This window comes from Pelagibius sp. (genome assembly GCF_965227505.1).
Taxonomy (GTDB): Bacteria; Pseudomonadota; Alphaproteobacteria; order Kiloniellales; family Kiloniellaceae; genus Pelagibius.
The window spans coordinates 3,992,817-4,048,087 of the sequence record NZ_OZ245757.1 but is presented as its reverse complement, the minus strand read 5'-3'; the positions used below and the strand labels follow the sequence as shown (position 1 = coordinate 4,048,087).

General features: G+C 67.2%; 57 protein-coding genes (2 of these 57 cut by a window edge). 21 read left to right on the top strand and 36 right to left on the bottom strand.

The genetic code is table 11. From position 1 onward, the window contains the following. Both ACO06P_RS19055 and ACO06P_RS19050 read right to left on the bottom strand, forming a co-directional pair. On the bottom strand, nt 1–1,319 hold the 5' portion of the coding sequence (locus ACO06P_RS19055) for an MBL fold metallo-hydrolase (RefSeq protein WP_420346807.1). It extends 280 nt beyond the left edge of the window; only the first 1,319 of its 1,599 coding nucleotides appear in the window; it begins with the start codon at nt 1,317–1,319; the stop codon falls past the left edge of the window. A 135-nt stretch (nt 1,320–1,454) separates the two neighbouring features. After that, nucleotides 1,455–2,639, bottom strand: coding sequence for a mandelate racemase/muconate lactonizing enzyme family protein (locus tag ACO06P_RS19050; protein ID WP_420346806.1), 1,185 nt, complete (start codon nt 2,637–2,639; stop codon nt 1,455–1,457). 197 nt (nt 2,640–2,836) lie between these two features. Here ACO06P_RS19050 and ACO06P_RS19045 point away from each other — a divergent pair, with 197 nt between their 5' ends. Continuing rightward, entirely contained in the window at nt 2,837–3,790 is a 954-nt protein-coding gene (locus ACO06P_RS19045) for an NAD(P)-dependent oxidoreductase (protein ID WP_420346805.1), read from the top strand. Nucleotides 3,791–3,822: 32 nt separating this feature from the next. Next, nucleotides 3,823–4,824 carry a Gfo/Idh/MocA family protein gene (locus ACO06P_RS19040; RefSeq protein ID WP_420346804.1) on the top strand — a complete coding sequence of 334 codons (1,002 nt, stop codon included), beginning with the start codon at nt 3,823–3,825 and terminating at the stop codon, nt 4,822–4,824. Here ACO06P_RS19040 and phnX read toward each other — a convergent pair. Continuing rightward, the gene (phnX, locus tag ACO06P_RS19035) at nt 4,821–5,633 is read right to left on the bottom strand and encodes a phosphonoacetaldehyde hydrolase (RefSeq protein ID WP_420346803.1); all 813 of its coding nucleotides are present in this window, start codon (nt 5,631–5,633) and stop codon (nt 4,821–4,823) included. The two genes, ACO06P_RS19040 and phnX, sit on opposite strands and share 4 nt — an antisense overlap. Then, nucleotides 5,630–6,784, bottom strand: coding sequence for a TIGR03364 family FAD-dependent oxidoreductase (locus ACO06P_RS19030; protein ID WP_420346802.1), 1,155 nt, complete (start codon nt 6,782–6,784; stop codon nt 5,630–5,632). The genes phnX and ACO06P_RS19030 overlap by 4 nt, the downstream gene beginning before the upstream one ends. 219 nt (nt 6,785–7,003) lie before the next feature. Here ACO06P_RS19030 and ACO06P_RS19025 point away from each other — a divergent pair, with 219 nt between their 5' ends. From ACO06P_RS19025 to ACO06P_RS18995, 7 genes are all read left to right on the top strand, one after another. After that, nucleotides 7,004–7,597 carry an HD domain-containing protein gene (locus tag ACO06P_RS19025; RefSeq protein WP_420346801.1) on the top strand — a complete coding sequence of 198 codons (594 nt, stop codon included), beginning with the start codon at nt 7,004–7,006 and terminating at the stop codon, nt 7,595–7,597. Continuing rightward, nucleotides 7,594–8,808: a glycosyltransferase gene (locus ACO06P_RS19020; RefSeq protein ID WP_420346800.1), complete on the top strand. Its 1,215-nt coding sequence runs from the start codon at nt 7,594–7,596 to the stop codon at nt 8,806–8,808. The genes ACO06P_RS19025 and ACO06P_RS19020 overlap by 4 nt, the downstream gene beginning before the upstream one ends. A 106-nt stretch (nt 8,809–8,914) precedes the next feature. Then, the gene (gene hpnC, locus ACO06P_RS19015) at nt 8,915–9,799 is read left to right on the top strand and encodes a squalene synthase HpnC (RefSeq protein ID WP_420346799.1); all 885 of its coding nucleotides are present in this window, start codon (nt 8,915–8,917) and stop codon (nt 9,797–9,799) included. After that, nucleotides 9,796–10,671: a presqualene diphosphate synthase HpnD gene (hpnD, locus tag ACO06P_RS19010; RefSeq protein WP_420346798.1), complete on the top strand. Its 876-nt coding sequence runs from the start codon at nt 9,796–9,798 to the stop codon at nt 10,669–10,671. Before hpnC ends, hpnD begins: the two co-directional genes overlap by 4 nt. Nucleotides 10,672–10,675: 4 nt before the next feature. Then, complete coding sequence (gene hpnE, locus ACO06P_RS19005; protein ID WP_420346797.1) at nt 10,676–11,989, top strand: hydroxysqualene dehydroxylase HpnE; 1,314 nt, start codon at nt 10,676–10,678, stop codon at nt 11,987–11,989. A 164-nt stretch (nt 11,990–12,153) separates the two neighbouring features. Then, nucleotides 12,154–14,139 (top strand): squalene--hopene cyclase, encoded by a 1,986-nt coding sequence (shc, locus tag ACO06P_RS19000; RefSeq protein WP_420346796.1) that lies wholly within the window; start codon nt 12,154–12,156, stop codon nt 14,137–14,139. Further along, on the top strand, nt 14,136–14,846 hold the full coding sequence (locus ACO06P_RS18995; RefSeq protein ID WP_420346795.1) for a hypothetical protein: 711 nt from the start codon (nt 14,136–14,138) through the stop codon (nt 14,844–14,846). Before shc ends, ACO06P_RS18995 begins: the two co-directional genes overlap by 4 nt. Here the strand turns inward: ACO06P_RS18995 and hpnH are convergent. Together hpnH and hpnA are read right to left on the bottom strand one after the other, a co-directional pair. Next, complete coding sequence (gene hpnH / locus ACO06P_RS18990; RefSeq protein WP_420346794.1) at nt 14,826–15,968, bottom strand: adenosyl-hopene transferase HpnH; 1,143 nt, start codon at nt 15,966–15,968, stop codon at nt 14,826–14,828. The two genes, ACO06P_RS18995 and hpnH, sit on opposite strands and share 21 nt — an antisense overlap. Nucleotides 15,969–16,217: 249 nt before the next feature. Further along, nucleotides 16,218–17,210, bottom strand: a complete 993-nt coding sequence (gene hpnA / locus ACO06P_RS18985) for a hopanoid-associated sugar epimerase (RefSeq protein WP_420346793.1) — start codon at nt 17,208–17,210, stop codon at nt 16,218–16,220. 158 nt (nt 17,211–17,368) lie between these two features. Here hpnA and ACO06P_RS18980 point away from each other — a divergent pair, with 158 nt between their 5' ends. From ACO06P_RS18980 to ACO06P_RS18965, 4 genes are all read left to right on the top strand, one after another. Beyond that, nucleotides 17,369–17,929: an ABC transporter substrate-binding protein gene (locus ACO06P_RS18980; RefSeq protein ID WP_420346792.1), complete on the top strand. Its 561-nt coding sequence runs from the start codon at nt 17,369–17,371 to the stop codon at nt 17,927–17,929. A gap of 44 nt (nt 17,930–17,973) precedes the next feature. Further along, nucleotides 17,974–18,522 (top strand): AAA family ATPase, encoded by a 549-nt coding sequence (locus tag ACO06P_RS18975; protein WP_420346791.1) that lies wholly within the window; start codon nt 17,974–17,976, stop codon nt 18,520–18,522. A gap of 40 nt (nt 18,523–18,562) precedes the next feature. Beyond that, a complete protein-coding gene (locus ACO06P_RS18970) occupies nt 18,563–19,612 on the top strand; it encodes a hypothetical protein (protein WP_420346790.1) in 1,050 nt (349 codons plus the stop codon). A 92-nt stretch (nt 19,613–19,704) separates the two neighbouring features. Further along, nucleotides 19,705–20,142 carry a tellurite resistance TerB family protein gene (locus ACO06P_RS18965; protein ID WP_420346789.1) on the top strand — a complete coding sequence of 146 codons (438 nt, stop codon included), beginning with the start codon at nt 19,705–19,707 and terminating at the stop codon, nt 20,140–20,142. Here ACO06P_RS18965 and ACO06P_RS18960 read toward each other — a convergent pair. The 6 genes from ACO06P_RS18960 to ACO06P_RS18935 form a co-directional block, all read right to left on the bottom strand. Continuing rightward, entirely contained in the window at nt 20,118–20,879 is a 762-nt protein-coding gene (locus ACO06P_RS18960) for a hypothetical protein (protein ID WP_420346788.1), read from the bottom strand. The two genes, ACO06P_RS18965 and ACO06P_RS18960, sit on opposite strands and share 25 nt — an antisense overlap. 55 nt (nt 20,880–20,934) lie before the next feature. After that, on the bottom strand, nt 20,935–22,128 hold the full coding sequence (locus ACO06P_RS18955) for an O-succinylhomoserine sulfhydrylase (protein WP_420346787.1): 1,194 nt from the start codon (nt 22,126–22,128) through the stop codon (nt 20,935–20,937). Nucleotides 22,129–22,224: 96 nt separating this feature from the next. Further along, the gene (locus ACO06P_RS18950) at nt 22,225–22,647 is read right to left on the bottom strand and encodes a rhodanese-like domain-containing protein (RefSeq protein ID WP_420346786.1); all 423 of its coding nucleotides are present in this window, start codon (nt 22,645–22,647) and stop codon (nt 22,225–22,227) included. Between the two features lie 132 nt (nt 22,648–22,779). After that, on the bottom strand, nt 22,780–24,432 hold the full coding sequence (locus tag ACO06P_RS18945; RefSeq protein WP_420346785.1) for an ABC transporter substrate-binding protein: 1,653 nt from the start codon (nt 24,430–24,432) through the stop codon (nt 22,780–22,782). A 79-nt stretch (nt 24,433–24,511) separates the two neighbouring features. Further along, complete coding sequence (locus ACO06P_RS18940; protein WP_420346784.1) at nt 24,512–27,043, bottom strand: mechanosensitive ion channel domain-containing protein; 2,532 nt, start codon at nt 27,041–27,043, stop codon at nt 24,512–24,514. Nucleotides 27,044–27,248: 205 nt separating this feature from the next. Then, a complete protein-coding gene (locus ACO06P_RS18935; RefSeq protein WP_420346783.1) occupies nt 27,249–27,977 on the bottom strand; it encodes a hypothetical protein in 729 nt (242 codons plus the stop codon). 325 nt (nt 27,978–28,302) lie between these two features. Between ACO06P_RS18935 and ACO06P_RS18930 the strand changes: the two genes are divergently transcribed. Continuing rightward, nucleotides 28,303–28,539 carry a hypothetical protein gene (locus ACO06P_RS18930; protein WP_420346782.1) on the top strand — a complete coding sequence of 79 codons (237 nt, stop codon included), beginning with the start codon at nt 28,303–28,305 and terminating at the stop codon, nt 28,537–28,539. A gap of 96 nt (nt 28,540–28,635) precedes the next feature. Further along, on the top strand, nt 28,636–29,277 hold the full coding sequence (locus ACO06P_RS18925) for a LysE family translocator (protein ID WP_420346781.1): 642 nt from the start codon (nt 28,636–28,638) through the stop codon (nt 29,275–29,277). 28 nt (nt 29,278–29,305) lie between these two features. Here the strand turns inward: ACO06P_RS18925 and ACO06P_RS18920 are convergent, their stop codons facing one another. From ACO06P_RS18920 to ACO06P_RS18900, 5 genes are all read right to left on the bottom strand, one after another. Next, nucleotides 29,306–29,707: a type II toxin-antitoxin system death-on-curing family toxin gene (locus ACO06P_RS18920; RefSeq protein ID WP_420346780.1), complete on the bottom strand. Its 402-nt coding sequence runs from the start codon at nt 29,705–29,707 to the stop codon at nt 29,306–29,308. Further along, on the bottom strand, nt 29,704–29,928 hold the full coding sequence (locus ACO06P_RS18915) for an AbrB/MazE/SpoVT family DNA-binding domain-containing protein (RefSeq protein WP_420346779.1): 225 nt from the start codon (nt 29,926–29,928) through the stop codon (nt 29,704–29,706). The genes ACO06P_RS18920 and ACO06P_RS18915 overlap by 4 nt, the downstream gene beginning before the upstream one ends. An 84-nt stretch (nt 29,929–30,012) precedes the next feature. Next, nucleotides 30,013–30,807: an ABC transporter ATP-binding protein gene (locus tag ACO06P_RS18910; RefSeq protein WP_420346778.1), complete on the bottom strand. Its 795-nt coding sequence runs from the start codon at nt 30,805–30,807 to the stop codon at nt 30,013–30,015. Further along, nucleotides 30,804–31,706: an ABC transporter permease gene (locus ACO06P_RS18905; RefSeq protein WP_420346777.1), complete on the bottom strand. Its 903-nt coding sequence runs from the start codon at nt 31,704–31,706 to the stop codon at nt 30,804–30,806. Before ACO06P_RS18905 ends, ACO06P_RS18910 begins: the two co-directional genes overlap by 4 nt. A 54-nt stretch (nt 31,707–31,760) precedes the next feature. Continuing rightward, a complete protein-coding gene (locus ACO06P_RS18900; RefSeq protein ID WP_420346776.1) occupies nt 31,761–32,720 on the bottom strand; it encodes an ABC transporter substrate-binding protein in 960 nt (319 codons plus the stop codon). A gap of 221 nt (nt 32,721–32,941) precedes the next feature. Here ACO06P_RS18900 and ACO06P_RS18895 point away from each other — a divergent pair, with 221 nt between their 5' ends. Continuing rightward, nucleotides 32,942–34,405, top strand: coding sequence for an aldo/keto reductase (locus ACO06P_RS18895; protein WP_421938144.1), 1,464 nt, complete (start codon nt 32,942–32,944; stop codon nt 34,403–34,405). Between the two features lie 49 nt (nt 34,406–34,454). Here ACO06P_RS18895 and ACO06P_RS18890 read toward each other — a convergent pair whose 3' ends face one another. From ACO06P_RS18890 to mgrA, 3 genes are all read right to left on the bottom strand, one after another. Next, on the bottom strand, nt 34,455–34,979 hold the full coding sequence (locus tag ACO06P_RS18890; RefSeq protein WP_420346773.1) for a DinB family protein: 525 nt from the start codon (nt 34,977–34,979) through the stop codon (nt 34,455–34,457). 92 nt (nt 34,980–35,071) lie between these two features. After that, nucleotides 35,072–35,617 carry a PAS domain-containing protein gene (locus ACO06P_RS18885; RefSeq protein ID WP_420346772.1) on the bottom strand — a complete coding sequence of 182 codons (546 nt, stop codon included), beginning with the start codon at nt 35,615–35,617 and terminating at the stop codon, nt 35,072–35,074. A 172-nt stretch (nt 35,618–35,789) separates the two neighbouring features. Then, nucleotides 35,790–36,833: an L-glyceraldehyde 3-phosphate reductase gene (mgrA, locus tag ACO06P_RS18880; protein ID WP_420346771.1), complete on the bottom strand. Its 1,044-nt coding sequence runs from the start codon at nt 36,831–36,833 to the stop codon at nt 35,790–35,792. Nucleotides 36,834–37,199: 366 nt separating this feature from the next. On the opposite strand from mgrA, the gene ACO06P_RS18875 reads away from it, so the two are divergent. The 3 genes from ACO06P_RS18875 to ACO06P_RS18865 are packed head-to-tail and all read left to right on the top strand — an operon-like array spanning nt 37,200 to nt 39,594. Further along, the gene (locus ACO06P_RS18875; RefSeq protein WP_420346770.1) at nt 37,200–38,096 is read left to right on the top strand and encodes a transcriptional regulator GcvA; all 897 of its coding nucleotides are present in this window, start codon (nt 37,200–37,202) and stop codon (nt 38,094–38,096) included. A gap of 44 nt (nt 38,097–38,140) precedes the next feature. Further along, on the top strand, nt 38,141–38,707 hold the full coding sequence (locus ACO06P_RS18870) for a TetR/AcrR family transcriptional regulator (RefSeq protein ID WP_420346769.1): 567 nt from the start codon (nt 38,141–38,143) through the stop codon (nt 38,705–38,707). Next, the gene (locus tag ACO06P_RS18865) at nt 38,704–39,594 is read left to right on the top strand and encodes a DMT family transporter (RefSeq protein ID WP_420346768.1); all 891 of its coding nucleotides are present in this window, start codon (nt 38,704–38,706) and stop codon (nt 39,592–39,594) included. The genes ACO06P_RS18870 and ACO06P_RS18865 overlap by 4 nt, the downstream gene beginning before the upstream one ends. Before the next feature lie 54 nt (nt 39,595–39,648). On the opposite strand, the gene ACO06P_RS18860 is transcribed toward ACO06P_RS18865, so the two are convergent. From ACO06P_RS18860 to ACO06P_RS18800, 13 genes are all read right to left on the bottom strand, one after another. Beyond that, nucleotides 39,649–40,086 (bottom strand): nuclear transport factor 2 family protein, encoded by a 438-nt coding sequence (locus ACO06P_RS18860; RefSeq protein WP_420346767.1) that lies wholly within the window; start codon nt 40,084–40,086, stop codon nt 39,649–39,651. Between the two features lie 56 nt (nt 40,087–40,142). Beyond that, nucleotides 40,143–40,865: a hypothetical protein gene (locus tag ACO06P_RS18855; protein ID WP_420346766.1), complete on the bottom strand. Its 723-nt coding sequence runs from the start codon at nt 40,863–40,865 to the stop codon at nt 40,143–40,145. Between the two features lie 83 nt (nt 40,866–40,948). Next, nucleotides 40,949–41,680: a glutathione S-transferase family protein gene (locus tag ACO06P_RS18850; RefSeq protein ID WP_420346765.1), complete on the bottom strand. Its 732-nt coding sequence runs from the start codon at nt 41,678–41,680 to the stop codon at nt 40,949–40,951. A gap of 30 nt (nt 41,681–41,710) precedes the next feature. Then, a complete protein-coding gene (locus tag ACO06P_RS18845) occupies nt 41,711–42,448 on the bottom strand; it encodes an SDR family NAD(P)-dependent oxidoreductase (RefSeq protein ID WP_420346764.1) in 738 nt (245 codons plus the stop codon). Between the two features lie 37 nt (nt 42,449–42,485). Further along, on the bottom strand, nt 42,486–42,902 hold the full coding sequence (locus ACO06P_RS18840) for a hypothetical protein (protein WP_420346763.1): 417 nt from the start codon (nt 42,900–42,902) through the stop codon (nt 42,486–42,488). Between the two features lie 33 nt (nt 42,903–42,935). Further along, nucleotides 42,936–43,490 (bottom strand): carboxymuconolactone decarboxylase family protein, encoded by a 555-nt coding sequence (locus tag ACO06P_RS18835; protein WP_420346762.1) that lies wholly within the window; start codon nt 43,488–43,490, stop codon nt 42,936–42,938. Between the two features lie 59 nt (nt 43,491–43,549). Further along, the gene (locus ACO06P_RS18830) at nt 43,550–44,131 is read right to left on the bottom strand and encodes a TetR/AcrR family transcriptional regulator (RefSeq protein WP_420346761.1); all 582 of its coding nucleotides are present in this window, start codon (nt 44,129–44,131) and stop codon (nt 43,550–43,552) included. 100 nt (nt 44,132–44,231) lie between these two features. After that, the gene (locus tag ACO06P_RS18825) at nt 44,232–45,113 is read right to left on the bottom strand and encodes an alpha/beta hydrolase (RefSeq protein WP_420346760.1); all 882 of its coding nucleotides are present in this window, start codon (nt 45,111–45,113) and stop codon (nt 44,232–44,234) included. A gap of 106 nt (nt 45,114–45,219) precedes the next feature. Further along, nucleotides 45,220–45,984: an anti-sigma factor family protein gene (locus ACO06P_RS18820; RefSeq protein WP_420346759.1), complete on the bottom strand. Its 765-nt coding sequence runs from the start codon at nt 45,982–45,984 to the stop codon at nt 45,220–45,222. A gap of 8 nt (nt 45,985–45,992) precedes the next feature. Further along, nucleotides 45,993–46,523, bottom strand: coding sequence for a sigma-70 family RNA polymerase sigma factor (locus tag ACO06P_RS18815; RefSeq protein WP_420346758.1), 531 nt, complete (start codon nt 46,521–46,523; stop codon nt 45,993–45,995). A gap of 137 nt (nt 46,524–46,660) precedes the next feature. After that, the gene (locus ACO06P_RS18810) at nt 46,661–47,449 is read right to left on the bottom strand and encodes an SDR family NAD(P)-dependent oxidoreductase (protein ID WP_420346757.1); all 789 of its coding nucleotides are present in this window, start codon (nt 47,447–47,449) and stop codon (nt 46,661–46,663) included. Between the two features lie 105 nt (nt 47,450–47,554). After that, on the bottom strand, nt 47,555–47,821 hold the full coding sequence (locus ACO06P_RS18805) for a hypothetical protein (RefSeq protein WP_420346756.1): 267 nt from the start codon (nt 47,819–47,821) through the stop codon (nt 47,555–47,557). A 167-nt stretch (nt 47,822–47,988) separates the two neighbouring features. Further along, complete coding sequence (locus tag ACO06P_RS18800; protein ID WP_421935136.1) at nt 47,989–48,981, bottom strand: haloalkane dehalogenase; 993 nt, start codon at nt 48,979–48,981, stop codon at nt 47,989–47,991. Between the two features lie 192 nt (nt 48,982–49,173). Between ACO06P_RS18800 and ACO06P_RS18795 the strand changes: the two genes are divergently transcribed. Both ACO06P_RS18795 and ACO06P_RS18790 read left to right on the top strand, forming a co-directional pair. Beyond that, nucleotides 49,174–49,749, top strand: coding sequence for a TetR/AcrR family transcriptional regulator (locus ACO06P_RS18795; RefSeq protein WP_420346754.1), 576 nt, complete (start codon nt 49,174–49,176; stop codon nt 49,747–49,749). 92 nt (nt 49,750–49,841) lie between these two features. Beyond that, on the top strand, nt 49,842–50,315 hold the full coding sequence (locus tag ACO06P_RS18790) for a DUF1203 domain-containing protein (protein ID WP_420346753.1): 474 nt from the start codon (nt 49,842–49,844) through the stop codon (nt 50,313–50,315). 24 nt (nt 50,316–50,339) lie between these two features. On the opposite strand, the gene ACO06P_RS18785 is transcribed toward ACO06P_RS18790, so the two are convergent. The 3 genes from ACO06P_RS18785 to ACO06P_RS18775 form a co-directional block, all read right to left on the bottom strand. Continuing rightward, on the bottom strand, nt 50,340–53,168 hold the full coding sequence (locus tag ACO06P_RS18785) for a DEAD/DEAH box helicase family protein (RefSeq protein WP_420346752.1): 2,829 nt from the start codon (nt 53,166–53,168) through the stop codon (nt 50,340–50,342). A 96-nt stretch (nt 53,169–53,264) separates the two neighbouring features. Continuing rightward, nucleotides 53,265–55,052 (bottom strand): acyl-CoA dehydrogenase C-terminal domain-containing protein, encoded by a 1,788-nt coding sequence (locus ACO06P_RS18780; RefSeq protein ID WP_420346751.1) that lies wholly within the window; start codon nt 55,050–55,052, stop codon nt 53,265–53,267. 218 nt (nt 55,053–55,270) lie between these two features. After that, nucleotide 55,271, bottom strand: partial view of a 3-hydroxyacyl-CoA dehydrogenase NAD-binding domain-containing protein gene (locus tag ACO06P_RS18775; protein ID WP_420346750.1) — a 1-nt sliver only. 2,330 nt of this gene lie beyond the right edge of the window; only 1 of the gene's 2,331 nt is visible here; its start codon lies beyond the right edge, outside the window — the gene reads right to left on this strand; only part of the stop codon is in view: it crosses the right edge, with 1 base visible at nt 55,271.

The window sequence follows — 55,271 nt, the reverse complement described above, 5'->3', positions numbered from 1 at the left end:
AGGGCCGTCAGGCCCTGGTCCTCCCCGTGGGTCAGAAAGACGGCGCCCTTCACCGGCAGCCGCCCCTTCAGCCAGTCCAGCAACTGGTCGCCGTCGGCATGGCCGGAATAGACCTCGATCTGGCGGATCGCGGCGCCGACACGCAGATCCTCGCCCTGGATCTTGACGGCATGCGCGCCGCCGGCCAGGAGGCTGCCGAGCGTTCCCGGCGCCTGATAGCCGACCAGCATCACCGTGGCATCACGGCGCCAGAGGTTGGCCTTCAGGTGGTGCCGGATACGACCCGCATCGCACATGCCGCTGCCGGCGATAATGATGGCGCCGCCGCTGACGCGTTCGATGGTCTTGCTTTCCTCGACGGACTCCGTGAAGCGGAAGTTGGGCCGTCTGAAGGGATCGGGAACACCGTCCGTGTCTTCCAGCCCGGCGGCGTGCTTCGCGAAAACACGGGTCGCCTTGATGGCCAGGGGCGAGTCGAGGAAGACCGGGATCTTTGGCAGCTTTCCCTGGTCGAAGAGGATCGAGAGGTCGAGCAACAGTTCCTGCGTGCGCTCGATGGCAAAGGCCGGGATCAGCAGGTTGCCACCCCGCTTTAGCGCGGCCTCGACTTCCCGCAGCAGGACCTCGCGCCGCCGCTCCGGCGCCGCATCGATCCTGCTGCGCCCGCCATAGGTGGACTCGCAACAGACGTAGTCCAGATTGTCCGGCGCCTCCGGGTCCGGGTGGAACAGCTTGTGCTCCGGGCCGATGTCGCCGGAGAACAGCAGCCGCATGACGCGCGGATTGCGCTGGCCGGTTGCGACCTCCACCTCGATGGAGGCCGCTCCCAGGATATGGCCGGCATTCCAGAATCGCGCCCGCACCCCGGCGCCGACCTCGCGCCAGGTCTCGTAGTCGACGACGGAGAAAGCCTGCAGCGCGGTGTCCACGTCGCCGCGGCCATAGATCGGCGTGACGGCCGGGCGGCCGCGCCGGGCGTTGCGGCGGTTCAGCCGCTCAACCTCCGTTGCCTGGATGTGGGCACTGTCGGGCAGCATAAAGCCGAGCAGTTCGAAGCTGCCCCTGGTGGCGAAGATCGGGCCCCTGAAGCCGTGTTTCACCAGCTTCGGCAGAAGGCCGGAGTGATCGGTATGAGCATGGGTCAGAAGAACGAAGTCGATCTTCGCGGGATCGAAGGGGAAGTCGCCGTAGTTCAGCGCCTTCAGGGTCTTGGAGCCCTGGAACATGCCGCAGTCGACCAGGAACTGACAGTCCCCGGTGCGCAGCCAGTAGCAGGACCCGGTAACCGTTCCCGCAGCACCGCAAAAGCTCAACAGCATGGTTTCGCTCCGCCCGTCCACCCGCAGCGGAGAGTCCCACAGCCGGCCCGCGCAGCCCAGCCAAATCGGCAGAGCAGAGGAGCGGTGACGCCAGGAGATTCTGTGCCGGGGTTGTCGAGGTGGACGGGCGCGGCGTCAGGCCGGCCGTTCGATCATCTCGAGATGCAGGGCATCACCGTCGTAGGGGTGGGCGCGGGCGACCGCTTCGTCCAGTTCCACGCCCAGGCCCGGCGCCTCCGGCGGCAGGACATGGCCGTTTTCCCAGCGGATCGGCTGCTTCAGTATCTCGGCGTGGAAGCCGCCCCAGGTCTGGATCGATTCGAGGATCAGGAAGTTGGGGCTGCAGGCGCTGATCTGGATGTTGGCGGCACCGACCACCGGCCCGCAGTAGAGATGCGGGGCGATCTGGGCGTAGAAGGTCTCGGCCATCCCGGCGATCTTCTTCGCTTCCAGGATGCCGCCGACCTTGCCCAGGTTCATCTGCAGGATGGCCGCCGCCTCGGCGCGCAGCAGGGCGGCGAACTCGTACTTGCTGGTGAGCCGCTCGCCGCTGGCCACGGGGATCGAGGTGCCCCGCGCCACCTGCCCCATGGCGGCGGGCATCTCCGGCGGGGTCGGCTCCTCGAACCACAGCGGATCGTAAGGCTCGATGCGCCTGGCCAGGCGGATCGCACCGGCCGGTGTCATCTGCCCGTGGGTGCCGAACAGCAGGTCGCAGGAGGAGCCCACAGCCTCGCGCAGACGCTTCATGAAAAGCGCACAGCGGTCCAGCGCCTCCAGGGAAAGCTGGCGCGGGTCGAAAGCGCTGTAGGGACCGGCCGGGTCGAACTTCACCGCCGTGAAGCCTTGGGCCACGCACTCCGCCGCGCGCTCCGCCGCCAGGTCGGGATCGCGGTAGACCTGCTCGTCCTCGCCCGGCTTGGGGTAGAGGTAGGTGTAGCTGCGCAGCGCCTCGTGCACGCGCCCGCCCAGCAGGTCGTAGACCGGACGCCCCAGTTCCTTGCCGATGATGTCCCAGCAGGCCATCTCGATCCCGCTCAGCACGGCGAGGAGGGAGGGGTCGGGACGCTGGCTGTAGCCGCGGCTGTAGACGCGCCGCCAGAGCTGCTCGATCCGGAAAGGGTCGTTGCCCATCACCATCCGCTCGCAGACATCGGCGATCAGCCCTTCGACCGCGGAGGGGTGAAAGGGCAGCGAGTAGATCTCGCCGATGCCCGTCACGCCGCTGTCGGTTTCCAGCTTTACGAAGATCCAGTAACGCCCGCCGAAGTGCGGCGGCGGCGTGCCGACCACGAAGACCTCAAAGCCGCTGACTTTCATGAAGGCACCCCCAAGGCGCAGACGACGAACCAAAGCGCCGGAGACTCGCAGCGGGCGGTCCCGGACCCGCGGCGATTACGCCTTGCAGAGACCCGCGTCAAGCCATGAAACGTCGGGGCAACGCGCAATTTGCTGGACAGCGCTGCACGGGAAGGCTCTGCTTCCAGAACCTCGCAACTCCCGAACGGACCTCTGCCATGCGGATCGCCTTCATCGGCCTCGGCAACGTGGGCTTCCCCCTGGCGCGCAACCTGCAGCGCGCCGGGCACGATCTCACCGTCTTCGACCTGGATGCGGCGCGCGCGGCGCCCCTGGTGGAGGCCGGCGCCAGGCTGGCGGAGTCCACCTCCGCCGCCGCCGCAGGCGCCGAAGTGGCGGTCACCTCGCTGCCAAACCCGGCGGCTGTCGCGGCGGTGGTGCCGGGCGACGGGGGTCTGTTGTCCGCCCTGACACCGGGCAGCCTCTGGCTGGAAATGAGCACCACCGACGCCGACGACATGCGCCGCTACGCCGAAGAAGCCGCCGGACACGGCATCGACGTTCTGGAGGCGCCCATAACCGGCGGCGCCAACCGGGCCTGGAGCGGCGAGATCTCCATCCTGGTCGGCGGCAAAGAAGCCGTCTTTGAGCGCTACCGGCCGGTGCTGGCCGCCATGGGCGGCGCGATCGAGCACATGGGCCCCATCGGCGCGGCCTCGGTGGTGAAGGTGATCACCAACATGCTGGCCTTCGTCCACCTCTGGGCCAGCGGCGAGGCCATGATGCTGGCCAAGCGGGCCGGCATCGACCTGGAGCGCGCCTTTCACGGCATCCGCATCTCCTCCGGCAACTCCTTCGCCCATGAGACCGAGGGCCAGCTTGTGCTGAACGGCTCCTACAACTGCGCCTTCACCCTGGCGCTGGCGCTGAAGGACATGGGCCTTGCCATGAAGCTGGCGCAGCAGACCGAAACGCCTTTGGCGATGGCGGAGCTGGTCAACCGGCTCTTCGAAGAGGCGCGCGAGACCTATGGCGACGAAGCCTGGTCGACCCAAGCGGTGAAACTGCTGGAAGACCGGCTGCAGGAACCGCTGCGCGCGCCGGGCTTTCCGGAGGTGCTGGCGGGCATGGGCGGCAGCGAGGGCGATGCCCGGCAACCGTCTCAGGTATAAGGACAACTGTGAATCAGGGAAGGAGCCCGGGCGTGAGCGATCTGCGCTGGGGGGTGCTGAGCACCGCAAGAATTGGAACCGAAAAAGTGATCCCGGGCATCCAGCGTTCCCGCCGCGGGCGGGTGACGGCCATCGCCTCCCGCGATCTCGGCCGGGCCGAGGCGACGGCTGCGGCGCTGAAGATCGACAAGGCCTATGGCAGCTACGAAGAGCTTCTGGCCGACCCGGACATCGATGCGGTCTACAACCCTCTGCCCAACAACCTGCACGTCGACCTCACGCTTCAGGCTGCGGCGGCGGGCAAGGCGGTGCTCTGCGAGAAGCCCATCGCCATGACCAAGGCCGATGCCGAGCGGCTGCACGCGGTGGAAGGCAAGGTCCCGGTGATGGAGGCCTTCATGGTCCGCTTCCACCCACAGTGGCTCTGGGCGCGCGACCAGGTCCGCGCCGGGCGCCTGGGGGAACTGCGCGCCATCCAGGCCTTCTTCTCCTACTTCAACCGCGATCCCGCAAACATCCGCAACGCGCCGGAAACGGGCGGCGGCGCACTGCTCGACATCGGCTGCTATCCCATGGTGGCAGGGCGCTTCTTCTTCGAGGGCGAACCCCAGCGCGTTATGGCCCTGATCGAGCGCGATCCGGACTTTCAGGTCGACCGCCTCACCTCCGCCCTGCTCGACTTCGGCGGCGGCCGCCGCGTCGACTTTACGGTCTCGACCCAGGTAGTACCTTATCAGCGCGTGCAGCTGATCGGCACCGACGGGCGCCTGGAGATCGAGATCCCCTTCAACGCCCCCCAGGGGGAGGTCACGCGCCTGTTCCTGGACGACGGCAGCGATCTGCGCGGCGGCGGGGTCCAAGTTCAGGACATGGAGGCCGTCGACCAGTACGCCGAGCAGGCCGATGCCTTCGCTGCAGCGGTTCTGGGGGAAGCGCCGCTGCCCTACGGCATCAGCGATGCGGTTCAGAACATGGCGATTCTCGACGCCCTGTTCCGCTCCGACGAAAGCGGCCAGTGGGAGAGTGTCGGCTAAATCCCGGGGCTTTCCCCGGCGGCGATCCTGGCCTCGATCCTGTCCAGCACGCCGGGCAGGTCGGCGACCGTGTCGACCACGTAGTCGGCGCCGGCAGCCTCCAGCTTCTCCACCGCACGGGCATTGAGCGCCGCGCGCTCCTCGGCGGGCGTCGCGGCCAGTTCCTGCGGCGAGAGGCCGACTTCGTTGCCGGAAAGCGACACGCCGACGGTCCAGCTGCCGGCCGCGCGGCCCTCGGCAATGCCGGGCTCGGTGTCGTCCACCTTCACGCAGGCCGAAGCCGGCCAGACCGCCAGGTCGATGAAGCACTTGTACATCATCAGCGGCGAAGGCCGGCCGGCCGGCAGATCGCCGGCGCAGACCAGGTTGTCGGGGGCATAGCCCTGCTCCGCCGCCAGGGGCAGCACCGGCGCCATGATGTCGCGGGTATACCCCGTGGTGGAGCCGATCTTCACGCCAAGCGCCCGGAGGTCCGCCACCATCGCGGCGGCACCGGGCACCAGTTCGGCGTAGTCCGACACGATCCGCGCGTTCAGGGGCACGAAGATCTCGTAGACCCGCTGCGCCGCGTCGTCGTCGAAGGGCGCGCCGCCGTGGGCCTCCTGCCAGGCCGCCGCCACCCGCGGCAGCGCGCCAAGCGCCTTGATGTGCTCCAGCTTGGGCAGCCCCATGGGCCCGCGTGCCTCGGCGATCGTCAGCTCGACGCCGAATTCGCCGAAGACCTCGACGAAGGCACCCATGGGCGCGCGCGACCCGAAGTCGATCATGGTTCCCGCCCAGTCGAAAATGACCGCCTTCACAAGGCTCATGCCGCTGTCCCCTTTTCCGAATTCGCCGAGCCCAGAAGACCGGCGATGACCTCCTCCCCCAAGGCGAAAGCCGTGGAGGCACCGGTGCCACCGGTGACGATTACAACGCGCAGGTCGTCGCACGGCGCCGCGACCAGCGCGACCCGCTCATCGCTGCTGGGATAGACGCCGGTCCAGCGCTCGCGCACCGAACACCCCTGCAGCCCGGTGGCCGCAGTGAGTTCCTCGAGGATCAAGCGGTCGACCGCTTCACTCTGAAACGGTGACGGCGGATCGTCGTAGTGATGGGAATCGCCCACCACCAGCGAACCGTCGGCGCTCTGGACGGCGATGAGATGAATACCGTGGCCGAGTTCATCGCCCTGCTCGCGCAGCAGCCGCTCTCTCAGCGGCGCCGCTTCCGGCAGGGCGGAGTAGCCTTCGTAGCGCACAAGCGACAGGTCGGACATCAGCGGTGCCGGCAGCCGGTAGCCGGCGGGCGGGTCGACGCGCAGCATGTGCAGCTTGCAGGGCTTGAGGCGGTAGCCCGCGAGGTCCTCGGCGAAAAGGCTCGTCAGATCGGCATTGGGGCAGACCACCGCGGCCTCGGCGAAAACGGGCCCGCGGTCGGTTTCCAGCCGCGGCAGGTCGACGCCGCGCACGGCCGTCGACCAGCGGAAGGCGACGCCCCAGCGCTCCTCCAGCCAGGCGGCGAGGCGCGGCAGGGCCTCGCGCGACTCGACCCTCAGTTCGTGCGGGCTGTGCAGCGCCAGGGAGAGCTGGCTGGGATCGAGCTCTGGATAGTGGCTGCGCAGCTCCTGCGCGGAAAGCAGGCGGCAGCCTTCGCCCATCTCCGTCGCCGCAAAGGCCTCCAGCACCGCCGCCGCTTCGGGCCGGCGGGCCAGCATCAGCAGCCCCCGCTGCAGCACATCGATCCCGGCCTGCGGCGCCACCTCGGCCCAGACGTCCCGCGACCGTAGCGCCCGCCGCCAGTGCGCGCCGCGCTGCTGTCCGGTGATGGTGACAAAGCCGAAGTTGCGCACGGAGGCGCCCGCCGCCCGCGCATTGCGCTCGATGACCACAACCCTGCGGCCCTGGCGTGCGGCGGCCAGCGCATGAGCCAGGCCGACGATGCCGGCGCCGACCACCGCCAAATCGAACGTTTCCGTCATGAAAGCCGGCCCGTCCCCCTCGCCTTACCCGTCGCTTTCCCCTGCATAGCGGCCCGCCGCCTACTGCCCCTCTGCATTTCGGCCCGGGCCCCTGTCGCCCTACTCACTAGGCCAAGCACAGGTCCCCATAAAGTGTTTTCTCACGACCTTGCGTCCGCGTCCGGCCCTGCGTATGCCTTGGGGTGCAAGGAGCGCAACCGCAGAGGGAAAGGAGACGGCATGAGCGTGGAACCACGCGCCTGGCAGCGCATGCTGTCAGGCCGGCGCCTGGATCTCCTGGACCCGTCACCGCTGGATATCGAGATCGAAGACATCGCCCACGGCCTCGCCCGGGTCGCCCGCTGGAACGGGCAGACGAGCGGTGCCGCGGCGTTTTCCGTCGCCCAGCACAGCCTGCTGGTCGAGCAGATCGTCGGTACCCTGAAGCCCACCGCACCCACAGCCGACCGGCTGGCGGCGCTGCTGCATGACGCGCCCGAATACGTCATCGGCGACCTCATCACACCCTTCAAGGCGGCGGTGGGGATGGACTACAAGGCCCTGGAGCGCCGTCTGATGACCGCGATCCGCTTGCGCTTCGGCCTCACCGGCCAGGAACCCGAGGCCCTAGCCAAACTGATCAAGCGCGCAGACCGCACGGCGGCCTACCTGGAAGCAACCCAACTCGCGGGCTTCTCGCTCACCGAAGGGCGCCGGCTGTTCGGGCAGCACAAGCGTTTTCAGGACGTTCATCTCGAGCCCTGGCCGGCGCAAAAGGCCAAGCGTCTGTTCCTGCGGCGCTACCAGACGCTGCACAAGGCCCTTTCGTCTTGAGTGCGGCGCTCACCGCCCTTGCCGGCCTGAACCTTGCTACCCTGGGCCTCGCGGCTCTGAGCCTTGCGATCTGGATCTATCTCTGGTTCTTCCGCGGCGGTTTCTGGCGCTGCCGGGAACGTCTGGACGGTACAGCGCCGGAACCGGAGCGCTGGCCGGCGGTGACGGCGATCATCCCGGCGCGCAACGAGGCCGCGGTCATCGCCACCGCGCTCACTTCCATTCTGGAGCAGGACTATCCGGGCGAACTCTCCGTCGTCCTGGTCGACGATCACAGCGATGACGGCACGGTCGAGGCCGCGCGCCAGGCCGCTGCCGAAAGCAGCCGGCCGGAGCGATTCAATCTGGTGCGCGCGTCAGCGCTGCCGGATGGCTGGACCGGAAAGCTCTGGGCTCTCGATCAGGGCCTGCGCCAAGCCGACCCGGACAGCCGTTACCTCTGGTTCAGCGATGCGGACATCGCCCAGCCGCCGCAGGTGCTGCGCCGGCTGGTCGCCAAAGCGGTCTCGGAAGGCCGCGATATGGTTTCCCTGATGGTCGCCCTGCGCTGCGAAGGGCTGTGGGAGCGACTGCTGATCCCGCCCTTCATCTATTTCTTCCAGAAGCTCTACCCCTTCGCCTGGGTGAACGACCCCAAAAAGGCCACGGCCGCCGCCGCCGGCGGCTGCATCCTGCTGCGCCGCGAAGCGCTGGAGCGGCTCGGTGGGCTGGCCGTTCTGCGCGACGCCCTGATCGACGACTGCAGTCTGGCAGCCAAGGTGAAGCAGGTGCGCGAGACCCGAAGCCGCGGCCTCTGGCTGGGCCTGGCCGAGACGGCCCGCTCCATCCGGCCCTACGCTGGTCTGGGCGCGATCTGGGATATGGTCGCCCGCAGCGCCTATACCCAGTTGAGGCACAACCCTTTGATCTTGCTCGGAACGCTGGTGGGCATGTTCGCAACCTATCTGGCCCCGCCGTTGCTGGTGCTGGGGCTTCCCTGGCATGGCCAGACAGCGGCCGCGCTGATCGCCCTGCTGGCCTGGATCGCCATGACCCTGACGGTCCTGCCGGTCTTGCGGCTCTACGGGCAGGGCTTCTGGCTGGCACCGCTGCTGCCGCTGGCTGCCCTGCTCTACTCCGTCATGACCTTCGACTCGGCCCTGCGCCATTGGCGGGGCCGCGGCGGCACCTGGAAAGGGCGCATTCAGGCCGGGCAGCGCGGCCTGGAATGATTGGCGCCGCCGGGCTAAGTTCGCGCAACAGCGCCGCGTCACCGAATGCGGCGCCCGCGACTTCGTGGATCTTCGCCTTGGGGGATTGCCACAACATGAGAACCGGATGACGCCGGCCAGCGTCGAAACGCCTTCGGGCAAGGGGTCGGGCGACGAGAATTTTCCCGTCGGCTCCTGGCTGCTGCCGGCCGCGCTAAGGCCCCATGTGGCGACCTACTATGCTTTCGCGCGCGCCATCGATGACATCGCCGACAATCCGAGGCTTGCCCCTGACGACAAGATCGACCGCCTGAAACGCTTCGACGCCGCCCTGCAATCGGCGGACAGCGACGCGCCGGGTCTGGAGAAGGCGGCGCGGCTGCGCGAAAGCCTCGCGGAGCGCGGCATCACGACAGCGCGCGGCAGCGACCTGGTGGCCGCCTTCACCCAGGACGCGGTGAAACTGCGCTACAGCGACTGGGAAGACCTGCTGGGCTACTGCCGCCTCTCCGCCGATCCCGTGGGACGCTTCCTGCTCGACCTGCATGGGGAGGACCCGGGCGGCTATCCGGCCTCCGATGCGCTCTGCACAGCGCTGCAGATCCTCAACCATCTGCAGGACTGCCAGGACGACTACCGTGCCCTCGACCGCGTCTACCTGCCGCTTGATTGGCTGACGGCGGAGGACCTTGATGTCACGGTGCTCGACGCCACGGCCAGCCCGCCGGGCCTGCGCCGGGTGATCGATCTCTGCCTCGACGGGGTCGACACGCTTCTGGTCGAGGCCCAGCGGCTGCCCGGGCAGCTCCGCTCCAGCCGGCTGGCGATGGAGTCGGCCGTGATCGTGAAGCTGGCGCTGCGCCTCAGCCGGCGTCTGCGCCGCGGCGACCCCTTGGCCGGGCGGGTTGCCCTCAGCAAGGTCGACTTTCTTTTCGCCGGGCTGCGCGGCATTGCAGGCGTTCAGCTCCACCGTCTTTTCGCCGCCCCACAGATCGCCGGACAGAGCGGATGACCCTTGCCCGCCCCGACACCCTGGCCGCGCTGACGGACGAAGCGGCGGCGCTGGCGCATGTGCGCAGCATCGCCACGGCCTCAGGCTCGTCCTTTCTCTGGGGCATGCGCCTGCTGCCCAAACCGCGGCGTCAAGCGATGTACGCCATCTACGCTTTCTGTCGCGCGGTCGACGACATCGCCGACGACGACGGCGCGGCCGACGAAAAGCACAGGCGTTTGGCCGTCTGGCGCGAGGAGATCGGACGCCTTTACGACGGTCGCCCGACGCACCCCATCACGCTGGCTCTGCAGCATCCGCGCCGCTGCTACGGTCTGCCAAGGGCGGAGTTCATGGCCGTGATCGACGGCATGGAGATGGACGCCCGCGAGGATATCCGCGCCCCTGACATGGAAACCTTCCGGCTTTACTGCCGGCGCGTGGCGGGGGCGGTGGGCGTGCTCTCGGTGCATGCTTTCGGCGCCGAGGAGCCGGAGGCCCAGCGCCTTGCCCTGGCGGAGGGCGATGCGCTGCAGTTCACCAACATCCTGCGCGATCTGCGCGAGGATGCGGAGCGCGGACGCCTCTATCTGCCGCGCGAACTGCTGCTGCGCCACGGCATCGAAAGCCGCGACCCCATGACAGTGTTGCAGGACGCGCGGCTGCCCGCCGTCTGCCGCGATCTGGCCGCCATGGCCGAGGAACGCTTCACCGAGGCCCAGGCCCTGATGGCGCGCTGCCGGCGCGGGCCCATGCGCCCGGCGCGGATCATGCTGGCCGTCTACCGCCGTCTGCTCACCCGCCTGCAGCAGCAAGGCTGGCGCGACAACGCGACCCGCGTGCGCCTTCCCAAGGCGGAGAAGCTGTGGATCGCGCTGCGCAACGGACTTTAGCCTGATGGCAGTCTCAGGGGACGAGGGCCGAATCCACATCGTCGGTGCGGGCCTGGCCGGGCTGTCCGCGGCGGTGCGCCTGGCGGCGCAGGGCCGCGCCGTCACGCTCTACGAGGCCGCGGCGCAGGCCGGCGGGCGCTGCCGGTCGTTTCACGACGCCCGACTCGACTGTCTGATCGACAACGGCAACCACTTGATGATGACGGCCAACACGGCGGTGCTGGACTACCTCGATCTGTTGCAGGCCGGCGACGCGCTGACCGGGCCGGCACAGGCCGCCTTTCCCTTTCTGGACCTGGAAAGCGGGCAGCGCTGGACCCTGAAACCGAGCGCGGGCCGCATTCCATGGTGGGTCCTGAGCCGCAAGCACCGTGTCCCGGGAACCCGCATCACATCCTACCTGAAAGGCCTGCGGTTGGCCTTTGCCGGCGCCGACGCGCGGATCGGCGACTGCCTGGACACCAACGATCCGCTGTGGCGCCGGTTCTGGGAACCGCTGATCGTGGCCGTCCTCAACACGCCCGCCGAGGAAGGCTCCGCCCGCCTGCTCTGGCAGGTACTGCGGTTGACCTTCGCCCGCGGCGAGGCCGCCTGCCGGCCCCTGGTCGCCCGCCACGGGCTGGGGCCGGCGCTGGTGGACCCGGCCCTCGCCATTCTGGCGGACCGCGGCGCGGAGGTCCGCTTCAACCAGCGTCTTCGCCGGATCGACTTCACCGGCGAGCGCGCGGTGCAGCTGGACTTTGCCGGGCAGGCGGTTGCGCTCGGCAGCGCCGATCAGGTGATCCTGGCGCTGCCGCCACAGGCCGCCGAAGGACTGCTGCCGGGCCTGGATGCCCCCCGGGAGAGTCATGCCATCGTAAACGCCCACATCCGCCTGCCGCAGGCGCCGGACTGGCCTTTCGAGAGGGACAAGGTCGAGAGGGGCCAGATCGGGGGAGGCCAGGAGGTGCCCTTCATGGGGCTGCTGGGCGGCACCGCCGACTGGCTGTTCCTCCGCGGTTCCGTCGTCAGCCTCACCGTCAGCGCGGCGACTGCCCTGGCACAGCGCCCCAATGACGAGATCGCCGCAGCGCTGTGGTCCGATACGGCCCGGGCTCTCGGCCTCGATCCGTCCCTGAATCCGCCGATTCGCGTGATCAACGAGAAGCGGGCGACCTTCGCGCAAACGCCCGCCGCCCTGCGCCGCCGCCCGGCACCGCGCAGCGCCTGGCGCAACCTGTTTCTTGCCGGCGACTGGACGGCGACGGGCCTGCCCGCGACCATCGAATCCGCCGTCCGCTCCGGGGAAGCGGCTGCCAAGGCACTGACATTGCCCTGAAATTGCCCGATTGCAGGGACTTGTCAGCAACCGCCGGCTTCTTCACAATTGCGCGCATTGAACCGGAGAGTCGGGAGATTCGGGGCCGCCTTTCCGGGTCGCGTGGTGATGATAGATCGGGGTCCTCTTGCTGCCTTTTCAGGGCAGCGCTATTTCAGCTGGATATGACACAGAGCAACGCGGCCAGAAACGAAGGGGCCTTGGCACGGGCGGCTGAGGTCGAAAAACCGGACCTGAACGCCGTCGACGACCTTGTCGGTACGATGACCGAGGCCCTGAAGGCGCAACAGCGCAACGACGGGCATTGGGTCTTCGAACTGGAGGCCGATGCGACCATTCCGGCCGAGTACATCTTCCTGCAGCACTTCCTTGGCAGCATCGACAGCGATGCCTATCGCGCGGTCGAGCCGAAGATCGCCAACCACCTGCGCGCCGTACAGGGCGGCGACGGCGGCTGGCCGCTGTTCCACGACGGCGAGATGGATCTGAGCGCCAGTGTAAAGGCCTACTTCGCGCTGAAGCTGGCCGGCGACGACCCGGAGGCGCCGCACATGCTGCGCGCCCGCGAAGCCATTCTGGCCCGGGGCGGCGCCGCCCAGAGCAACGTCTTCACCCGTATCGCCCTCGCCCTCTTCGGCGAGGTTCCCTGGCGCGCAGTGCCGGAGATGCCGGTGGAGATCATGCTGTTGCCGCGCTGGTTCCCCTTCCACCTCTCCAAGGTGTCTTACTGGTCGCGCACGGTGATCGCACCGCTGCTGATCCTGATGGACCAGAAGCCGCAGGCCGCCAATCCGCGCGGGGTCTCCATCCGCGAGCTCTTCGAGCAGGCGCCCGAGCGCGCCCAGTACCAGATGAACGCCACCGGCAGCCCGCTGGGCGCCATCTTCGCCGGTATCGACAAGGTCCTGCGGCTGAGCGATCCGCTGCGTCCGCGCGCGCAGCGCCGCAAGGCCATCAAGGCCGCCATGGACTTCGTGAAGGAACGCCTGAATGGCGAGGACGGCCTGGGCGGCATTTTCCCGGCCATGGCCAATGCCGCCATGGCGTTTCACGCCCTCGGCTACGACTGGGACGAGCCCAACTTCCGCATGACGCGGGAGGCGATCGACCGTCTGTTGATCGCCCGCGACGAGGAACATGTCACCTGCCAGCCCTGCCTCTCGCCGATCTGGGACACCTGCCTGGCGGCCCACGCCCTGCTGGAGACCGGCGAGGCCGGCGACAGCGACACCTTCGACCGGGCTTTCGACTGGCTGCTGCAGCGGGAGATCACCGAGGTGCGCGGTGACTGGGCCTGGCGGCGCCCCAACGCACCCGCCGGCGGCTGGCCGTTCCAGTACCAGAACGCCCACTATCCCGACGTCGACGACACGGCAGTGGTGGTCATGGCCATGGACCGGGCCGGCTCCGAAGCCTCCAAGGAAGCGATGGAACGCGCGGCGCGTTGGATCATCGCCATGCAGAGCAAGAACGGCGGCTGGGGCTCCTTCGACGCCGACAACGCCTTCGATTATCTGAACCACATTCCCTTCGCCGACCACGGCGCGCTGCTCGACCCGCCGACCGCGGATGTCTCGGCGCGCTGCCTGTCGATGCTGGCGCAGCTCGGTTATGGGCGCGACCACACCGCCGTGCGCCGCGGCCTGGACTATCTGTTGCGCGAGCAGGAGGCGGACGGGTCCTGGTACGGCCGCTGGGGCGTAAACTACGTCTACGGCACCTGGTCGGTGCTCTCGGCGCTGAACGCCTGCGGCGTGGCCCCCTCCGCTATGCCGGTGCGCCGCGCCGTCGCCTGGCTGGAGAGCCGTCAGCGCCCCGACGGCGGCTGGGGCGAGGACTGCGCCACCTACTGGGCGGAGCGCCGCGACGAAAGCAAGGCCTCCACCGCCGCGCAGACCGCCTGGGCCGTGCTCGGCCTGATGGCCGCCGGCGAGGTGGATAGCGACGCCGTGCACCGGGGCATCGCCTTCCTGCAGCGCTTCCCGCGCGACGAGCAGCGCTGGCTGGACCGCCACTGGACCGGAACAGGCTTCCCGCGGGTGTTTTACCTGCACTATCACGGCTACAGCGCCTACTTCCCGCTGATGGCCATGGCGCGCTACCGCAACCTCATGCGCAGCAACGAGCGGCGCGTCGCCTTCGGCATGTGAACGCCACAGCCACACGGCTCGGCATCGTTACCGGCCTGGCCTCCGAGGCGCGGCTGGTCACGGAGACCGGCGCCCGATCATCGAGACAGATTACCGTTGTCTGCGCCGGCGCCGACAGTGCGCGCGCTGTGCAGCTGGCGGAAGACCTGGTGGCCGGGGGCGCCACCGCGCTTCTGAGCTTCGGGATCGCAGGCGCACTCCACCCCGCGCTCGCTGTGGGCGACCTGGTTCTCGCCAAGGGCGTCCGATCGCCCAGCGGACAACACCATTCCTGTCATGACGACTGGCATCGGACGCTGCACGTCAGGCTTCACAAAGGCCCGGCGGCCCTGCACAGCGGCACCATCTACGGCAGCACCGAAACCCTGCTCACCGTCGCCCAGAAGTCTCGGGCCCACTCCACCAGCGCCTGCCTTGCCGTCGACATGGAGAGCCATGCCGTCGCCGCCGTCGCAGACCGGGCCGGCCTGCCCTTCCTGGCGCTGCGGGCCATCGCCGATACCGCCGGCGATGCGCTGCCGGCGCTCGCGGCCCGGGCGGTGACGCCGGAGGGCACGGCGGACTGGCAGGCGGCCCTGAGCGGTCTCGCGCGGCGGCCGGGCGACCTGCCCTCCATGCTGCGCCTCGCAGGCCGGACGCGCCGGGCGCTGGCGAGCCTGGAGGCGGTCAGCCGTGACGTTGAGGAACTATTCGGCCGCTTCGGTTGAAGACGATGCAGATTTCGGTTTGGGCGTGGCGGCCGCTTCGGCGACGAAATCCTCGAAACTGAACACCGCGGGGCGCTGCTTGCTGAGGTCGATTTCCGGCGCCATCTCGCCTTCGGTGTTGATGCCCTTCAGGGCCACGCCCAGCGCCTTCAGCGGATGCTTCACGGTATCGGCGACCGCGGTGCCTTCGTAGCCGCAGTGGACCATGCAGTCGGCGCACTTCTCGTAATTGCCGGTGCCGTAGCCCGCCCAGTCGGTCTCCTCCATCAGCGCCTTGAAGCTGGGCGCATAACCCTCGTTCAGCAGGTAGCAGGGGCGCTGCCAGCCGAAGACGTTGCGGGTCGGGTTGCTCCAGGGCGTGCAGTGGTAGCTCTGGTTCCCGGCCAGGAAATCGAGGAACAGGCTGGACTGGGAGAAGCGCCACTGGCGCCCCTTGCCGCGGCGGAAGAGATCGCGGAACAGCTCCTTGGTCTGACGGCGGTTGAGGAAATGCTCCTGGTCCGGCGCGCGCTCGTAGGCATAGCCTGGCGAGATGGTGACGCCCTCGACGCCCAGGTCGCGGGCGAAGTCCATGAACTCGGCGACCTCTTCGGCCTTGGCGTTGTTGAAGAGGGTGCAGTTGACGTTGACTCGGAATCCCTTGTCGCGGGCCAGTTCGATCGCACGCACCGCCCGCTTGAAGACCCCCTTCCGGTCCACCGCACGGTCGTGCTCCTCCTCCAGCCCATCGAGGTGGATGGAGAAGGTGAGGTATTGGCTGGGCTTGAAGAGGCCGATCTTCTTTTCCAGAAGCAGGGCGTTGGTGCAGAGATAGACGAAGCGCTTGCGCGCGATCAGGGCCCCGACGATCTGGTCGATTTCCTTGTGGATCAGAGGCTCGCCGCCTGGGATGGAAACGATGGGCGCGCCGCTTTCCTCCGCCGCCTCGATGCACTCATCGACCGAAAGGCGACGGTTCAGGATCTCGTCCGGATAGTCGATCTTCCCGCAGCCCGGGCAAGCCAGGTTGCAGCGGAACAAGGGCTCCAGCATCAGCACCAGCGGATAGCGCTCGTTGCCCTTGAAGCGCTGCTTCATGATATAGGCGCCGACGCGCAGCTGCTGAATCAGAGGTACCGCCAAGGCAAGGCTCCGGAAAGATCAGGGGGACGGAAAGCAGGGCTTCTTGTCCGACTCCCGCAGTCTAGCGATTTCGCGGCGCAAGACCACCCTAATCACTGTAAGGACATAGGCACCGTAAGGATATTGGGGCACGGGACCCATGGTTCGAGACGCCACCTGCGGTGGCTCCTCACCATGAGGCGCCAGCTTAGGCCTCGTCCTGAGGAGGCGCGTCAGCGCCGTCTCGAAGGACGCCAGCGCGGGCAGCCTCTAGCGCAGGTAGCCCTCGGACTCGAACCAGTCGACGGCGTCGTGGATGGCCTCGGCGGCCGGGCGCGGGCGATAGTCCAGGGCCTTGGCGGCCTTGTCGTGGGAGAAGTACATGGGCCGGGCGGCCATCTTGAGCCCGTCGACGGTGAGCAGCGGCTCGGGCCCCTTGGTGAGCCGGGCCCAGGTCTCCGCCACGTGGGCCAGCGGCATCAGCGGGCGACGCGGCAGACGGATCTTCGGCGCCTTGCGCCCGCGCCGCGCGGCCACCACCGCCAGGATCTCGGCGAGATCCAGGTTCTCCCCGCCCAGCACGTAGCGCTGCCCCACCGCGCCCCTGTCATAGGCCTGCATATGGCCCTGCGCCACGTCGTCGACGTGGACCACGTTCAGCCCGGTGTCGACGAAGGCCGGCATACGCCCGGCCGCCGCCTCCACCACCATGCGCCCGGTGGGGGTCGGCTTCACGTCGCGCGGCCCGATGGGCGTCGAAGGGTTGACCGTCACCACCGGCAGCCCCTCCTCCCGCTCCAGGCGCTGGACCTCCCGTTCGGCCAGGAACTTGGAGCGCTTGTAGACGCCGATCATGTCCTCCAGGGTCACCGGCGTTTCCTCGTGGGCCGGCGCGCCGCCCGGCGCCTTGCCCAGCACTGCGACGGAGGAAGTGTAGACGATGCGCGCCACCCCTTCCTTGAGCGCCTGTTGCATCAGCTGGCGCGTGCCTTCCACGTTGGCGCGGTGCATGCTCTCCGGGTCGCGCACCCAGATGCGGTAGTCGGCGGCAACGTGGAACAACGCCGTGCAGCCCTTCAGGGCCTCCGCCAGCGACTCGCCGTGGGTGAGATCGCCCTCGGCCAGTTCGATGCCCAGCCCTTCCAGGTTGCGCCGGTCGCTGCCCGGGCGCACCAGGCAGCGCGGCCGCTCGCCCCGCGCGATCAGCGCCCGCACCACGGCGGAGCCGACGAAGCCCGTGCCTCCGGTCACCAGTGTCGTCATGACCGACAGCTTGCCCGCGGGAGCGGGTCACGGCAAGGCACCTGAAAAGCCCTTGCATGTGCGCCCGCCAGCCGTACATCTGAGAGATGCTCCCGACGCGAACCCCCAGGAAAACCGGATCGTTCCTTGCGGCGCTCATGCTTTGCCTGTGGCTGCCTATGTCGGCGGCGCAGGCCGAGGAGAGCGCCGGCGCCACCGTCGAACGCCTCAACACAGCCCTGATCGGGGTGATGCAGGAGGCCGAGGACCTGGGCTATCAGGGTCGCTATGACCGCCTGGCATCGGACCTGGAGGCGGTCTTCGACTTTCCGGCCATGGCGCGGGCAGCCCTCGGCCGCCATTGGCGCAAGGCCAGCGCAGAGGAGCAGGCCGCCTTCACCGAGGCCTTCACCGCCTTCAGCATCGCCGTCTTCGCCGACCGCTTCGACGGCTACTCCGGCGAACGCTTCGAGGTCACCGGCGAACAGCCGGCGCGCCGCGGCACCGTCCTTGTCAGGAACCAACTGGTGAAGACCGACGGGGAGGTCATCGCCATCGACTACCTCGCCCGACCGGACCAGACGGGCGGCGGCTGGCGCCTTATCGACACCTTCCTGGAGGCCAAGTACTCGGAGATCGCCGCCCGCCGTTCGGAATACAGCAGCATCGTCCAGAACCAGGGCCTCGACGCCTTGATTGCGGCCTTGAAGGACAAGACGGCGGGCTACGCCGCCCCCTGACTTCAAGCCCTCACGTCCAGCACCACCGTCAAAGGACTGCGCGCATGCGCAATGACCGCTTTGTCGTGCTCACCGGCGGGCCGGGGGCCGGCAAGACCAGCGTGATCGAGGTCCTGCGCGCCGCCGGCCATCGCTGCTCCGCGGAAGCCGGGCGCGCGATCATCCGCCAGCAGATGGAAATCGACGGGGCCGCCCTGCCCTGGCGCGACCGCGCCCTCTACGCCGAACTCATGCTGTCCTGGGAGCTGCGCGCCCTCGATGCGCAGGCGGAGGGGAGCGGCTCCGTGTTCTTCGACCGCGGCCTGCCGGACATCGTCGGCTATCTGCGTCTGGAAGGGCTACCGGTTCCGGCGCACATCCTGAAGGCCGCGCAGGGCCAGCGCTATGCGCAGCGGGTCTTTCTGTTTCCGCCCTGGCCGGAGATCTTCACCGGCGATTCGGAGCGCAAGCAGACGGCGGAGGTCGCCGCCGCCACCTGCCGGGCCATGGCAGCGACCTACAGCGAACTGGGTTATGACCTGATCGAGGTGCCGCGGGCCGGCGTGGCAGAACGGGCCCGCTTCATTATGGCGGCCTGCCGGGCGCTTTGTTAGCCTGCGCCGAATGCGCGCGGGTTTAAGGGGGGAAGACGCCATGGCCTTGCTGACCACCACCATCGGGGCCTATCCGAAGCCGGAGAGCGTCGCGGTGCCGGACTGGTTCGACCCCGGCGCCATGGATTCCTCCATCGCCACCACCACCTATCAGGCCGCCGTCGAGCGCCTGGGTCCGGAGGCCGAAGCGGTCTTCGCCGAAGGCACGCGCCAGGTGATCGAGGACCAGGTCGGCGCTGGCATCGACATCCCCACCGACGGCGAGGTGCGGCGCGAGAACTATGTCCACTACCACTGCCGCCATCTCGACGGTTTCGACTTCGAGAACCTGACCCACCGGGTGCTGCGCGGCGGCGCTTATGAAACCGACCTGCCGACCATCACCGGCCCGGTGAAAGCGCGCGCGCCCTTCCTGCCGCACGACTGGCAGGTCGCCCAGGGCTTCACCGACCGCCCGGTGAAAGTCACCCTGCCCGGTCCCATGACCATCACCGACACCACCGCCGACGCACACTACGGCGACCCGGCGGCGCTGGGCCGCGATCTGGCGACCGCCCTAAACGCCGAAGTACTGGCTCTGGCCGAGGCCGGCTGCAAGCATATCCAGATCGACGAGCCGCTCTTCGCCCGCAAACCGGAGGCGGCGCTGAACTATGGCCTGGACAACATCGACCGCTGCTGGGAGGGCGTGCCCGACAGCGTCACCAAGGTGATGCACATGTGCTGCGGCTACCCCAACGCGCTGGACGACGAGGACTATCCCAAGGCGGACCCAGGGGCCTACTTTGAATTGGCCGAGGCGGTGGATGCCTCCCGGGTCGATGCCGTCTCCATCGAGGATGCCCACCGGCACAACGATCTGTCGCTGCTGGACCGCTTTAGGAACACGACCGTGATCTTCGGCGTCATCGCCATCGCCCGCAGCCGGGTCGAGAGCGTCGAAGAGCTGCACGAACGCCTGCAGGCGGCCTTGAAGCACCTGCCGGCCGAGCGCCTGGTGGCCGCCCCGGACTGCGGCCTCGGCCATCTCGGCCGCGACCTGGCGCTCAGGAAGCTGCGTGTGCTGAGCGAAGCGGCGAAAAGCCTCTAAGGAAAAAGGGCCGGGTGTCCCGCGCGCGCAGGTGACAACGCTGGCCTGCCGAAGGCACACTGGCCGCAGGGCAAACAGAGAGGTAAGGCATCGTGCTGGAGTCTTTGGAGTTCATCCAGACCGCCGTCGCAAGGCAGCGCAACAAACCGTTCCTGAAGGCCACCATGGCCGCGTCCGCCATGGCCATGCTGGCGGACGGCGAAATCCAGCTCTCCGAGCGCTACCGCCTGGACGAGATCCTGGAACGCCTGGAAGGCCTCAAGATCTACGACCCGCAGAAGGCCGTCGCGATCCTGGACGAATACATCCACGACCTGCGCAGCGAAGGCGATCATGCCCGCAGCGTGCTTCTCGGCAAGCTGCGGCGCATCGCCGAAGACAGGGACTGCGCCGCGGTGATCCCCGGCGTGGTGCTGGCCCTCTGCGCCGCCGATGGCGTCTTCAGCAAAAGCGAGAGACAGGTCTTTGAAGAGATCTGCGCCGCCCTCGACCTGGACCCGGCCGGCTACGCCGACCCCACGACTTCCTGAACCGCGCCCTGCTCGCTGCCCTGCTCCCTGCCCTGCCCCCTGCCCTGGACGGCAAGATCGAGAATCATGATCTTCTGCCAGATCTTGCGCGAGAGGTTGGTCGAGAGTTCTTCCAGTTCGTTGACGGTGTCGATCACAACGGCGTCCTGGACGCTCTGCGTATAGAGCGCGGCGATCTTGCCGCAGAGCGACAGCATCTCCGAGCAGTAGTCGAGATAGCGTTCGATCTCCTGACGGCCCATCTCGCGCTTCGGGGAACTGGCGGTCGGTTCTATGGTGTCCAGCAACACGCTGGGGCTCTTGGTCAACTGGTACATGTCGATCACATGGATCATGGAGCGCAGGGAATGCAGCGAGGTCAGGGCCCGCTTCCGCTTCCAGCGCGATTCCAGGCTGACGACAAAGGCGATGCCGAGCGCCATGATGATGGCGATGTTGGCGGCCGGTTCGATGATCTGCACGAGGGTCGTAGCCTCGGGCAGTGGCGAGCTGAAGTGAAGCTCCTTGAAGACCAGAGCGAAGAGCACGAGGCCGGCCGTCAGGATACCGACGGTGATCAGCCGCAGGCGCCAGTTGGGCCGCCCCAGCGCCAGGGCGTCGTTGCGCATCTCACGGGCCATCCGGGTAAAGTCCCCGGCAACTTCGCGCAGCCCGGCTTCGGGAAAGCGTTCGCCGATCCGCCGCTCCAGCGTATCGATCGTCGCAATGATCCTGTCCGCATCGAGCGTCATTTGCATGCTGTGAGTCGGTCCCCGATCGATGTGGCTCGCCAGCAAGCTTAGAGGTGGGTGTTCAGGCCTTCAACGCCAGTTCCAGATCCTCGATCAGATCAGCCGGGTCTTCCAGGCCGACGGAGAGCCGCAGCAGGCCGTCGCCGATGCCCTGCTCTGCGCGGTCCTCCGGCGAGAGGCGCTGATGGGTGGTGGTGGCCGGATGGGTGATCAGGCTCTTGGCGTCGCCCAGATTGTTGGAGATGTCGATCACCTCCAGCGCATTCAGGAAGCGGAAGGCGCGCTCCTTGCCGCCCTCCAGATCCAGCGCGACCATGGTGCTGGCGCCCTTCATCTGGCGCTTGGCCAGGTCCGCCTGGGGATGGCTGGCGAGGCCGGGGTAGAACACCCGGGTGACGCCGGGCTGAGCTTCCAGGAACTCCGCCACCGCCAGCGCGTTGGCGCAGTGACGCTGAACCCGCAGGTCCAGGGTCTCCAGGCCTTTCAGCATGACCCAGGCGTTGAAGGGGCTCATGGAGGGGCCGGTGTGGCGGTAGTAGTTCTGCAGGTGGTCCTTGATGAAGGCCTCGCTGGAGAGGATGGCGCCGCCCATGCAACGCCCCTGCCCGTCGATGTGCTTGGTGGCGGAATAGACCACCACGTCGGCGCCGAAGTCGAGCGGACGCTGCAGCATCGGCGTGGCGAAGACGTTGTCCACCACCACCGAGGCGCCGGCGGCATGGGCGAGGTCGCTCACCGCCTTCAGGTCGATCACCTCCAGGGTCGGGTTGGAAGGCGTCTCCAGGAACACGCAGGTCGCCGGGCGGGACAGAGCCGCCTCCCAGGCCTCCAGGTCGGTGCCGTCGACCAACTGGGTTTCGATGCCGTAGCGCGGCAGCATCTCGGACACGATGTAGTGGCAGGAGCCGAAGAGCGCGCGGGAAGCGACCACGCGGTCGCCCGCCTTCAGCTGACAGATCAGGGCGGCGAAGACGGCACCCATGCCGCTGGCGGTGGCGCGGCAGGCCTCGGCCCCTTCCAGCAGGCGCAGGCGGTCCTCGAACATGGCGACCGTGGGGTTGGCGTAACGCGAGTAGACGAAACGCTCCTTGTCGCCCTTGAAAGCGGCCTCTGCTTCCTCAGCCGAAGAGTAGACGTAGCCGGAGGTCAGATAGAGCGCTTCGCTGGTTTCGTCGAAGGCGCTGCGCGCCTGACCGCCGCGCACGAGTTCGGTCTGCGGCCGCCAGCGCCGCGTCCTGTTTGAATCCTTGGGCACGTCCTCTTTCCCTTCTCGCCCGTCTTGCGGCCTGCGTCGTCCCGGCGCCTGTCAGACCTGCGCCCGTCAGCCCTGCACCCGTCAGCCCTGCACCCGTCAGCCCTGGGCCCAGGGCAGCCCGGCCACCTTCCAGCCCCCGACGGAGCCGCGGTGCAGGTCGCCGTCGCGGTCGCCTTCGAAGCCTTCGGCCACATTGTAGCAGGGCCCGAAGCCGGCCGCTGTCAGCGCCATGGCGGCCGAGCGCGAGCGCGCGCCGGACCGGCAGATCAGCAGCACCGGCTGGTCCTTTTCAACACCGCGGGCCGCCACCTCTTCGACGAAGGCGGCATTCATCCCCATGTCCGGAAAGCTCTGCCAGGATACGCAGATGGTCTCCTTGCCCAGGCTGTCCAGCCGCGGCAGGCCGACGAAGTTCCACTCCGGCAGGGTGCGCACGTCGACCAGAGCCGCCTTGGGGTTCTCCTTCAGGAGCTCCCAGGCCTCGGCCGGGCGCAGGTCGCCCGCATAGCCGTCTTGCATAACGCCTCTCCCAGTTCATCGCCGGGGCCCCGACGTCCGCGCCCTCTCCTGCGCTTTGGCCTGGAACCCCTTTCGGGGCAGGCGAGTTTAGGCATCCCGCCACCGGACGCAACCGCCTTTGTACAGCGAAAGCTAAGAAGCGACCGCGTAGTCGCCGGCGGAAAGCAGGGTCGTGGGGTGAAGGCGGAAGCCCTTCACGCGCTTCGACATCACCGTCACCACCGAGAGCCAGGAGGGCTGCACCATAGGACCAGCTTCCTGCATCCGCGCCTGGACCTGGCGCAACAGCGGCCGCCGCGCCGCCGGGTCCAAGGTCGCCTCGGCCTCCGCCAGAAGGGCATCGATGGACGCATCCGAGAAACCCGTGGTGTTCCAGGCCCCGCCGGAGCGCACCGTCAGTCCCAGCAGCATAAAGCCGAGCGGCCGCGGCGCCCATTCCACGAACGCCAGCGGCACCTTGTCCCAGACCTCCCAGAATCGGGCCGCCGGCATCACGTCGATGGCGGCGCGGATGCCGGCTTCGGCGTACTGCTCGGCCATCGCCTGAACCGCCGAAAGCTCCCAGGCCGGCCAGGTCTTGCAGCTGATCCGGATATCGATGCCGTCGGGATGGCCGGCGGCCGCCAGCAGCCGGCGGGCCTCTTCAAGATCGCGGCCCATCGGCGGCAGCTCGGCATAGTCCGGGTGTGCTGGCGATACCAGGTGGTGTTCGGCGGGAACGCCGAAGCCCCGCAGCGCCAGCCGCGTGATTGCAGCCGGGTCCAGTGCCAGGCGCATCGCCCGGCGCACGCGCACGTCGTCGAAGGGCGGCACGTCGACCTTCATTTGCAACAGCGCGGTGGCCGTCGTCGTGGTCCGGTGCATCTCGAAATCAGGGTTTTCTGCCAGGCTTTCGGCGACCGCGTAGTCGCAACGGTCGAGGCCATCGACCTGACGCGATACCAGGGCTGCCGCTGCGGCATTCGGATCGTCCCCCAGGTCGATCAGCCGCAGTTCGTCCAGGCAGGCGGCAAAGGCGGAGTGGCCATGCTGGGCGCGCAGCACCGCGCCCTCCCCGACGCTGAGCTCCGTAAGCGCGAAGGGGCCGGTCCCGTTGGCACCCACGCCGAAGCGGCCGCCCTCGTCGGGATCCAGCATGACGTTGGTGTAGTGGAAGAGGTGCTCCGGCACCGCGACCTGAGGGCGCTTCAGGTTCAGGCGCAGATGAAAATCATCCACCTTCTCGATCGCCGCGGCATCCCACAGGGCCGGCCCGTTGCAGCCCTGGCAGGGCTCGTCGACCAGCAGGTAGGACTGCATCATCCCGAGGGCCGACGAGCCGGTCGCGGGATCAAGCAGCCGGCGCAGGTTCCAGATGACGTCATCGGACGTAAAGGCGCGGCCGCTGTGCCAGGTCACATCGCGGCGCAGGAAGAGATCCCAGCTGCGCAGGTCGGGCGATACCGACCAGGAAGACAGCAACCTGGGCCGCGTCACGTTGTCGAAGCCGGTCCAGGTCAGGGGCTGACAGACCTGATGGACCAGGTTGGCCGCCGGCAGCCAGTCGAGCGCGTGCGGATCGGAAACCGGTTGGATGCGCATGCCGAGCGTCAGACGCCCGCCCCGCAGACCGCCCGCCGCCGCTTCGGACGCGGGCGCGGTCCCCAGGCCGGCCATTGCGTAAGCCGCCGCCGGAGCCAGCCCCAGCAGGGTCGCCTGGCGCAGAAAGGCCCGGCGGCTCAATCCGCCGTCCGCCAACTGCCGGCGCAGAGCCCCGACCAGCGGGTGGTGATGGTCTTGATCCATGGCCGCTCCCCGCCAGTGAGGATAGTCCTACGGTGGGGAAATTCCAGTCATCAATGATCGCGACGATTAGGCCGGTCGCTCAGAGTGACCCGTCGGAATCCGGGCCTTCCGAACCCAGGACCCTGGGATCGGGGGCCCTCGGACCGTCGGACCGGGGCCTGGGGCCGGCAGCTTCGGGACCCGACCCGAGATCCGGACCAGCGGGCGCTTCCGCTGACGTTGCGGCGGCGGAGTCGGCCATGTGAACGACACGTTGCGGGAACGGAATCTCGATGCCCGCCTCGCGGAACTGCCGGTCGATTTCGAACCGCAGGTCGCTGCCGATCAAGAGCCGATAGCTCACCTCGTTGGTGAAGCAGCGCAGTTCGAAGTCGAGGCTGCTGTTGCCGAAGTTCGTGAACAGCACATGGGGCTCCGGCGAAGTCAGCACCTGTTCGTGGCGCCCGGCGCAGCCGAGCAGAATCTCCTTCACCTTTTCCACATCCGATCCGTAGGCGACACCGACCGGAACCTCAATACGGCCGTAATGATCCTTGTGGGTCCAGTTGATCACCGGGGTCGAGATGAAGTCCGAGTTGGGAATGATCACCGAGGCGCGCTGGAAGGTCTGCAGTTCTGTCGAGCGCACGGTGATCTGTTTGACGAAGCCCTCGTTGGCGCCGACCACCACCCAGTCGCCCACCTTGATCGGCCGTTCGATGAGCAGAATGATGCCCGAAACGAAGTTGCTGACCACGGTCTGCAGGCCAAAGCCGATGCCGACGGAGAGCGCACCGGCAATGAGGGCGATGTTGGAGAGGTCGATACCCAGCGCCGAAATGCCGAACATCGTCGCGAGGATGATCCCCAGGTAGCCGAAGCCGGCAGCCAGCGAGTGCTGAACGCCGGAGTCAAAACCGGACTCGGGCAGGACCCGATTGCGCAGGAACCTCTGGAACAGCCGCGTCAGGAGAAGCACGACGGCGAAGACAATCGCAGCCGCGAAGACGTCGGCAAGGGAGATGGTCACGCCACCGATGGAGATCCCCGTCGCCAAGCGGCGCGCCTCGGTCCAGAACTCGCCGAAAGGCGACGACCAGATTGAGGCAATCAGCACTGCACCGACCACGGCGAAGACTGCATCCAACAGCATGCGCAGCCAGAACTTGATCCGCCTGCGGGCGACGTGGCGGAGCGCCAGGTACTCGGTCATGAAGCCGGAGCGCAGGTAGACGCCGACAAGCTCGCGGCCCAGGCCGCGCAGGATCACGAGCCCACCCAGGCTGATCGCGCTGAGGACGAGGTTCGAGAGCAGAAAGTCGCCGAGGTCGGCGTAGCCGACCAGCGCCGCAAGGATGCTGGCGATCGCCAGCAGCATTACAAGACGGCGGATCAGGCGCCAAAAACTCGACTGGATCACCGTCTGAGGCGTGCTTTGCACGCCATCCTCACCGGCGACTTCTTGGGCGGCCATGAGCCAGCGGCTGCGCCGCGTCATGTCGATCAGGACCAGGGCCGGAAGAGCGTTCAGGACGAAAGTGGCCAGCGAGAAGTAGGTGTCGGTGACGCCGATCTGGTTGTGCGCCTCGGTCATGAAAATCTCGACCGCGAAGAACGCCGCCAGCAAGGTAAAGCGGCGTCCGAGGACGCGGGCGTTATCAGGCGAAACATTCAGCAGGCGCCACTGGGGCATGTCCGGCGAGAGCACTGCATAGGGCAGCGCCCAGGCCAGCGAGAAGAAGATCATCACGGCGAAGAACAGGCCCAGCAAAGCCCAGAACAGACCACGTTCCGTTGCCCCGCTGGAGATCGCCAGGTAGAGCAGGCCGCCAAACATCAGGGCGGGGACGATGCCCCGCGCCGCGGCATTGGCGATCCCGGCGATCAGGCGGCGGCCGTAGCTGGGTTCGGCGAGCGTCGGGTTGCGGTCGTAACGTTTCAGCAGCCAGCGCCGCAACAACCACCCGACAACGATCGCGAGCGCGAGGAGAATGGCGACCCTTAGGGGAATAGCGGCGCGACGCTCCTCCCCCTCCAGGCCCTGCCACCATGTGACCGGCGAGCGGGCAATCTTGCCCAGAACGTCGAAGAACTCCGGCACACCGCGGGACCACGTGTCCGGCGACCAGGGGAAGGGATAGACGCGGAACAGCGCCTCGAAGCGCTTCTGTTGCGACAGCGCGCCTACGAGACGGTCCAGTTCATCGGACCGCACGATAGAGAGATTGGCCTGGGCGACGCGGGCGCGCAGGCCCTGCAGTTCGTCCTCGATCTCTTGGCGCTGTGCCGCAAGCTCCTCGGCCTCCGGCGCTGCCTCAGGGTCCGGGGCGGGGCCCAGGACTTCGAGCCTTCTTTCCAGATCCCCGATACTGTCTTCCGCAACACTTTTGATCTCGCTGGCTTCGCGGCGGACGCGGGCGGTGACGTCGAGAAAGCTGCGCGCGTCCTCGGCCGTCGTGTCGGCGCGCCGGAGCTGCTGTTCGACTAGGTCGAGCGTGCGGGTCCACTGGCCCGCAAGCACCGATGAGGTCTCAGGGCCCGTCGTCGACTGTGCCGAGGAAACCTGCGGAAGGAAGAGGGTCAGCGCCAGAACGGCGGCAAGAAGCACGTCAGGAGCGGCAGGGAAACGCAAGGCTGTCACCTCTTCCGGCGGAGACCGGTCGCAAAAACCTAGCACGCAGCACCCGGCCAGGGAAACCGCGGGCCCGGCGGCTCACGGCCGGGTGCGTCCGGGAACGCCACCCGCACAGCGGCCCCTGAAATCAGCGATTGATCGGGGTGCCCGGTTCGGCGCGCCGATTGCGGTTCAGGACCCGATCAGGCGCCCGCGGTCCGGCTCACGGGTAGTCGCAGCGGTCGGCCGTCACGGACAAAAAGCCCCGCGCGCCGGGCAGAAAGGTGAAGCGGTACTCGTCATTGCCGACGACGATGGAGCGGTGCAGCGGCAAGGGACCCTCCGCCGTCACCGACTTTCCACCCAACTCGGTGAAGGCCACCTTCACCGGCTGGTCGGGATCGAACCAGGCTTCGATATTGCCGTCGGCATCGCGCGCCGCCGCTCCGCTGGCCGTAACCGTGATGCTGCGGTCGGCGAAGCTGACGGCATCGTTCGCCCCCTTCTGCAACGAGGTTGTGACAATGAAGCGCTTGGTCTCAGGCGCTTCATCGCAGATGCGCGGCTTCTCCGCGGCCGAGACCAGAAAGGTGAGTCGCTCCTGATCGGCACCGGCATCCAGCTTCCGCCGCACCAGATCCATCAGTTCGCGGACAAAGCCTGTGGGCACCTCGCGCTCGTAGCGCTGCTGCCACGCGGCGATGGCCTCCTTCGATCTCGCAAGCTCGCTGGCCAGGGCCGCCGACTGACGCTCCAGCCCGCTGACTTCCTGGGTGAGTTCGGCAATGCGCTGCTCGGCCTTGGTGACGTCGCGGGCCGCAAGCTGGGAACCGATGCGGTAAGAATATGCACCGGCCGCAACGATGGCGATCAGGGCCAGGCACCACTTGGTCACGGCCCACCAGAAGCGCCTGCGGCGGCGCTGGCGGTTTTCGTGCAGGCCTAGGGACATACCGCTCGGCACCTTCGCTTGCTCATGCTCTCTCCCGTCCTTGTCTCAGGTCGTTGGCGGCAGATTGGAACGGCGCTTCCCAACCAAACCGGCAACGCAGCCGCCGGTTCCACGAACCGCCATGCTAAGCACTTGAAATCGCGTGCTCTTTGATCGAGATGGGAGCATCTTCTACCACCACGCCAGGGGTCAGGCAAGCCGCCGGGGCCCGAAATGCCTGACCTTTCAGCCTTTAAAGGACTTTAACGAAACCTTACCGCATAGCCCTGTAGAGTGACAAAAATGAGGCAGCGCAGCGTCCTCGGAAAGGCCCGCCGGACCAGACATGAGCAAGTCATCGGACGATCCCCGCCGTCAGCTCCTACGCCAGCTGAGCGCTTTGCGCGGCCGTATCGATCCGCAGGCGATCAATCATTTCCTGCGCAAGGTGGACGGCTGGGAGCCCTATGACAGGGAAGCCGCCGGAGAGGCGGTGCGCCAATTCCTCGCAACCCGCCAGGACGGCGGCAAGTTTCAGGAGCGCCTGCGCCAGGAGCTGACGAAAAAGAACGAGGACACCTGACCCCGGGACACCTGACCCCGGGACGCTTAACCCTGGACTGACACCTGAAGATCCATGAGCATCGGCTCCGGTGCAAACCCTCAGGAGCCGCCGCGCATGTCGATTGAACTCTGGTTCGCTTTTCTCCTCGCCGCCGCCATCGTCATTGCCATTCCCGGCCCCACCAACCTGGTGGTGGTTGCCTATACGCTGCGCCGAGGGCGTAGGGCCGGGCTGACGACGGTTCTGGGCGTGCTGCCGGGGATCGCCACCGCGATGATGCTGTCCTTCGCCGGCCTGGGCGCCCTGCTTGCGGCCTCGGCGGAGGTCTTCACCGCCGTGAAATGGGCCGGCGCCACCTACCTCATCTACCTTGGCATCCGCCAGTGGCGGGCGGCAGCGGCGCCAGCGGATCTCCCGGGTTCAGACGACAAGCCGGGCGCAGACGACAGCAATGCCCAGGGGCGGATGCTGCGCGATGCCTTTCTGGTCACCCTGCTCAATCCCAAGGGCATCATCTTCTTCTCCGCCTTCTTCCCGCAGTTTCTCGATCCAGGCCGCCCCATGCTGCCGCAGATGGTCCTTCTCGGCGCCACCTTCCTGCTGCTGGTCCTGCCGATCAACTCTGCCTATGCGGTGATGGCCGGTGCGCTCAGAAGCCGGCTGGCCGAAGCCGCGTGGCGCCGCATGCTGAACCGCATCGGCGGCGGGCTGCTGATCGGCGCCGGCCTTTTCACCCTGACGTTACGGCGGAGCTAAACAATGCGCTCGGCAACGCGGGCTGTGGTCACACGCTGGCTTTGCGCGGTTTGGAGAACTCCTGAAACCATTGGGTCAGAACGGTCTCGTCCACTTCGCCGGCCGCCAGACCGACAATCATCTGGACGATGGCCGTTTCTTCCGGTTCGAATTCATAGCCGTTGATGCTCAGAAAGACGGCTCCCGCCAGGATGCCGCTGCGCTTGTTGCCATCGACAAAGGGATGGTTGCGGACAATGCCGAGGGTGTATTCCGCCGCCAATGCAAAGGGCGACGCAGCGTCCTCATAGGCTGCGCGGTTTTGTGGCCGCGCCAGCGCGCTCTCCAGCAAACCGGGATCGCGGATTCCATCGCTGCCGCCGAAGCGGGCGATGGACTCGCGATGGAACGCCTCCACCATGGCTTGGGTCAGCCACCGGTAGTCCGTCATTCCGCGAGCTTCTTCATGGCGCTCGGATAGCGCCGCATGAAGTCGCCGGCGGCATCCAGGGCCTCGGCAAAATCAGGATCGAAAGGCGTCAGTTCAATACCTTCGCGCGTTTTCACGACGTAAAGGCTGTCGCCTTCCTTCAGGCCCATCGCCTTCACATGCTCTGAAAGAGTCACGCCCAGGGAGTTGCCGATCTTTCGGATCTTGATGGGTTCGGCCATGACATACGGTCCTGCTTACCTGGAAAACGAACCAGGATCATAGCCGAAAGAATTATACATTTGTATAATTCTTTCGGAGCGACCCTAACTCAACAGCAGGGAGTCGCTGTCGAGTTCCTCGCCGCGCACCTTGGCGAAAAGCGCCATGAGATCGCCGACCCCGAGCCGGGCGCGCTCGTCTCCGGTCACGTCCAGGACGACACGCCCCTCGTGCAGCATCAGGCTGCGGCTGCCCAGGGAGAGGGCCTGGCGCATGGAATGGGTCACCATGAGGGTGGTGAGATTCTCCGCCTCCACCAAATCGCGGGTGAGATCGAGGACGAAGGCCTGCATGCGCGGATCGAGCGCCGCGGTGTGCTCGTCCAGCAGCAGGATCTTGGTGGGCCGAAGGGTTGCCATGACCAGGCTGACCGCCTGGCGCTGCCCACCGGACAAGAGACCCATGCGGTCGCCGAGTCGGTTCTCGAGGTTGAGACCGAGGCGGGAGATCTTGTGCCGGAACTCATCGCGCCGCGCGCCGGTAAGCGCCTTGTCGAGACCGCGCGCTGTGCCGCGCGCCGTCGCCAGGGCCAGGTTTTCCTCGATGGTGAGATCCTCGCAGGTGCCGGCCAGCGGGTCCTGAAAGACGCGCGCCACGAGCGCGGCGCGGCGCGGCGCCGGCCAGGCCGTGACGTCGGTGCCGTCGATGACGATGCGCCCGGAACTGAGCGGCACCTCACCGGTGAGGCAGTTCAGCAGCGTCGTCTTGCCGGCGCCGTTGGAGCCGATCACGGTGACGAACTCACCCGCGCCGATCTCCACGCTCATCCCCTGGAGCGCGCGGGTCTCCATGATGGTGCCGGCGTTGAAGGTGACCCGCAGGTCTTCGACCCGGATCATGCCCGGCGCCCCTTCTTCAGAAGGCTCTTCAGCGGGTTGCGCGCGCCGGGCAGGATCAGCGCCAGGGTCACCAGCACGGCGGTCACGAGATTGAGGTCGGCGGCCTTCAGGCCCAGTGCATCGGCATTGAGCGCAAGGGCGATGGCAAGGCGGTAGATGATGGAGCCCAACAGACAGGCCACCACCGCCACCACCACGCCGCGCACGCGGAAGATCGCCTCCCCCGCGATGACGGCGGCAAGGCCGACGACGATGGTGCCGGTGCCGATGGTGATGTCGGCAAAGCCGTTCATCTGGGCAAAGAGCGCGCCGCCCAGCGCGACCATGGCATTGGAAAGCGCCATGCCGGTGGCCGTCACCTTGGCAGTGGCGATCCCTTGGGCGCGAGCCATGCGCGGGTTGGCGCCGGTGGCCCGCATGCCGAGGCCGTAGTTGGTGATCAGGAACCAGGCGATGCAGGCCGCAACCACGGCAACGACGACAAAGCCCACCAGCGGTTTCAGATAGAGCCCGGAAAGCCCCAGGCCCTCAAAGGGCGTCAGTACCGTGGGCTCGGTGATGAGAGCGACGTTGGGCCGGCCCATGATGCGCAGGTTCACCGAGTAAAGCGCGATCATGGTGAGGATGGAGGCCAGCAGATGCAGGATGCCGAAGCGCAGGTTCAGGACTGCCGTCACCAGACCGGCCAGCGCTCCGGCCACCACCGCAACCGCCGTCGCGACGAAGGGATCGATGCCGGAAACGATCAGCGTCGCCGCCACCGCCGCGCCCAAGGGAAAGCTGCCGTCGACGGTGAGGTCCGGAAAGTTCAGGATGCGGAAGGAAAGATAGACCCCCAGGGCGACGAGACCGTAGACCAGGCCGATCTCGACCGCCCCGAGGAAGGAAACGAGGTTCATGGCAGTTCAGGTCCGCTGGCGGCGGCGCGACCCTGAAGCGGGCGGCGACGGTGTCTAGCGCACCACCTCCTTGGCTTGCTGGATCAGCGCATCGGGAATGGAGACGCCCATTTTCTCTGCCATGCCGGGGTTCACGTAGAGCTCGGTGATCTCGACACCCTCCACCGCGATGTCGCCGGGCGCCTCGCCCTTCAAAACCCGCAGCACCATGCGGCCGGTCTGGCGTCCCAGGTCGTAGTAGTTGAAGCCGAGGGCGGCGATGGCGCCGCGCGCCACCGAATCGGTGTCACCGGCATAGACCGGCACCCTGTTGTCGATGCCGACCTTCACCACGGCCTCGAAGGCCGAGACGATGGTGTTGTCGGTCGGCACATAGATGACGTCGGCCTTGCCGACCAGACTCTGGGCCGCGCCCAGAACCTCGGAGGTCTTGGTCGCCGGTGCCTCGACAACCGTCAGGCCGCGCGCCGGGGCCTCCTGCTTCACCAGTTCCAGCAGGGTGAGGGAATTCGCCTCGCCGGGGTTGAAGGGCACACCGATCGAGGTGGCATCCGGGGTGATCTGCTTGATGAGATCCAGGTGCTTGCCGATGGGCGAGAGATCGCTCATGCCGGTGACGTTGGCGCCGGGCTTCATCGGGTCGCCCACCAGCTTGGCCCCAACCGGGTCGGTAACGGCGGTGAAGACGATGGGAATGTCCTTGGTGGCCGAGACCACGGCCTGGGCCGAAGGCGTGGAAATCGGCACGATCACGTCCGGGGCCTCGCCGACGAACTTGCGGGCGATCTGCGCGGCGGTCGCCGGATTGCCCTGGGCGCTCTCATAGAGGAAGCGCAGGTTCCTGCCTTCTTCGTAGCCGGCGGCGGCCAGTTCGTCACGCACGCCGTCGCGCGCCGCATCCAGGGCCGGGTGTTCGACGATGGCTGTGGTGGCCACGGTGATATCGGCTGCCTGCGACGCCGTCGCGGCGAAGGCCGCAATGGCCAGGGTGGATAGCAAGGTTCCAAAGCGCATGGTCCCGCTCCCGTTTTCTCTGTTTATGGAAGTGCGGAGTGTTGCCATTGCCTTAGCATGCGGCCCCGCGGCAGTCCAAGGCTGAAGCTGTTTCAGTCGTGCAACACCCGCTGCAACATGAGACAGATCGTTGCCCGCCCGGCCGGGATCGGACTAGACTGAGTGCCGTCGACCCCCAGCCCATCCAAGACTTCAGCCCCATCCCGAAGCGAGGTTCCCCCATGGACATGCGCAAGCTCGGCCGCAGCGGCCTGACCGTCTCCCCCGTCTGTCTCGGCACCATGATGTTCGGCGACCAGACCGAAGAGGCCGAGGCGCGGCGCATCATCGATCACGCCCGCGACCAGGGGGTGAACTTCATCGACACCGCCGATCAGTACGCCCAGGGCCGCTCGGAGGAGATCGTCGGCCGCGCCATCGCCGCCGAGCGCGATTCCTGGGTGCTCGCCACCAAGGCGGGCAACCCGGTGAAGGACGGCCATGCCAATGCCGCCGGCCTGGGCCGCAAGTGGCTGCTGCAGGCCATCGAAGACAGCCTCGACCGGCTGGACACCGACTACGTCGACATCTGGTATCTGCACCTGGACGACTACTCCACGCCGCTGGAAGAGGTGATCACCGCCGTCGCCGACGTCATCAGCTCCGGCAAGGCGATCTACTGGGGCGTCTCCAACTTCCGCGCCTGGCGCATCTGCGAGCTGGTCCGCCTTGCCGAGCTGGCCGGGCTCGCCCGACCGGTGGTCTGCCAGCCTTACTACAACGCCATGATCCGCGTGCCGGAGGTGGAGATCCTGCCGGCCTGCGAGTACTACGGCCTGGGGGTCGTGCCCTACAGCCCGCTGGCCCGCGGCGTCCTGACCGGAAAGTACACACCCGGCGCAGCGCCGGCCGAGGGCACCCGCGCGGCGCGCAACGACGTGCGCATCATGGAGACCGAGTTCCGCGAGGAGTCCCTCGTCATCGCCCAGACCGTCAAGGCACATGCGGAGGCGAAGGGCATGACCGCCGCCGACTTCGCCATCAACTGGGTGCTGGCCAACCCCATCGTGACCTCGATCCTCGCCGGCCCGCGCACCATGGAACACTGGGAAGGCTATCTCGGCGCCCTGGAACACGGCTTCGATGCGGAGGACGAGGCGCTGATGAACTCCCTGGTGGCGCCCGGCCATCCCTCCACCCCCGGCTACAACGACCCGCGCTATCCGCTGACCGGACGCCGGGGTGGTAGACGCAGCAGCGTCATGAGAAATCAAAACCCCGGTTGTGACTGGATCAAAGTCTCCTTCCGGGTGTTTGGGGCAACGCTGAATCCCGAAGAAGTCACGGCTGCAACCGGGATCGCGCCCGATTTCCACGCCAAGGTCGGTGAGCAGCCCCGCAACCGGGCTGGAGAAATCTACAGAGAGTCTTTGCCGCCAGCACGAAAGGGGCACTGGCACCTCCAAAGCAAGGCCGCAGCCGCCTCCACCAAGTTGGACGACCACGTCGAGGAGATCCTGCAGCGTCTCGAAGGACATCAAGACTACTTCGCGGATCTCGCAAAGACGCACCACATCGACTTGTTCATCGGCTGGTCGGGCGGATTGCGCGGCGAGGTCAGGCCGCGCCTGTCGCAGAGTCTGATGGACTCGATTGCATCATTCGGCGCTATCGTCGACTTCGACATCTATGACAGGAACGACTGACCATCGGGTCACGGTCATCCAACAGCAGGAGTCGGTTCGCTTAGAGCTCTCAGTAAGGACTGTCCGGTCTGAAGGGGATGTCGGTGCCGCCGTAGTTGATGCCCATTTGCCAGAGTGCGCCGGTGATCTGGCTGCGGTGGTGGGTCTGGTGGTTGAACATCTGAACGAGGTAGAGGCCGCGCGGTATGCGGCGGGTGCGCCCGAAGGACCTGCTCTCGATTTCGATGACGCCGTCCAGCCAGGCCTGATCGGCGCGCGCGGCCACGGCGTCGATGCGGCGGTCGAGGCGGGCGCGCTCGGCTTTCAGGTCCGCCCAATCGGCGAAGACCAACTCCTTCAGGTCGATGGCCCTGACCCCGACGCCTTCCACCACGTCCAGAATCCAGCGGTCGATGGTGGCGATGTGGTCGAAGGTACGGTGGAGCGAGCCGAAGAAGAGGCCGCGCTCCGCTGTCCGCTCCGCCTCGCCGAGCGCATCCAGATGGCCAACGACGGCGCCGTTCTGCCAGGCGTTGTAGGCCGCCATCTCGTTCAGATAGCCGGGCAGTATCAGCCCGCCGCGGGATGGTTCCACGCGCGTTCCTTCCGTGTTTTCCTGATGCGGCGGCCCGTCACTGCACCACGGCGCAGCCAAAGGCTCAAGCCCGGCACCGGCCTTAGAGGTCGCTAGCAACCGGGACCTTGGGCGGCGCGTCCGGCGATGGGGTTCTCCAGATCGTCGATGGAGACGAAGGTCCGCTGCTGGTCCTGGAAGGCGACGCTGTCGAGATCGACGAGGGAGCGGCGCACCGTCGCGCCGATGATCCCGTCGGCCTTTTCGCCATCGCTCGACAGAGGCAGGGCCAGGCGCTCGCCGATGGCCACCCGCTCCGCGCAGCGGTACATGGGGCCGCTGACCAGCATGGCCTCTTCGGCGTCGATGACCCTGAGGAAGTTTTCATTCACCGGCGCGAAGAACTCCTCGGCGACGAAGTCGGACAGCAGACGGCCGGAAACCGAGGTGCCGAAAACCGCATTCACTTCTTCGCCGGCAAGGCGGTAACGGAAGGTTCCGGCCTCCGGCTCGTATTCGTTGATCCAGATGACGGACAGCACGGGGCCCAGCTTCAGGGCGTCGATATCGCTGCGTGCCGGCAGGCGGCGCGCCCCCCGCACCTCCAAATAATGGGCCAGCAGCAGCTTCAGCGGCTGGCTTTCGATCAGCCCGAGCACCCTCTTGCCCCTTTGCCTCGGCCCTCCAACCCCCGGAGACCGCAGCGAATCCTAACAGGCTTCCCGCGTCAGGAGGAGACAAGAGTTGAGCGGACCGATCATGAACAAGCCTCGGTTGAGTGATCGCGAGTGACCACTATGTGCGCGAGGGATGATTGTTCCTGACTGCGAGTCACCCGTGCGCGCTGGACGCGGCCCAGAGATTGAGCCCGCTCTCGGTCGCAAAGGAATCGATCTCGGACAGTTCGGCCTCGGTGAAGGTCAGGTGGTCGAGGGCGGCCACACAGTCCTCCACCTGCTCCACCCGGCTGGCGCCGATCAGGGCCGAGGTGACCCGCCGGTCGCGCAGCACCCAGGCGATCGCCATCTGGGCCAGGCTCTGGCCGCGGCGCTGGGCGATCTCGTTGAGGCCGCGGATCTTGGCGAGGTTGTCCTCCGAGATGAAGTCCGGGCGCAGAGACTTGTCGGCGGCGGCGCGGCTGTCCTGCGGCACCTCCTTCAGATACTTGCTGCTCAGCATGCCCTGGGCCAGCGGTGAAAAGGCGATGCAGCCGATGCCCGCGTCGTCAAGGACGTCGAGCAGGCCCTCGTTCTCGATCCAGCGGTTCAGCATGGAGTAGCTCGGCTGGTGAATCAGGCAGGGCGTGCCAAGGTCGCGCAGGATCTTCGCCGCCTCTCGGGTCTTCTGCGGCCCATAGGAGGAGATGCCGACGTAGAGCGCCTTGCCCTGGCGCACCGCGGCGTCGAGCGCGCCCATGGTTTCTTCCAGCGGCGTGTTGGGATCGAAGCGGTGGGAATAGAAGATGTCGACGTAGTCGAGCCCCATGCGCTTGAGGCTCTGATCGAGGCTGGCCGTCAGATACTTGCGGCTGCCCCAGATGCCGTAGGGGCCGGGCCACATGTCGTAGCCGGCCTTGGTCGAGATGATGAGCTCGTCGCGGTAGGGCGCGAAGTCGCGCGCCAGCATGCGCCCGAAGTTGGCTTCGGCCGAGCCCGGCGGCGGCCCGTAGTTGTTGGCGAGATCGAAGTGGGTGATGCCGAGGTCGAAGGCGCGCCGGCAGATCGCGCGGCCGTTCTCATAGGGCCTGTCACCGCCGAAGTTGTGCCACAGCCCCAGAGAGATCGCCGGCAGGTCGAGGCCGCTGTGGCCGCAGCGCCGGAAGGTCATGCCGTCATAGCGTTGGTCGCGGGCAACGTAGGGAATGGTGTCAGACATGGCGGGAGCCTCCAGGGGTTGGGGCGGGCGGGGGATCGGCACGAACCGCGCAGCGGCGGCGCTGCAGCCAAGGCTTAGGATTGTTAAAGTACAACTTAGTGTCAAGGGCAAGAGGGCCGGCGCTTCGGCAAGGCCCCCGAACGCCTGCCTCCCAAACCAAAAAATCCGCGTGACGGCGAAGCGAAGGGCGGTGCTTGCCGTCACGCGGATCCTTGGACAGTAACTGCCTCTGATGGGTGAAAAGGCAGCCACTCACTTGGGGAGTGTGGCTGGACCATGCCGCCGGACCGCCGTCTTGACAAACGAAAAGAACTAAGCCGAGACTAAGTCGAACTTAATAGGGAAACTTCACAGCGAGACCGGGCCTTGCCGCGTGACCTGCCCCCCCTGATCGCCATGCGCGCCTTCGAAGCCGCCGCCCGCCACGGCAGCTTTACCCAGGCCGCCGCCGAGCTGAACATCACCCCGGCCGCTGTCAGCCAACAGGTGCGCCACCTGGAACAGCAGCTCGACGTCAGCCTTTTCCTGCGGCAGGCCCGGGGCATCACGCTGACCGCCGCCGGCCGCGACTACGCCCAGGCCCTCGGCCCTGCCCTCGACCAGATCGCCAGCGCCACCAGCCAGGTGCGCAGCGCCGATCACGGCGGCCGCCTGACCGTCGCCACCACGCCGTCCTTTGCCGCCAAGTGGCTGGTCCAGCGCCTGGCCCGCCTGCAGGCCGGGCAGCCCGACCTGGACGTCCGACTCTCCACCTCCAACGCGCTCACCAACTTCGCCGCAGATGACATCGACGTGGCGGTGCGCTTCGGCAGCGGACGCTGGCCGGGCGTCTCCGCCACGCTGCTGATGACAACCGAGCTGTTCCCGGTCTGCAGCCCGGCGCTGCTGCGCGGGCGCCAGCCCCTGCGCAAGCCCGAAGACCTGCAACACCACACCATGCTGCGGCTGGTCTTTCCCGATTGGATCAAGTGGCTGGAGGCCGCCGGGCTGGAGCAGCTTGCGCAGCGCCGCGGACCGCAGTTCAGCGACGCCGGCCTGATGATGCAGGCTGCCGTCGAAGGGCATGGCATCGCTCTCGGCCAACGCGTCCTGGTAGCCGACGACCTGGCGGCGGGGCGCCTGGTGGAGCCCTTCGACCTGCGGGTCCCCAGCGAGTCGGCCTACTACATCGTAACGCCGCCGGGCGCGCTCGCCCGGCCGAAGGTCCAGGCCTTCTGCACATGGCTGCAGGAGGAAGCGAAAGCGGCCGACTTGACGAACTAGAACGATCGTTCTATTTATGCTCCGTGAGCAAGAAGCGTGACGCTTTGACGGCGACGGCCGACCGGCTGTTCTACGAAGAAGGCTTCGCCGCGACCGGGATCGACCGCGTCGTGGAAGAGGCCGGTGTCGCCCTCGGCACCCTCTATCGTCACTTCGGCGGGAAAGCCGGACTGGTGGTCGCCGTGCTCGACTATCGGGAAGCCGCCTTTTTCGCACGGCTCGAAGAATTTGCCGCGCAGACGGAGGAGAAGGACAGGGTCTTGAGCCTGTTCGACGGCCTGTTGAGTTGGGCCGAGGAGAAGGGCGGTACCGACAACGGCTGCCTCTTTCTGCGCGCTGCAGCCGCACACCCGGACGAGCCGGCAATCGCTGCGCGCGTGCGCAAGCACAAAAAGGACTACCTCGCGCTCTGCCGCAAACGGATGCGCGAAGGCGGCTGGGACGCGGCGGAGGCGCGGCGGCTGGCGCCGCGCGTTTTTCTTTTGCTCGAGGGCGCGGTCGCGGCCTGCAGCCTGCTTGGGAACAGGCCCGCCATCACACAGGCGCGCGATGCGGCGGCAGATCTCTTGACTGAGAGCGCCGCCCCTGCTCCTGCCCGGCGCCGAGGATGAAACGCGCCGTCCTGGTGACGCTGCTGCTGGAGGCGGCCATGGTCGTCGCCTGGAGCTCAGGCTTCATCGGCGGCAAGCTCTCCGCGGACACCCCCGGGGTCTTTCTGGTCCTGTTCTGGCGCTTCCTGATCGCAAGCCTGCTGCTGGCACCTTTCGTACGACAGGCCACCCGCAGCGGCGTCACCGCTTTGCAACTGCGCCGGCAGGCGGTCATCGGCTTCTTCGGCATGTTCGTCTATCTGGCAGCCGGACTGAAGGCGATCGAACTGGGCGTGCCCGCCGGTCTCGCGGCCCTGATCGGCGCCCTGCAGCCCCTCACGACCGCTGCTCTGGCCGGCCCTGTGCTCGGCGAAAGCGTGAGAGGGCGCCAATGGTTCGGTCTGCTGCTCGGCTTTGCCGGGGTCGCGCTGGCCGTCGGCGGCGACCCAGGCAATGCCCCGGCCTGGACCTACGGCCTCTGCCTGCTGGGCATGGCAAGTCTGGTCGGCGCGACGCTCTATGCCAAGGCGCGGCAGGACACCACACCGATGCTGCCCGCCCTCGCCGTGCACTGCATCGTCGCCACACCCGGCTTCCTGATCCTGACTCTCCTTGAGGGCAACTTCTGGCCGCCGCTGGAGCCGGCCTTTGGCCTGGCGGTCGTCTGGTTCATCCTGTTCTCGACGCTCGGCGGCTATGGGCTGTACTGGCTCTGCCTGAGGCGCACGACGGCCACGCGGGTGGCGAGCCTGATCTACCTGACGCCGCCGGTCACCATGGTCTGGGCCTGGGCGATGTTCGGCGAAGCCCTCACCCTCGCCGGTATCGCCGGCTTCGCCCTTTGCCTGCTCGGCGTCGGTCTCGCCGCGCAGCGCCGGCCCGCGGCCGCGGACTGCCCGCAGGGCTGAGCGCCGACGGGAGCGGGAGGACCGGTCTCCCGAAGCCGCCCCCGCTCCAGCGGGTCAGTACTGGCCCAGCTTGGGATCGATCTGCCAGATCTCGCTGACCAAAGCCTCGCCCCGATAGGTCAGGACGTAGCGCACGGGAATGGTCTTCTTGCCCAGGAATTTCACGTCGGCGGTGACCGTCGCGCCCTTCGGGTTGGCGTTTTCGGCGATGGCGATCACTTCCACATCCAACGGGCCCTGGGCGCCGGTGAACTTGCGCCAGACCTCGGCAATGGCGGCCTTGCCGGTATAGGCCCCGTCCAGGGGGCCGCCGACCCACTGAAAGGTGCTGGCTTCCGTGTAGGCGGCGGTCACCGCCGCCACCCGGCCCTGGGCGATGGCATCGAAGTGGGCCGCGGCACGCTCGGTCGCTGTTTCGGCGGCGGCCGGGCCGGACACGCAGCCGGCCAGAAGAACGAGGCCGGGGACGGAGAAAAGGCGGGATGGCAGCATCAGAGATCACTCCGGTTTGGACATGCGGCACCTCACCTACGATCTGCCGACAGGGATTATTCCGCTGCCGCCGCCGGCGCTCTTTGCCGTTCCCAGAGCCGCCACGCGACCCAGAGGTTGACCAGAACGAAGAGCGGCACGCCGATCATCGGGGCGATGGACATCGGGTAGGTCATCACCGCCCGCGCGTCCGGCAGGGCGGTAAAGACCTGCAGCGGCCCGGGCAGGCCGAGTTGGATCAGGACCGGTGCCGAGGGCACGATGATCAGGGCGCCGAGCAGGTTCCACCAGAGAAAGCCCCGCGCGCCCATGCGCTCGTGCTTCAGCAGGTGCGCGACCCAGAGGGCGGAGAGCCCGAAGGCCAGATCCGGCAGACCCACCAGAAGCTCGAAGTAGAGTGGGAACTCTCCCGACGCCGTCTTCGCCGCAGTGCCGAGGGCGGTGATCCTGATGGCATGAAACCAGGCAAACCAATGCAGCGGCGTCACGTCGACGATCCGCCGCATGCCGGCGCGGACCTGGGCAAACAAGACCAGGGGCAGGACGCAGACGGCGACGGTGACGAGCTGCAGCCAGAAGGCCGGGTAGAGCCGCAGCATGGCCTCGCTGACGTAAAGCCCATAGGCGCCGAGGACGCTTGTGAGAATGGCGTAGGCAGTCACCCAGACCAGGAAGAGGTAGACCGGCGCCATGACGACCGGCACGCCCGCGCGGCGTTCGCAGCGCCGGGCCAGGAAGAACAGAAATCCCAGCTCGACGGCCAGGAGGACGGGGGTCATGGAGAGTTGCATGGCTTCGGTCCAGAAAGTGAAAGGAAACGGGCGCTCGGCCCCTTCTTGCAAAGGCGGATCGGATCTCTGACTTACCGTGCCGCGGAAGGCGGCGGCGCGACATCCGCGGCAAAGCGCGCGGCGTTGGCCGTCTCCGCTGCCGTCAGGTCGCCCTCCCCGAACATCGCTGGAACGGCCATCGGAACCGCGACGCCCCTTCGAACAGCCGGCCTCGCGTCGAGCCGGTCGAGCCAGCGGGCGAGGTGATCAAGACCGGCGATGGTGAGTCCCGCCCAGGGATAGGAGCGCACGTAGGGGTAGCAGGCGACATCGATGATCGAGTAGTCGTCGCCCATCAGGTAAGGCCGGTCCTGAAGACGGCGGTCGAGGACCTTCAGCAGGCGGCTGGACTCCCGCTGATAACGAGCAATGGCGAAGTCGTCTGTCACACCGTTTGGCACGGCGATGCGCTGAAAGAACATCGCCTGGCCCATCATCGGGCCGATCCCACTCATCTGGAACATCAGCCATTGCAGAGCCTCGGCGCGGCCGTTGGGGTCGCGCGGCAGCATGGCCCCTTGTCTCTCAGCCAGATACCAAAGGATGGCGCCGGACTCGAAGAGCGTGAAACCGTCATTGCCGTGATCGACAATTGCCGGGATGCGCCCATTGGGGTTGATGTTGAGGAACCAACTGCTCTTCTGATCGCGCCGGTCAAAGCGTACCGGGGTCACGTTGTAGGGAATGCCGAGCTCTTCCAACAGAATCGAGACCTTCCAGCCGTTCTGGGTCGGCGCCGTGTAGAGGTGAATGTCCGCAGTCATAGCCACTGCCTCCCTGCCAAGCGCTTACTCTCACCACTTCTCGGCGAAGGGACGGATCACGAGATCGAAGGTCCAGGTGGAGCGGTCCTGATGCGCCAGGTGGTAGACCTCTTCGGCGATGGCATCGGGCTTGGCGTAGTAGTCTTCGCGCGGCCAGGGCCAGCCCGCCGGCGGTTTCAGCCAGGACGGACGCTCTTCTTCGCTGCCGAGCCAGGTGACATCGATGGCGGCGTCGATGGTGACGTAGCCGACGTGAATGCCCTTGGGCCCGAGATCGCGTGCCAGGGATTCCGCGAGGATGCGCTGGGCGGCCTTGGTCGGCGCAAAGAGCGCGTAGTTCGCCACCCCGCGGTGGGAGGCCGTGTTGCCCGTCACCATGATGGCGCCCTGTCCCGCCTCGATCATGTCGGGCACAAGCGCGCGGGCGAGGTAGAGCAGCGCGGTGGTGTTGACCCGGAAGTTCCGTTCCAGATCCCGCGGGTCCGCGTCGAGAAAGGTATCGAAGGTATGGGCGACCGCATTGTGCACCAGCACTGCCGGCTTGCCCATCTGGGCCTTGATCTTGGCCAGGGTGTCGGTGAGCGCGTCGAGATCGCCGATGTCGCAGACAAAGGCCTTGGCGTCCTCGACCTCTTCCTCGAGCGCGGCCAGCCGCTGCGCGTTACGCGCGATCATCGCGATGCGATAGCCGCCCGCGGCAAAGCGCCGGACCAGGGCGGCGCCGGTGGTGTCGCCGACGCCGGTGATGAGAACGAGCGGCTTGGACATGACGTTTCCTCTCCTCTCTACCCGCGCAGTGTGGTGTCTACGCGGCTGCTTGTTTGGGGCCGTAGGGCGCGCCGTACTTGGCATCGCGGCGGCCGGCTTTGAGCACCTTGTGCTGGGCTTCGTCGACCTCATAGGTGCGCACCCACTCGCGGTCGCCTTGCTGCATCAGTTTGGAGGAATGCGGCGAACGGCCCCGCTGCTTGTACTCCACCAGCGCCATGCGGCAGGCCTGGCCACCGAAGCCATAGGCGTACTCGGTGGCGCCATCCTGCACAAAGCGGGCGCGGTAGAGCTTCCAGTACTGGCCGTCGTGTTCGTAGATGTCGAAGGTCAGCTCGTGGGTGTCGTACTGCCAGTGCCAGACCCCGCTCTCTTCGATCTTCACCCAGTCGTCCAGGCGGCTGCCGTCCTGAAAGCTCTCGCCGCGGACCTGCCATGCCAGGGTATCGGTCATATCCTTTCTCCTCTCGCTTGCGATGGGGTCTGGTCAGCTCGCCTTTTTCAGGGCCGAGCGAATCAGCGGCTCATAGCCCTGGGTCGCCAGGGCGCGGCCGACCTGCTTGAAGTAGCTTTCGCTGCCCTTGATCCCGAAGGCGTCGACCAGGCGGTTCACGTAGTTGAAGAGGGACGCCACGTTAATGGTGTCTTCCACCGCCTGCTCCGACCATCCGGCTGCCAGCAATGCGTCGATATCGCCCTGGCCGACCGATTCCGGGCTCCGGGTCAGATTGCCGGCGAAGCGCAGCAGGGGGCGCAACCTCTCGTCGACCTGCTCGGCTTCAGGCCCCGCCTCCACGGTCTCGATGGTCTCAGGATCGACATCCAGCGCCACCAGGGTCCACTTGTGGGCGCCGAGGCAGAAGTCGCAGCCGTTCAGCTTGGAGACATAAGCGGCGATCATCTCGCGCTCCGCCTTGGTCAGGTCGGACTCGCCGGCCATGACCGACTCGATGAACTGCAGCAGCGGTGCATAGCGCCCGGGGTCGCGCAGGAAAACATCGGCGACGCCTTGAAAGTCTTTCGCGTAGCTCAGGGTCGGCACGGCAGATCTCCTCTTGTTGTAAATTTCATATCGTTCGATATGAAATAGGCCAAAAAAATTTAACTCAGCACAGTAAGCGCTGTGCGAACGTAGCGCCGGACATGGGCCTCGCTGAATCCCGAGCGCGTGAGAAGGCCGGCGCTGTAGACCGTGGCGGCCAGAAACTCGGCCAGGGCGGTCAGGTCCTTGTCCGCCGCCAGTTCCCCGGCGGCCTGCCCCTCGGCCAGCCTGGCGCGAAAGGCGTCCTGCAGCAGCTTGGTGTGCGCCTTTACCTTCGCCGCCGCCTCGGCATCGCCGGGCGCCATCTCCACTGCCGTGTTGCACATCAGACAGCCGACGCGCCCATCCTCCGTGCGGGTGCTTTCACTGAGACGCACAAAGGTCCTCACGATAGCCTGAAACATCGGACCGGGCTTCTTCAGCTCGCGCAGTGCCTCGGCGGTGATGGTCTTCCGATAATGATCCAGGGCGGCCAGGAACAGCCCGTGCTTGCTGTCGAACTCGCCATAGAGGCCGTAGTAGTTCACCCCCGTGCGGTCGACAAGGTCGCGGATCGAAGTGTCGTGATAGCCCTTGGCCCAGAACTGGTGCATGGCCTTTTCCAGGGCTTCTTCCGGCTCGAATTCCTTGGGTCGCGCCACTGCGGGCTCCATTCCATATCAATCGATATGAAATTATTTAAGAACCCTCAAAGAGGAAGTCAAGGCGGGAAGCAAGGGCGGGGACAAAGCCCGCGCGGAATCAGGGGTGGCTGCAGAGGCGGGCAAGGACATCTGCGGTTCTGGTCCAGAGCAGGGCGGCGCCCTGCGCCGGCTCGATGGTGAGGGTTGCCCGGGGCAGACGCTCGGACAGACTGCGGCCGCCATCCGGCGCATGGACCGGACTGGTATCCAGCGCGCCGTACCAGAGATCAACCGGCTGCTCGATCGCCTCCAGGGCAAAGGGCCAGGGCTGCAGCGCAATCACGAGGTCGCGCAGATATCCCGCCGGGCCTTGCGCAAATCCCTCTTCAAGACTGCGGCGGTAGGCGGCGGCAAATCCCGGGCCTTTGTAGACGGTGCGGTCGCTCGCAGCGCTCATGGCCATCACCATCTGCCAGAAGGCCTCGGCGTTTGCGATCTGCTCAAATCCGCGGATCAGGCCGCTGGGGTCCCCTGCTGCGGCAGCGACCATGGCGGCCACCTCGGGCTCCAGCTTGTCGCGCAGGGCGGGATGCGCCAGTTCGTCCTGCCCGGAGACCACGGCAACCGCCGTCACCAGACCTTCCGCAGCCAGGGCAAAGGCGTAGGGCGCGCCCTGGGAGAAGCCGACAGCCAGCGGCCGTTCCAGGGACCGGGCGGCGATGACTTCGCGCATGTCGGCGGCCCAGGTGGTCAGTGTCTTGTTCGCGTCCGGGTCAGAGGCGCCGAGGCCCGGCCGGTCGATGCTCAGCAGCCGCAGGCCGCAGTCGCGCAGCGCCGCAAAGCCGAACCCCAGCGAACCGCTCATCGCCGCCCCGGTGCAGAAGAGGACCGGCCGTGCCGTCTCTTCGCCCCACTCCGACCACGCCAGCCGGCGCCCGTCCGAAAGCAGGATCGAGTCCCGGCGCGCCGGCTCTGCAATCAATAGTCCGATCTCGGACATGGCGGCCTGCCCCGATCTGTCTCCTGTGCTGCGGCGGCGACACCCTAGAGCAGATTCCGGCGGATTGAAATCTGCTGTTCCGCTCCGTCATTGCGGCGAATCCGCTCTAGGACGAGAGTTGCGCCTGCACCAGCCGGGCGGCAGGCAGAAGTTCGTCTTCGCTGAAGCCGCCGGCAAGCCCGTAGCCGGTCTCGCCGCTGATCCAGGTAACGACGCCGGTGTCGTGCGCACGGGCATAGCGCGGCGCAGCGGCCCCGCCTGGCGCCAGGTCGTTGCGGACATAGAGCACCAGACGCCGTCCTTCGGCGTTCTCGTACATCAGGAGGGCGGCCGGGCTGCGATCGCCCATCATCAGGCGTCCGCCGACCAGTTCGAATCCGAGGTCGCCGAGGCGCGGAATGCGAAAACTCATGCCCATGCGGTTCGACAGCCAGGCGGAGAGGTGGGCTGTTTCGGCTGCGCCGACCTCAACCGGATGGCGAACCTCCGGCGCGTAGACGCCATAAGCAGCCGCCGAGGTTTCGGCGATCTGGCTGAGCGCAGTGGAAGACCCCAGACCAAGCGTCTGCACTGACCAGGTCAACCCGATACCGAGCAGCAGGCCCGCTGCCGCGGCCATCAGGGGAGCGGTCAGCCGGCGCGGACGGCTTTGCACGACGGCGACCTGGGCGGCAGGCAACGGTTCGTCCAGAACCCCGTCAAAGGCCTCCCCCAATGCCCGGTTGATGCGCCGGTAGTCCTCGACCTCCGCCGCACACTCCGGATGGTCCAGCAGGTAGGTTTCCACCGCTTCGGCCCGCTCCGGCGGCAGCTTGCCGTCGGCATAGGCGTGCAGATCCTCGGTGGTCACGGAACGGCGGAGTTCGGTCATGGCGGCCATCACTTCACGCGCCGAAGGGGTTTCAGGCCGCCGGGTCCGGGGCGGCGCTCCGCCAGACCCAGGCTTTCGCGCAGCCGCGCGCGGCCGCGGTGGAGGCGCGACATCAGGGTGCCCTGAGGAATGTCCAGCACTGCCGCCGCCTGCCCGTAGGTGAGATCGTTGACGCAGACCATCAACACCGCGTCGCGCTGGTCCGCGGGCAAGCGGTCGATGGCCTCCAGCACCCGCCGTGCCGTCAGGCTGTCTTCCTGCCCGGGCCGCTGGCTGAGCGGCACCACCGCGGCGCTGCGCTGTTCGCGCGCCAGGGCCGCGGAACGATGGCGCACCGTATCGACGTGGAGGTTGCGCAGCATGGTGAAGAGCCAGGGCCGCAGCCGGCGCTCCGGCCGCCAGAGGTGAAAGCGCGACAGGGCGCGCTCCAGACAACTCTGCACCAGGTCGTCGGCGGCATCGGGGTCGCGCGTCAGACTGCGCGCAAAGCGCCGCAGATGCGGGATTTCCGCGATCAGGGCGGCTCGGTCTCTCGCCATTACGGGCCCATCAGCGTAGTAGGGATCTCGTTTCGCGGGCGGCCCGGTCCGGGCGGCCCTACCCCCACCTACGCAGACGCGGCCCGATTTATTTCAAGCCTGTCCGAAAGGCTTGAGCTGGCGGCGTTTCCGGACCGTCAGGCGGCGCTGATGCCGCCATTGACGGAGATCGCCTGTCCGGTGATGCGGGCGGCCGCCGGGCTGGCGAGAAACACGATAAGATCGGCCAGGTCCTGCGCCGTGGTCGGCCCGAGGCCGGCGAGAGGCCGCGCTTTCTCGAAAAGCTTCTTGGAGAAGGTGCCTTCGGCCATCAAGCGCTCGGTGAGCGCCGTGCCCTCGACGAGCGAGGGGGTCACGGCGTTGGCGCGGATGCCGTTGCGCTTGCCCTCGACGGCCAGGCCGCGGGTGAACTGGACGATAGCGGCCATGACCGCACCGATCACCGTCTCGCCCGGCGTCGCCACCTTGCCGGCGTCGGAGGCCACGGTGACGATACAGCCGCTTCCGGCCTCCATCATCACCGGCAGCACCGCGCGGCAGGCGTTCAGGGTCGGTGCCAGATCCTGCAGCAGGGTGGCGTTCACCTGGGCGATGGGCTGGCGGAACAGCAGCTCCGGCAGGGTGTTGCCGCCGGGCGAGCAGACCAGCAGATCAATCCCCTCCATGCCGCGCGCGGCAGCAGCCGTCATCTCCTCCGCCGCAGCGCCCTCGCTGCAATCCAGCACCAGCGCGCCCACATCGGCTTTCTCGTTCACCCGGCGCAGATCGTCGACGGCCAGCGCCGCGCGCTCCGGATTGCGGCCGACCACGCGCAGGCGCGGCACCCCGGCGGTCAGCAGCGTTTCCGCCGTGGCGAAACCGATGCCCGAAGTGCCGCCGACCACCAGGGCCGCCATCTCGGTGAAGTCCTTTGCCGTCCCTGCCAAGCCCGCCTCCCCTTGCTTGCATCCCCTGGCTTTCACCCCTGCCGCTAAGGAACAGGCTTCGCTCTGCCTTTGCAACCGCCTATCCGAGAGCGAGGAGCTGAACGCCTAGGGGGTCACCGCACGCAGCCGCAGCCCCAGAGTGGTCGCCACGACCGCGACCAGCCAGAGTGCCGGACCGATCCAGCCGCTCGGCAGCCAGGGGAAGTGCCCCGGCAGCATGAACAGCCAGAACAGCCCGACTTCCGTCCAGCCGATCGCCAGCAGATTGATCCAGTAGCCGGCGCGGCTGTTGCGCCAGTTCAGCCAGGCGCCGACCACGATGGCGCAGAGCGCGAAGAAAAGGATGTGGAAGGCCCCTTGTTGCAGGCGCAACCCCAGCCCGGCCGATCCCTCGAGCCCGCCGCCCAGTTCCCAGAGGCGGGCGACCGGGCGGAAATGCCAGAAGCCCCAGAGGACCTAGGCGGCTGCGCCGACACGGTGCCAGGGGAAGCCCGTGGAGACTGCCGCGCGCTCAGCGGCGGGCCGGTCCATCGCCCCGCTCATCCATTCCGCTCCAGCCCGGCGAGCCAGGCATCCAGGGCGCGGCCGATCGCTTCCGGGCTGTCCTCCTGGATGAAGTGCAGACCCGGGCCGACCGGCTGCGTCGTCACGTTCTTCAGGTTCTGCGCCGCCCAGTCGGCCAGGGCCTTGGGCTGGAGACGGCCGGGATCGGCATAGAGAACGAGTTTGGGCAGGCCGGTCTCAAGCCACCAGGCCGCCGCCTCCTCGTAGGCAGCCACCACGGCCGCGGGCTCTCCACCGATGGGCAGGCTCATGGTCATGTCGAGGATCGGCCGGCGGCTTTCGGGCGTCGGAAAGGGCGCGCGGTAGGCGGCAAAGGCTTCCGGTCCCAGCGGCTTGATCACCGAGGCCGGCAGGATGGTTTCCACCCAGACGTTGTCCTCAAGCACCGCCTGAGGGCCACTCTCGGCATCGCGCAGGCGGGTGAAAAGCGGCGCCGCCTTGCCGAAGCTGGCAAGATCGGGGCGTGGGTAGACCGGCGGCAGCGCCCCCTCCATGCTGGCAAAGGCGCGCAACCGCTCCGGGTGGCGCGACGCCCAGATCAGGCCGATGCCGGCGCCCCAGTCATGGGTCACGAGGGTCACGTCCTTGAGATCCAGGCGCTCGACAAAGGCGGCAAGATGGTCAGCCTGCTGGGCGACCCCAAAGCCCTCGCCCTGCGAATCCCCGAAGCCGACGAAGTCGATGGCAATGAGCCGCCGGCCTGGCGCCGCCACCAGCGGCAGGACGTTGCGCCAGAGATAGCTGGAGGTCGGAATGCCGTGCAGGAAGAGAACCGGCCGGCCCTCACGATCACCGGCCTCGACATAGGCCATGCGCGCGGCCGGCAGTTCCACGGTGCGCTTTTCGGCCTGACTGATTTCGGCCTGACTGATTTCGGCCTCGCTGATTTCGGCCTGGCTGATTTCGGCCTGACCGGACGCATCGCCGCTGGCGGCAAAGAAGCACGCCATCGCAAGCAGGGAGCCCATCGTCCCAACCCGCAACCGCCATCCTGACACCCCATCTTTCATTGCTGACCTCCTCATGTTCGAAGATTTTCGAGAATTATGTACTGATGAGTACATAAAAAGGAGACCGATGGAAGTTTTTTCTTACTGACGAGTATGATATTCTTGTGGTGTCTCTGCACCGCCAGTGGGACAAGAGGGAGGACGTCGGAAATGGGCAGACCAAGAGCCTTCGATACGGAAGCGGCGCTCGATATCGCGATGCGCCATTTCTGGAACGAAGGCTATGCCGCGGCGCGGCTCGACGACATCTGCGACGAGGCCGGCCTCTCCAAGCCCAGCCTCTATGCCGCCTTCGGTGACAAGGACGCGCTCTACGAGAAGGCGCTGGAACGCTACGCCGAGGTGTTCAAGGGACGAGTGATCGGTGCGCTCGAAGGGGCCGCCTCGGCGGCGGAGATGGTCGAAGGTTACTTCTCCGAAGTGGCTGCGATCCTGACCGACCGCAAGCTGCCGCTCGGCTGCCTGCGGGTGAACACCTCCTCCGAATGCGCGGAATCCCGCCCCGCCCTGGCCAAGGCCGCCGAGGTGCAGCGCAGCGGAACCCGGGACCACCTGCGCGCGCTGCTGCAGAACTATGGTCTCGACTCAAGATCGGCTCAGGAAATGGCACAGTTCATGATCACCCTGAGCGACGGGCTGGCGGCGGGCGCCCGCGCCGGCGCCACACCCGGCCAGACCAGAACGACGGCCAGGCTGGCTGCACAGTCGGTCTCCAACCTCTTGTGAGCCTGCCGCCGCCAGGACCGCAAGAAGCGGATAGAGCCGAGATGGGGCCCAGGGCAGAGTTGGCGTCGTCACAGATACCAAGGAGCCTCGGAATGTCCGCCCTGAAGTTCGTCGCCATGGACAGCGAAACGGTGAAAAGTCTGCGCAACGGCGGCCCGGATGCCAACGGTCAGACACCGGAGCGCAAGACATCCGACGGCAGCGGCAATGAGTGCCGCCACTGCCTGCAGGACATCCGCGAGGGCGACCTTTTCCTGGTGCTGGCGCACCGCCCCTTCCCGGCCCTTCAGCCCTACGCCGAGGTCGGCCCGCTCTTCGTTCACGCGGAGGATTGTGCGCGTTACCCGGAGTCGGCCGGCGTCCCGTCCTATCTGAAGGCGCGCGAGGCGATACTCGTTCGCGGCTACGGCACGGACGACCGCATCGTCTACGGCACCGGCCAGACCGTGGCCCCGCAGGACATCGAGGCGGTCTCGACGAAGCTGTTCGAGCGGCCGGACATCGCCTACATCCACGTCCGCTCCGCCACCAACAACTGCTACCAGTTCCGGATCGAGCGGGGCTGAGGCCGGCTCACTCCCACCGTAACTTCACTCCCAGCGCAGCCGGCGTTCCGCCTTGCGCAGGTAACCCGCCGAATAGGCCTGGGTGCGCGCGCGCAGCAGGATCAGCCGCCCCTCCCGGCTGCGCGTGTTGACCAGCTCACAGCGCCCGATGCGTTTCTCCCAGGCCCGCCTGAATGCCTCCAGGGCGGCCTTGTCCGCAGCGATCGCGTCCGGTACGGCATGATAGTCCATCTGCTTCAGCCAACCGCGGCGGTGATAGCGGATCAGCAGGTAGCGAGGGTTGGCGATGGGCTCGAAGACGGTCACCATGGCATCGGCAAAAGCCACCTCGTCGTGATGCCCGCCGCCGGCCAAACGGCAGTAGCGCGTGCCCGGGTCCAGGCTTTCCTCAACGTGCACGTCCAGGGCGTTGCGGGGCTTGTCGAGCGCATCGGCACGACTGAGACCGTCCAGCACGCAGCGGCCAATCTCTCTGAGATAGCGTATTGGAGAACCGGCGCGGATCGTGCGCAGGATCGCCCCGCTGTGATAGGCGGCGACCAGCAGGAAGCCGGCACCAACGATCATGAGCCAGGTGTCGAGGCCGTGCCTCAGAAACTCGGCGGTGAAGACCAGAACCTGCAGAGCGGCACCGATCAGGCCCGCGAGGATCCAGGTCGCACCGAAACGCGTAAGACCCTGGTGCCCTGGCGGCTGCGGCAGAACGGCACCGGCCGCCGGCCGCTCGACTGCTGATTTGTCGAAAAAGACCTCGGCCCAGGCGCGGGCGACAAAGCCGCGATCCGCGGCGCGGGCGGTCATCGTGCGGTTCCAGTCCCTCGCCGCCTCCTCATCCCATTTGCGGGTTTCGATGCCGAGGCGCTGAATGCCCGACTCGATGACCGGCGGCGAGAAATGGGAGACGCCGGCGAAAGTCTTGAAGCGGCGAAACACCGCCAGAGCGTCAAACCCGAGCGCAAAGGGATTGAGATCGAGGCGTCCCCGTGCAGCCGGGTCCTGGCTCTGTAGCGACAGCAGATCCCAAAGCGAGCTCTCACCGGCCGAGAGGTCCGAGAAGGGCGGCAGAATGGTCGCCAGATGCCAGATGGCCGAGACCTTGTCCGGGTCTCTCTTCGAGATCCGGATCGCCCGGCCGCGCATCTGGTTGGACAGCATGAAGGACTTCACCGAGGTCGCCAGCACCAGGGAGTTGATCGAGGGCGCATCCCAGCCCTCGCCCAGCAAGGCCGCCGTCCCGATGAGGCAGCGCAGATGCCCGTCCTCGAAGAGATGAGTGATGACCCGCAGGCAGCGCGAAGCCTTGCCTGACGTCACCAGAACCCGCGACCAGCCCGGAATATGACGCATGGGCTTCAGGGTGATCTCGCCCTCGGCGAAGCCCAGCCTCGCCGCTTCGGCGTGGAGAGCCGGAGTGACCTCGTCGGGGATCACCACCCAGCTTCCAGTCATCAGCGCCGGGCGCAGTTCGGGCGCCAGGCCGGCCTGCCCCAGGCGGCGCAGGATCGGCCCGGCCCCCAGGCTGTCGCTTGAGCGGTCCGCCGGGCGCGACAGGGCCGCGGCGCGCACGTAGTCGGTCAGAACGACGAGGCGCAGCCCCTCGCCCAGCGCTGCGAACTCGGCGCGGGCGATGGCCTCGATGCTGTCGAGCTTGCCGGCGGTGCCGGCCAGGGCACGGACAAGGTCCTGCTGCTTGCGCAGGCGTACGCGGCCGCGCCACAGCGCCCCGATGGACTGCAGGTCCCGCTTCAGGCGCTGTGCGATGTCGGGACTGTCGAAGGGCGCTTCGCCGCCGAGGATTTCCTGAAACAGCTCCTCGAAGAGCCTTGGGCTCGGCGCCGGCACCGCCTCGTCGTTCAAGCACAGAACTGAGGGCCCCGCGGGCGGCAGCGGACGGCGGTTGGCCTTCAACACCGAGAGCAGTCCGCAAAAGGCGGCGGGCCTCGCCAGAATCCGGGCCTCATGGCCTTGCGGATCGGCAATCCAGGGGTGGCTTTCGATCCAGCCGATCACCTCCGGGTCCTGCGCCCAGATCCCGGCCACGCTTGCAGCCTCCCGGGCGAAGGCCTCCAGGCTTTCGAAGGCGGCGCCCCGGGCAACGTTGAAGTGCAGGAAATCCTGATGCGGACAGAGATCGCCCTGCTTCACCAGTTCCGGGATGGAGATCTCCGCGTCGATGGGTCCGCAGACCTCCTCGTAGCGGTTCCACTCCTCCTGTTCGACGTCGTAGGGCGGGGTCGCCGTCAGGCTGACGACATGAAAGTCCTTCCTGCGCGCGCGCAGATAGCCGATGACTTCCTGCAGACTCTCCCACCAGGCGCGGCGCAGATGGTGGGCCTCGTCAAGCACCAGGGTCTCGATGCCGGCGGCCTCCAGCGCCGCCAGCAGCGCTTCGCCGGCGGCAGCGCCGGAGGTTGCGGCGGCGGCATTGTCCTCCTGCTCGCCGACCTCTTCCCCTTCGTCGTCCTCCTCGTCCCCGGGTTCCAGCAGGCCGCGCAGGGCGGCGTGGAGCGCCTGATAGGTTGTCGAGGTCAACCAGCCCGGTGTCGAGAGGTCGCTGCCGAGCCCCGACGGCCAGGGGCCGTTCTCCGGTTCGAAGAGTTCTTCCAGGCGCTGCAGCCATTGGTCGCGAATGGCGCGGGTCGGCGAAAGCACGAGGGTTGGGCGCCCGAGACGGCGCAATACCTCAAGGCCCAACACCGTCTTGCCCGCACCCGGCGCGGCCACGATGTTGAGCCGCGCATCATTCAGGTGATCTTCCAGCTCATGCAGAACCCGCGCCTGATAGCTGCGCCAGGTGCCGGTGAAGCGGAATCTGGGAAAGGCCGTCTGCGGTCGGTCCGCGGCTGCGTCCACGCTGTCCCCCCGGGAACGATGGGTCCCACCCCGGGAAGGAGACTATCGGGTCGGGCGCGACCGCACCAACATCAATTGCGGGTGAACCGCGTGATGCTAAAACGCGGCTTCCTTCATCTCCATCAGCGGGGCCTTGCCGGCCATGATGGCGGCGAAGAGGCCGGAACTCCTGGGCAAGAGACGCTGGAAGAAGAAGCGTGCGGTGGCGAGTTTGGCCTCGTGGAACTCCGGCATCTCGCCGTTGGATTTGTCGAGGCTGACCTTCACCATGCGCGCCCAGACGTAGGCGAGCGCCGTCAGCGCGAAGAGGTTCAGGTAGTCGGTGGCGGCGGCACCGGCCTCCTCCGGGTCCTTCAGGCCCTGCTGGGCGATCCAGAGCGTGGATTGCTGCAGGCGGCTGAGCACCTTGGCGAGCGGCGCCACGAACTCCGCCATCTGCGGGTCGGTCTGATGTTCCTCGATGAAGGCCTGGACCGGGTGGAAGAAGCGGCGCAGCAGCCGGCCCATGTTCTGGCCGAGCTTGCGGCCCACCAGGTCGAGCGCCTGAATGCCGTTGGCGCCCTCGTAGATCTGGGCGATGCGGGCGTCGCGCACCAGCTGCTCCATGCCCCACTCGCGGATGTAGCCGTGGCCGCCGAAGACCTGCATGCCGGTGTTGGTGGCCTCAAAGCCGTGATCGGTGAAGAAGGACTTGATGATCGGCGTCATCAGCGCGACCAGGTCGTCCGCCTCCTGCCGCACCCCTTCGTCGGGATGCTTCTCGGCAACGTCCACGGCCATGGCGACCCAGAGGGCAAGCGCCCGCGCGCCCTCGTTGTAGGCCTTCATAGTGAGCAGGTTCTTGCGCACGTCCGGATGCACGATGATGGGGTCGGCGGGCTTGTCCGGGTGCTGCGGGCCTGCAAGCGAGCGGCCCTGCAGGCGCTCCTTGGCGTAGGCCGCGGCCGACTGGTAGGCGGTCTCCGCCAGGCCCAAGCCCTGCATGCCGACGTCGAGGCGCGCGACGTTCATCATGGTGAACATCTTGGCCATGCCAGTGTGGGGCTCGCCCACCAGATAGCCCTCCGCCTCATCGAAATTCATGACGCAGGTGGAGGACGCCTTGATGCCCATCTTGTGCTCGATGGAGCCGCAGGCAACGCCGTTGCGCGGACCGACCGAGCCGTCGTCCTTGACCAGGAACTTGGGCACGATGAACAGCGAGATACCTTTGGACCCCTCCGGCGCGTCCGGCAGCTTGGCCAGCACCAGGTGGACGATGTTTTCACTCAGGTCGTGCTCGCCGGCGGAGATGAAGATCTTGGTCCCGGTGATCTTGTAGCTGCCGTTGCCGTCGGGCTCCGCCTTGGTGCGGATCAGGCCCAGGTCGGTGCCGCAGTGCGGCTCCGTCAGGCACATGGTCCCGGACCAGCGGCCGTGGATCATGTTGGGCAGAAAGGTGGCCTTCTGCTCGTCGCTGCCGTGCAGCTCCAGGGCATTGCAGGCGCCGTGGGTCAGACCCGGATACATGCCGAAGCTGAGGTTGGTCGAGCAGATCAGCTCGGTGAAGACGAACTGCAGGGTCTTGGGCAGGCCCTGGCCGCCGTAGTCGGGGCTGAGCGCCAGGCCGTTCCAGCCGCCCTCGCAGAAGGCATCGTAGAGTTCCTTGAAGCCCTTGGGCGTGCGCACGACGCCGTTTTCGAAGGTGCAGCCTTCCTCGTCGCCGGGCTGATTCAGCGGCAGCAGCTCGTTTTCACAGAGCTTCGCCGCCTCCTCGATCACCGCGTCTGCCAGCTCCCGGCCCGCTTCCTCATAGCCCGGCAGGCTCGCGACCCTGCCGTCGTAATCCAGCAGGTCGTAAAGCACGAAACGGATGTCGTCCAAGGGGGCGGAATAGCTGACCATGGTCTGGTTCCTCGGTGTCTTGCTCTAACGCGCAGCAATGCGATTCTTCGGCCCGCCTTGCCTCGCCCTTCGAGACGGACCTTCGGTCCTCCTCAGGGTGAGGCAAAGCTGCGGGTCGATTGACCTCATGCTGAGGAGCCCCCGGAACACTCCGGGGGCGTCTCGAAGCAAGGGGTCAATCGCTGGGCCGACTCTTTTCATCTTCACGTGCAAGGCCTC

Coding starts and splice junctions, on each gene's coding strand:
- hpnC (WP_420346799.1), top strand. CDS start 8,915: ATGACGCCGGCCAGCGTCGAAACGCCTTCGGGCAAGGGGTCGGGCGAC.
- ACO06P_RS19025 (WP_420346801.1), top strand. CDS start 7,004: ATGAGCGTGGAACCACGCGCCTGGCAGCGCATGCTGTCAGGCCGGCGC.
- ACO06P_RS18895 (WP_421938144.1), top strand. CDS start 32,942: ATGGACATGCGCAAGCTCGGCCGCAGCGGCCTGACCGTCTCCCCCGTC.
- ACO06P_RS18800 (WP_421935136.1), bottom strand. CDS start 48,981: ATGGGCTCCCTGCTTGCGATGGCGTGCTTCTTTGCCGCCAGCGGCGAT.
- ACO06P_RS18820 (WP_420346759.1), bottom strand. CDS start 45,984: ATGACCGAACTCCGCCGTTCCGTGACCACCGAGGATCTGCACGCCTAT.
- ACO06P_RS18975 (WP_420346791.1), top strand. CDS start 17,974: ATGCGCAATGACCGCTTTGTCGTGCTCACCGGCGGGCCGGGGGCCGGC.
- ACO06P_RS18795 (WP_420346754.1), top strand. CDS start 49,174: ATGGGCAGACCAAGAGCCTTCGATACGGAAGCGGCGCTCGATATCGCG.
- ACO06P_RS18970 (WP_420346790.1), top strand. CDS start 18,563: ATGGCCTTGCTGACCACCACCATCGGGGCCTATCCGAAGCCGGAGAGC.
- shc (WP_420346796.1), top strand. CDS start 12,154: ATGACACAGAGCAACGCGGCCAGAAACGAAGGGGCCTTGGCACGGGCG.
- ACO06P_RS18865 (WP_420346768.1), top strand. CDS start 38,704: ATGAAACGCGCCGTCCTGGTGACGCTGCTGCTGGAGGCGGCCATGGTC.
- ACO06P_RS18960 (WP_420346788.1), bottom strand. CDS start 20,879: ATGCAAATGACGCTCGATGCGGACAGGATCATTGCGACGATCGATACG.
- ACO06P_RS18930 (WP_420346782.1), top strand. CDS start 28,303: ATGAGCAAGTCATCGGACGATCCCCGCCGTCAGCTCCTACGCCAGCTG.
- mgrA (WP_420346771.1), bottom strand. CDS start 36,833: ATGTCTGACACCATTCCCTACGTTGCCCGCGACCAACGCTATGACGGC.
- ACO06P_RS18910 (WP_420346778.1), bottom strand. CDS start 30,807: ATGATCCGGGTCGAAGACCTGCGGGTCACCTTCAACGCCGGCACCATC.
- ACO06P_RS18845 (WP_420346764.1), bottom strand. CDS start 42,448: ATGTCCAAGCCGCTCGTTCTCATCACCGGCGTCGGCGACACCACCGGC.
- phnX (WP_420346803.1), bottom strand. CDS start 5,633: ATGAGCCTTGTGAAGGCGGTCATTTTCGACTGGGCGGGAACCATGATC.
- ACO06P_RS19030 (WP_420346802.1), bottom strand. CDS start 6,784: ATGACGGAAACGTTCGATTTGGCGGTGGTCGGCGCCGGCATCGTCGGC.
- ACO06P_RS18945 (WP_420346785.1), bottom strand. CDS start 24,432: ATGGATCAAGACCATCACCACCCGCTGGTCGGGGCTCTGCGCCGGCAG.
- ACO06P_RS19050 (WP_420346806.1), bottom strand. CDS start 2,639: ATGAAAGTCAGCGGCTTTGAGGTCTTCGTGGTCGGCACGCCGCCGCCG.
- ACO06P_RS18815 (WP_420346758.1), bottom strand. CDS start 46,523: ATGGCGAGAGACCGAGCCGCCCTGATCGCGGAAATCCCGCATCTGCGG.
- ACO06P_RS18840 (WP_420346763.1), bottom strand. CDS start 42,902: ATGACCGATACCCTGGCATGGCAGGTCCGCGGCGAGAGCTTTCAGGAC.
- ACO06P_RS18980 (WP_420346792.1), top strand. CDS start 17,369: ATGTCGGCGGCGCAGGCCGAGGAGAGCGCCGGCGCCACCGTCGAACGC.
- ACO06P_RS18860 (WP_420346767.1), bottom strand. CDS start 40,086: ATGCTGCCATCCCGCCTTTTCTCCGTCCCCGGCCTCGTTCTTCTGGCC.
- ACO06P_RS18950 (WP_420346786.1), bottom strand. CDS start 22,647: ATGCAAGACGGCTATGCGGGCGACCTGCGCCCGGCCGAGGCCTGGGAG.
- ACO06P_RS18850 (WP_420346765.1), bottom strand. CDS start 41,680: ATGACTGCGGACATTCACCTCTACACGGCGCCGACCCAGAACGGCTGG.
- ACO06P_RS18855 (WP_420346766.1), bottom strand. CDS start 40,865: ATGACCCCCGTCCTCCTGGCCGTCGAGCTGGGATTTCTGTTCTTCCTG.
- ACO06P_RS18905 (WP_420346777.1), bottom strand. CDS start 31,706: ATGAACCTCGTTTCCTTCCTCGGGGCGGTCGAGATCGGCCTGGTCTAC.
- ACO06P_RS18900 (WP_420346776.1), bottom strand. CDS start 32,720: ATGCGCTTTGGAACCTTGCTATCCACCCTGGCCATTGCGGCCTTCGCC.
- ACO06P_RS18925 (WP_420346781.1), top strand. CDS start 28,636: ATGTCGATTGAACTCTGGTTCGCTTTTCTCCTCGCCGCCGCCATCGTC.
- ACO06P_RS18780 (WP_420346751.1), bottom strand. CDS start 55,052: ATGGTCAGCTATTCCGCCCCCTTGGACGACATCCGTTTCGTGCTTTAC.
- hpnA (WP_420346793.1), bottom strand. CDS start 17,210: ATGACGACACTGGTGACCGGAGGCACGGGCTTCGTCGGCTCCGCCGTG.
- hpnD (WP_420346798.1), top strand. CDS start 9,796: ATGACCCTTGCCCGCCCCGACACCCTGGCCGCGCTGACGGACGAAGCG.
- ACO06P_RS18915 (WP_420346779.1), bottom strand. CDS start 29,928: ATGGCCGAACCCATCAAGATCCGAAAGATCGGCAACTCCCTGGGCGTG.
- ACO06P_RS18920 (WP_420346780.1), bottom strand. CDS start 29,707: ATGACGGACTACCGGTGGCTGACCCAAGCCATGGTGGAGGCGTTCCAT.
- ACO06P_RS18935 (WP_420346783.1), bottom strand. CDS start 27,977: ATGTCCCTAGGCCTGCACGAAAACCGCCAGCGCCGCCGCAGGCGCTTC.
- ACO06P_RS18790 (WP_420346753.1), top strand. CDS start 49,842: ATGTCCGCCCTGAAGTTCGTCGCCATGGACAGCGAAACGGTGAAAAGT.
- hpnE (WP_420346797.1), top strand. CDS start 10,676: ATGGCAGTCTCAGGGGACGAGGGCCGAATCCACATCGTCGGTGCGGGC.
- ACO06P_RS19045 (WP_420346805.1), top strand. CDS start 2,837: ATGCGGATCGCCTTCATCGGCCTCGGCAACGTGGGCTTCCCCCTGGCG.
- ACO06P_RS18825 (WP_420346760.1), bottom strand. CDS start 45,113: ATGTCCGAGATCGGACTATTGATTGCAGAGCCGGCGCGCCGGGACTCG.